The organism is Collinsella sp. TF07-1, from assembly GCF_003437235.1.
GTDB lineage: Bacteria > Actinomycetota > Coriobacteriia > Coriobacteriales > Coriobacteriaceae > Collinsella.
In genome coordinates this window covers 1-45745 of sequence record NZ_QSRV01000019.1, presented here as the reverse complement: position 1 = coordinate 45745, position 45745 = coordinate 1, and the positions used below count along the sequence as shown (strand labels likewise).

37 protein-coding genes are annotated in these 45745 nt (G+C 60.1%); 7 read left to right on the top strand and 30 right to left on the bottom strand.

Going from position 1 to position 45745, the window contains the following annotated elements; all coding sequences use genetic code 11:
* Positions 1 to 11 precede the first annotated feature (11 nt).
* The 12 genes from gatB to DXC67_RS07820 form a co-directional block, all read right to left on the bottom strand.
* The gene (gene gatB, locus DXC67_RS07875) at positions 12 to 1688 is read right to left on the bottom strand and encodes an Asp-tRNA(Asn)/Glu-tRNA(Gln) amidotransferase subunit GatB (protein ID WP_117637992.1); all 1677 of its coding nucleotides are present in this window, start codon (positions 1686 to 1688) and stop codon (positions 12 to 14) included.
* Positions 1688 to 3202 carry an Asp-tRNA(Asn)/Glu-tRNA(Gln) amidotransferase subunit GatA gene (gatA, locus tag DXC67_RS07870; RefSeq protein WP_117637991.1) on the bottom strand — a complete coding sequence of 505 codons (1515 nt, stop codon included), beginning with the start codon at positions 3200 to 3202 and terminating at the stop codon, positions 1688 to 1690. Before gatA ends, gatB begins: the two co-directional genes overlap by 1 nt.
* On the bottom strand, positions 3202 to 3513 hold the full coding sequence (gatC, locus tag DXC67_RS07865; RefSeq protein WP_055287082.1) for an Asp-tRNA(Asn)/Glu-tRNA(Gln) amidotransferase subunit GatC: 312 nt from the start codon (positions 3511 to 3513) through the stop codon (positions 3202 to 3204). Before gatC ends, gatA begins: the two co-directional genes overlap by 1 nt.
* 284 nt (positions 3514 to 3797) lie before the next feature.
* Positions 3798 to 4715, bottom strand: coding sequence for a class C sortase (locus tag DXC67_RS07860; protein WP_158551320.1), 918 nt, complete (start codon positions 4713 to 4715; stop codon positions 3798 to 3800).
* Positions 4716 to 5277: 562 nt separating this feature from the next.
* Positions 5278 to 6978 carry an isopeptide-forming domain-containing fimbrial protein gene (locus tag DXC67_RS07855; RefSeq protein ID WP_117637989.1) on the bottom strand — a complete coding sequence of 567 codons (1701 nt, stop codon included), beginning with the start codon at positions 6976 to 6978 and terminating at the stop codon, positions 5278 to 5280.
* A 120-nt stretch (positions 6979 to 7098) separates the two neighbouring features.
* On the bottom strand, positions 7099 to 8754 hold the full coding sequence (locus DXC67_RS07850; RefSeq protein WP_117637988.1) for a SpaA isopeptide-forming pilin-related protein: 1656 nt from the start codon (positions 8752 to 8754) through the stop codon (positions 7099 to 7101).
* Positions 8747 to 12196: a Spy0128 family protein gene (locus DXC67_RS07845; RefSeq protein WP_117637987.1), complete on the bottom strand. Its 3450-nt coding sequence runs from the start codon at positions 12194 to 12196 to the stop codon at positions 8747 to 8749. The genes DXC67_RS07850 and DXC67_RS07845 overlap by 8 nt, the downstream gene beginning before the upstream one ends.
* Before the next feature lie 502 nt (positions 12197 to 12698).
* Positions 12699 to 13520: an HAD family hydrolase gene (locus DXC67_RS07840; protein ID WP_117637986.1), complete on the bottom strand. Its 822-nt coding sequence runs from the start codon at positions 13518 to 13520 to the stop codon at positions 12699 to 12701.
* Between the two features lie 221 nt (positions 13521 to 13741).
* On the bottom strand, positions 13742 to 15022 hold the full coding sequence (locus DXC67_RS07835) for an MFS transporter (protein WP_158551319.1): 1281 nt from the start codon (positions 15020 to 15022) through the stop codon (positions 13742 to 13744).
* Positions 15023 to 15310: 288 nt separating this feature from the next.
* Positions 15311 to 16612, bottom strand: coding sequence for a molybdopterin-guanine dinucleotide biosynthesis protein B (gene mobB / locus DXC67_RS10755; RefSeq protein WP_117637984.1), 1302 nt, complete (start codon positions 16610 to 16612; stop codon positions 15311 to 15313).
* A 4-nt stretch (positions 16613 to 16616) separates the two neighbouring features.
* Positions 16617 to 17672, bottom strand: a complete 1056-nt coding sequence (gene moaA / locus DXC67_RS07825; RefSeq protein ID WP_233503205.1) for a GTP 3',8-cyclase MoaA — start codon at positions 17670 to 17672, stop codon at positions 16617 to 16619.
* Positions 17673 to 17907: 235 nt separating this feature from the next.
* Entirely contained in the window at positions 17908 to 18945 is a 1038-nt protein-coding gene (locus tag DXC67_RS07820; RefSeq protein WP_117637983.1) for a hypothetical protein, read from the bottom strand.
* Between the two features lie 316 nt (positions 18946 to 19261).
* Here DXC67_RS07820 and DXC67_RS07815 point away from each other — a divergent pair, with 316 nt between their 5' ends.
* On the top strand, positions 19262 to 20608 hold the full coding sequence (locus DXC67_RS07815) for an MATE family efflux transporter (protein ID WP_117583356.1): 1347 nt from the start codon (positions 19262 to 19264) through the stop codon (positions 20606 to 20608).
* 155 nt (positions 20609 to 20763) lie between these two features.
* Here DXC67_RS07815 and ligA read toward each other — a convergent pair whose 3' ends face one another.
* The 11 genes from ligA to DXC67_RS07760 all read right to left on the bottom strand — a co-directional run bounded on the left by ligA (position 20764) and on the right by DXC67_RS07760 (position 32235).
* Positions 20764 to 22992: an NAD-dependent DNA ligase LigA gene (ligA, locus tag DXC67_RS07810; RefSeq protein WP_117637982.1), complete on the bottom strand. Its 2229-nt coding sequence runs from the start codon at positions 22990 to 22992 to the stop codon at positions 20764 to 20766.
* A gap of 246 nt (positions 22993 to 23238) precedes the next feature.
* Positions 23239 to 24705 (bottom strand): S1C family serine protease, encoded by a 1467-nt coding sequence (locus tag DXC67_RS07805; protein ID WP_117637981.1) that lies wholly within the window; start codon positions 24703 to 24705, stop codon positions 23239 to 23241.
* A 172-nt stretch (positions 24706 to 24877) separates the two neighbouring features.
* Positions 24878 to 25111, bottom strand: a complete 234-nt coding sequence (locus tag DXC67_RS07800) for a hypothetical protein (protein WP_117637980.1) — start codon at positions 25109 to 25111, stop codon at positions 24878 to 24880.
* A 3-nt stretch (positions 25112 to 25114) separates the two neighbouring features.
* Positions 25115 to 25471, bottom strand: a complete 357-nt coding sequence (locus DXC67_RS07795; RefSeq protein WP_124785904.1) for a hypothetical protein — start codon at positions 25469 to 25471, stop codon at positions 25115 to 25117.
* Positions 25472 to 25951: 480 nt separating this feature from the next.
* A complete protein-coding gene (locus tag DXC67_RS07790; protein WP_117637978.1) occupies positions 25952 to 26614 on the bottom strand; it encodes a response regulator transcription factor in 663 nt (220 codons plus the stop codon).
* 50 nt (positions 26615 to 26664) lie between these two features.
* Complete coding sequence (locus tag DXC67_RS07785) at positions 26665 to 28002, bottom strand: glutamine synthetase family protein (protein ID WP_117637977.1); 1338 nt, start codon at positions 28000 to 28002, stop codon at positions 26665 to 26667.
* Positions 28003 to 28135: 133 nt separating this feature from the next.
* Positions 28136 to 28507 carry a DUF86 domain-containing protein gene (locus DXC67_RS07780; protein WP_117628961.1) on the bottom strand — a complete coding sequence of 124 codons (372 nt, stop codon included), beginning with the start codon at positions 28505 to 28507 and terminating at the stop codon, positions 28136 to 28138.
* Positions 28494 to 28988 (bottom strand): type II toxin-antitoxin system RelB/DinJ family antitoxin, encoded by a 495-nt coding sequence (locus tag DXC67_RS07775; RefSeq protein ID WP_117583364.1) that lies wholly within the window; start codon positions 28986 to 28988, stop codon positions 28494 to 28496. Before DXC67_RS07775 ends, DXC67_RS07780 begins: the two co-directional genes overlap by 14 nt.
* A 42-nt stretch (positions 28989 to 29030) precedes the next feature.
* Complete coding sequence (locus DXC67_RS07770) at positions 29031 to 30053, bottom strand: LacI family DNA-binding transcriptional regulator (RefSeq protein ID WP_199410690.1); 1023 nt, start codon at positions 30051 to 30053, stop codon at positions 29031 to 29033.
* Between the two features lie 122 nt (positions 30054 to 30175).
* Positions 30176 to 30868, bottom strand: a complete 693-nt coding sequence (locus DXC67_RS07765) for a GntR family transcriptional regulator (RefSeq protein ID WP_117637975.1) — start codon at positions 30866 to 30868, stop codon at positions 30176 to 30178.
* 113 nt (positions 30869 to 30981) lie between these two features.
* A complete protein-coding gene (locus DXC67_RS07760; protein WP_158551317.1) occupies positions 30982 to 32235 on the bottom strand; it encodes an ATP-binding protein in 1254 nt (417 codons plus the stop codon).
* A gap of 261 nt (positions 32236 to 32496) precedes the next feature.
* On the opposite strand from DXC67_RS07760, the gene DXC67_RS07755 reads away from it, so the two are divergent.
* Positions 32497 to 33012, top strand: coding sequence for a helix-turn-helix domain-containing protein (locus DXC67_RS07755; RefSeq protein ID WP_117583281.1), 516 nt, complete (start codon positions 32497 to 32499; stop codon positions 33010 to 33012).
* The gene (locus DXC67_RS07750) at positions 32955 to 33860 is read left to right on the top strand and encodes an IS3 family transposase (RefSeq protein ID WP_233503206.1); all 906 of its coding nucleotides are present in this window, start codon (positions 32955 to 32957) and stop codon (positions 33858 to 33860) included. Before DXC67_RS07755 ends, DXC67_RS07750 begins: the two co-directional genes overlap by 58 nt.
* A gap of 247 nt (positions 33861 to 34107) precedes the next feature.
* On the opposite strand, the gene DXC67_RS07745 is transcribed toward DXC67_RS07750, so the two are convergent.
* The 7 genes from DXC67_RS07745 to aspS form a co-directional block, all read right to left on the bottom strand.
* Complete coding sequence (locus DXC67_RS07745) at positions 34108 to 36057, bottom strand: NAD(P)/FAD-dependent oxidoreductase (protein ID WP_117637972.1); 1950 nt, start codon at positions 36055 to 36057, stop codon at positions 34108 to 34110.
* 521 nt (positions 36058 to 36578) lie between these two features.
* Positions 36579 to 36779, bottom strand: a complete 201-nt coding sequence (locus tag DXC67_RS07740; protein ID WP_117637971.1) for a hypothetical protein — start codon at positions 36777 to 36779, stop codon at positions 36579 to 36581.
* Between the two features lie 175 nt (positions 36780 to 36954).
* Entirely contained in the window at positions 36955 to 39282 is a 2328-nt protein-coding gene (locus tag DXC67_RS07735; protein WP_117637970.1) for a ferrous iron transporter B, read from the bottom strand.
* 123 nt (positions 39283 to 39405) lie between these two features.
* Complete coding sequence (locus tag DXC67_RS07730) at positions 39406 to 39627, bottom strand: FeoA family protein (protein ID WP_006234774.1); 222 nt, start codon at positions 39625 to 39627, stop codon at positions 39406 to 39408.
* Between the two features lie 39 nt (positions 39628 to 39666).
* Positions 39667 to 39909 (bottom strand): FeoA family protein, encoded by a 243-nt coding sequence (locus tag DXC67_RS07725; protein ID WP_231500839.1) that lies wholly within the window; start codon positions 39907 to 39909, stop codon positions 39667 to 39669.
* Positions 39910 to 40097: 188 nt separating this feature from the next.
* Complete coding sequence (locus tag DXC67_RS07720; protein ID WP_035136856.1) at positions 40098 to 40346, bottom strand: HPr family phosphocarrier protein; 249 nt, start codon at positions 40344 to 40346, stop codon at positions 40098 to 40100.
* 145 nt (positions 40347 to 40491) lie between these two features.
* Entirely contained in the window at positions 40492 to 42279 is a 1788-nt protein-coding gene (aspS, locus tag DXC67_RS07715) for an aspartate--tRNA ligase (RefSeq protein ID WP_117637969.1), read from the bottom strand.
* A 256-nt stretch (positions 42280 to 42535) separates the two neighbouring features.
* Here aspS and serB point away from each other — a divergent pair, with 256 nt between their 5' ends.
* The 4 genes from serB (at position 42536) to DXC67_RS07695 (ending at position 45525) form a co-directional block, all read left to right on the top strand.
* On the top strand, positions 42536 to 43171 hold the full coding sequence (gene serB / locus DXC67_RS07710) for a phosphoserine phosphatase SerB (protein ID WP_117637968.1): 636 nt from the start codon (positions 42536 to 42538) through the stop codon (positions 43169 to 43171).
* Positions 43172 to 43287: 116 nt separating this feature from the next.
* Positions 43288 to 44070 carry a nickel pincer cofactor biosynthesis protein LarB gene (gene larB / locus DXC67_RS07705; protein WP_117637967.1) on the top strand — a complete coding sequence of 261 codons (783 nt, stop codon included), beginning with the start codon at positions 43288 to 43290 and terminating at the stop codon, positions 44068 to 44070.
* Positions 44071 to 44080: 10 nt separating this feature from the next.
* Entirely contained in the window at positions 44081 to 44983 is a 903-nt protein-coding gene (locus tag DXC67_RS07700; RefSeq protein ID WP_117637966.1) for a LarC family nickel insertion protein, read from the top strand.
* A 2-nt stretch (positions 44984 to 44985) separates the two neighbouring features.
* Positions 44986 to 45525, top strand: a complete 540-nt coding sequence (locus DXC67_RS07695) for a TetR/AcrR family transcriptional regulator (RefSeq protein WP_117637965.1) — start codon at positions 44986 to 44988, stop codon at positions 45523 to 45525.
* Positions 45526 to 45745 lie beyond the last annotated feature (220 nt).

Sequence of the window (45745 nt, the reverse complement as noted above, 5' to 3'; positions counted from 1 at the left end):
TCGGTTCCCGTTTACGAGAGCGACGTTCTCAGCAACTCGTTGAAGAGCTTCGGGTTGCCCTTGCCGCGGCTCGCCTTCATGCACTGGCCCACCAAAAAGCCGATGACCTTCTGGTTGCCGTCACGATACTGCTGTGCCTGATCGGCACAGTTTGCCAGCACCTCGTCCACGATCGGCTGCAGCGCGCCGGCATCGCTCACCTGACGCATACCGCGCTCGTCGACGATCTTATTGGGGTCGTCGCCGGTCTGGGCCATGGCCTCAAAGACCTCGTGCGCCTGGTTGGAGCTGATGGCGTCGGTCGCCAGCAGCTTAGCCAGCGCTGCCACCTGAGCCGGCGCGATGCCGGACTCGGCGAGCGACACACCCGCTCCCTTAAGGTAGGCGATCATCTCGTTGACCAGCAGGTTTGCGACCGTCTGGGCCTCCTTGCCAGCCATACCGGCAGCGGCGGCCTCAAAGAACTCGGCAAACTCCGGGTCGCCGGCAATCTGCTCGGCGTCGGCCGTCTTAATGCCAAAGTCGGCCTCAAAACGAGCGCGCTTGGCATCGGGCAGCTCGGGGATCTCGCCACGGCAACGATCGATAAACTCGTCGTCCAGGTCGAACGGCGCCAGGTCGGGATCGGGGAACAGGCGATAGTCGTCGGCCGTCTCCTTCACACGCATGACCACGGTGCGCTTGCGGCTGGGCTCCCAGTGGCGGGTCTCCTGGTAGATAATGCCGCCCTCCTCGAGTACCTCTGCCTGGCGGCAGATCTCGTAGGCAAGGCCGTCATGCAGGCTCTTAAACGAGTTGAGGTTCTTGAGCTCGGTCTTGGTGCCCAGCTTGGTCTCGCCGCGGCGGCGCAGCGACACGTTGCCGTCGCAGCGCATGGAACCCTTCTCCATGGAGCAGTCGGAAATGCCAAGCGTCACAAAGATGCGACGGAGCTTCTCCATAAACAGGCGAGCCTCCTCGGGCGTACGCAAGTCGGGCTCAGTTACAAGCTCGATGAGCGGCGTGCCGCAGCGGTTGTAGTCGACGAGCGACTCGGCCGCGGCGGTAATGCGGCCCTCGGCGCCGCCCACGTGCACCATCTTGGCGGCGTCCTCCTCCATGTGGATGCGCAGGATGCGAATGGGCACCGTGTAGGAACCGTCCTCGCGGCGCTCGGGCATCTGCAGGTTGGACGCATCGTAGCTGGCCAGATGGCCGGCACGCTGGTTGCCCTCGCGCATGGTCGACGTCATGGACGTGGACAAGCCCTCGGCGTTGGCCGAAGCGCTCGCCAGACTCTGGGCCTCGGCCTCGCCAAACGCGCAATCGGGGCGCTCGGCGGCACCGCGACCGGTCACATCCAGATCGAGGTGACCGTACATGGCAAAGGCGACCGGACCCTGCGTAGTCTGGAAGTTCTTGGCCATATCGGGATAGAAGTAGTGCTTGCGGTAGAACATCGAGTGGCGCTGGATCTCGCAGTTGGTGGCGAGACCGGCCTTGACGATGCTCTCGATGGCGCGCTTGTTGGGCACCGGCAGCGCACCGGGCAGGCCCAGGCACACCGGGCACACGTTGGCGTTGGGCTCGTCATCGTGGCTAAGCTTGCAGTTGCAGAACATCTTGGTATCGAGTGCGGTGAGCTCGGTATGGATCTCCAGGCCGATCACGGCCTCCCAATCCTGCAGGACCTCGGAAAGCTCCTTCATTACAGCTCGCCTCCCTTCCCGGCAAAATCGGGCGCGACGGAAAGCGCGGGCGCACCCGTGGCGGCATCGGCAAAGCCGCGCTCAAGGGCGCGGGCAAACGTGAGCAGCTGACGGTCCTTAAAGGCCGGGCCAACCAGCTGGGCAGAAACGGGCAGCTTGCTGTCCTCGCCCAGGCCCAGAGGCACCGAGATACCGCCGTTGCCGCAAATGTTGAGCGAGATGGTGTACAGGTCGGAGAGGTACATCTGCGTGGGGTCGCTGATCTCGCCAAACTTAAAGGCCGTGCGCGGCGAGGCGGGCATGAGGATGGTGTCCACCTTGGCATACGCGGCATCGTAGTCCCGCGTGATGAGCGTGCGGGCCTTTTGCGCAGCGTAGTAGTACTTGTCGTACACGCCCGAGCTCAGCAGGTAGGCGCCGAGCATCTGACGGCGCTTGGCCTCGGCGCCAAAACCGTGGGCACGCGAAAGCGAGCTCTGGTCGGACATGTTGGCGCAGCCCTCCTCCTGATAGCCGTAGCGAATGCCGTCGAAACGTGCCAGGTTGGAGAACGCCTCGGCCGGGCCGATGACGTAGTAGGCGGCGATGGCGGCATCCAGGTGCGGCAGGTCGACCTCCACGAGCTCGGCACCCTGGTTCTGCAGCTCCTGGGCGGCGCGCTGAACGGCGGCCTTGACCTCGGGCGTCAGACCCTCGGCCTCCATAAACGCAGGGATAATGCCCACGCGCTTGCCCTCGATGCTGTCGTTGAGATGCTCGGTAAAGTCGACGGCGCAATCCTGGCTGGTGCAGTCGTACGGATCGTGGCCCGCGCCGGTAAGCGCGTTCATGGCCAGCGCGACGTCCTCGACCGTGCGGCCAAAGGGACCCACCTGGTCGAGCGACGAGCCAAAGGCGACCACGCCGTAACGGCTCACGGCGCCATACGTGGGCTTAAAGCCCACCACGCCGCACAGCGACGCCGGCTGGCGAATGGAGCCGCCGGTATCCGAGCCCAGCGAGAGCGCGACCTCGCCCGCGGCGACGGCGGCAGCGGAGCCGCCCGAAGAGCCGCCGGGCACGCGCTCGGTATCCCAAGGGTTGTTGGTGCGGTGGAACGCCGAGCTCTCGGTGGAGCTGCCAAAGGCAAACTCGTCCATGTTGGCCTTGCCCATGGGCAGGCAGCCGGCGTCGAGCATGCGCTGGACGCAGGTAGCGGTGTAGACGCTCTGGTAGTTCTCGAGCATGCGGGAAGCACAGGTGGTGCGCGTGCCCACGAGGTTCATGTTGTCCTTGATGGCCAGCGGCACGCCCGCGAGCGGAGGCAGAGGCTCGCCTGCGGCACGGTCGGCATCCACGCGCGCGGCGGCCTCGAGCGCAAGCTCGGGCGCCACCTGCAGGAATGCCTGGACCCCGCCCTCGCGCGCCTCGATGGCGTCAAGGGAGGCCTGGGCCACCTCGGTAGCGGTAAAGTCGCCGGCGGCAACGCCCGCGGCGATCTGGGCGGCAGTAAGGGAATCGAAGCTCTGCGCCATTACTCGCTCTCCCCCTCTCCCAAAATGGACGGCACGCGGAAGTAGCGGTCGCGCGCGCTGCCGGCGTTTTCCAGCGCGACGTCAAGCGGCAGGTCGCGCTCGGGCTCGCGCAGGTCATCGCCCATCACGTTGGACAGGCTTCCGATGGGATGGAACGTGGGCTCCACGTCGGGCAAGTCATATTGCAAGACGGGCTCGAGCATCTGGACGGCGTCGTTCAGGTAGGACGTCATCTGGGTGAGCTCGTCATCGGTCAGTGCGATCTTTGCGTACTCGGCGATGCCGCGCACATCTTTCTCGCTGAGTGCCATAGGCGCTCCCTTCCGCATAACAGTTAAACCGCTCTAGTATACAAGGCAACGCCGGCTTGGAGCAGGCGCTTTACCCAAATGCAGCGAAAACGTAACGAGGGCGGCGGTTGGCAGGCTGCGGACTGGCGGTTCTGGAGCGAAACCGTCCCGCCCGCAACGAAAAGCATCACAACATTCGACGCTTTTCGCCAAAATCGCGATTTTCATCGAATGTTGTGATGGTTTGGAAATCCCGACCACCACAAATGAACTGCGTCCCCATTGTGGTGGTTCTGAAGAATGTCCTATGCCGAGGCCTTGGCCTTGCGGCGCTTGCGGACCGCGTGGATCACGATGTCCAGCAGCAACAGCACAATGGCCACGACCACGATGAGCACGGCAAACTCGCGCTTGCCCCAGTGACGGCCGGCCAGCGACTTTTGCTTGTCGACGTCCTTCTTGTTGTACTTGGTGCGCACGCAATGCACCAGCAGGCGATGGTCGTTCACGCCGTAGGGCGTGCAGGTGACGAGCGTCACCTTGTCGGCGCCGGGCTCGATGGTCAGCGACTCCATCTCCTCGGGCAGCACCACCTCGGAGTCCACCATCTTGTAGGCGAGCGTCTTGTTCATGGTGTGCAGCAGCACCAGGTCGCCGGGTTCCAGCGAGTGAATGTCGTCGAACATGCTCAGGTTGCGCATGCCCGAGTGCGCGGTGAGCACGCAATGCGTCGAGGTGCCGCCCACCGGCAGGCTCGTGCCCTCCAGGTGGCCGACGCCCGCCATAAGGACTTCTTCGCTCGTGCCGTGGTAGATGGGCATGCTCACGTCGATGGAGGGGATTTCGACCCAGCTCATCATGGGGTCGCGGTCAAAGATGAGCTGCTGAGCGTAGAGCTCGATCTGGTCGGCGGGAAGCTCGGTGGCCTCGCCGGCAAGTTGCTCGTTATAGGAGCGCGCCTGGAGCAGGATGCGCTCGCGCTCCTCGGCAGACAGCGCGTCCACGGTGCTGGACACGGTGCTGATCTGGTTGAACACGCCCGAGGCCTCGAGCCGGTCCAAGATCCACGGCCAGGTCATAAGGCCCACGCCAATAAGAATGATGACGATGGTGATGAGCCGATCGGCCCAGCGCGGCAGCCGCTTGCGACGGCGCTTGGGCTTTGGTTGAGGTTTGGGCTGAGGGCTTGAGCCGCCGTTGTCCGCGGCGTTATTGCCCTTCATATGTTTGGCGCCCTGCACCATCGCCGGTCACTCCTCTACAACTCAAGTTGTCTAAACAAATAATAGCCGATTAGCGAGCTTCCGCGCCGGACAACGCAGCTAGACTGCACCGTCCAGTCGAGGATAAGCCAGCATTTGAGTTTTCAAAATGTCCCGAATCGGCGGGGCGATTCGGGATACAATGTCAATAGAAAACGACGCATCCCGCGTAAATGTTTGGGAGCGCGGGCGGCCTAGTTTTCTGGTTTTGTTAAATGCCCGGGATCCGACCCCCGGGCATTCTTATTTGCGCTTGCGGCGCAAATGCCGTCCACCGTCCGCACCGCGCGTGCGCCTACGGACCTTAATCCGAACCTCATACGAGTCAAGAAACGCGATGACGAACGTGCCCGCATCGGACGATGGAGGCTGCCTGCGTTATCCAAAAAAAACAGGGCAAACTCCAGCGTGGAGTCCGCCCCGAAAAGAGGATGGCAAAGCAAGAACGTGGATGAACGAGAAAAGTGTCCGCAAGTCTCATGGCCATCACATCCCACCTGCCAAAGGGATGGGTGAGCGAGCGTTACTCCTGCTCGGACTCCTCAGCCTGCTTACGGCTGCGGATGAGGTGCGCCACGCCGATGCACAGCACCGCGCCACCAGCGATCCACGTGAAGGTCACGCCATTGAGACCGGTGAGCGGGAGGCCAACCTGCTTGGTATCGCCAACGGTGATGTTGAAGATGCCGTCCGTCTTCTCCGAGCCAGACTTCAACGTCAGCTTGTTATCGCCGGAGTCGCCATCGGTGAGGCCGGCGATAACCTTGTCGTTCTGGCCAGTCGTAAGTACTCCAGTGAGCTCAGTAAGACCAGCACCCGGATCATCGGCATTCATGCTCGGCTTGATCTCGAAGGTGAAGGGGTCGACCTTAGCGTAACCAGAGGGGGCAGAAACCTCCGTGACGGTATAGGTGCCGGCGTCGAGTCCGGTGACCTTGATGACACCGCCGTTGGCAGTCACGAATTTCCAGGGATCAGAACCAAGAGAACCATCCTTCTGGACATACAAACTCTTGGATGCGCCGTCGTCCGCTCCAGTGGCCTGAATGGTGAACTCGGCACCGTCGAGGGCTGCCTCGGTACCCAGGTCGACCTTATTGATCTTGAGGCCGTAGGTGTAATCCTTGACCGTGTCAGGCTTGGTCTCGCCGCGCTCGCTGGTCATGGGGTTATTGGAGTAGTTGAGCGTCACGGCGTTCTCGTTACCCTCGGTGCCCGCGACGACCGCATCCTTGTTGATTTGCGCCTTATAGGAGACGACGATGTAGGAGTCCTTAGTGACGTCACTGACCTTCTTCAGGTTATCGCAGGTCCACGTCGTCGTCTTGCTGCCGTCTTCGGCAGCCTCGGCGGGCGTTTCCTCCTTGAAATACGCAGTGATATCCGTGCCCTTCGCGCGGGTGAGATCACCCTTCGCATCAGACCTGTTCTTATACAGGTAGATCTTAGCGCCCGTCTGCAGCGTCAGACCCTTGGAGATCTGGTCGGAAAACTCGTAGAAATACGTGTCGTACTTGTCGAAGTTCTCGGCGACGGTGCCGTAGAGGTTGTACGTCACGTCCTGGCCGATCTGGGAATCGGCGGCATCGTGCTCTTTGTCATCAGCATCGCTCACGATTTTCTTCTCAACGGTAGGGATGCCCGTTTTCTCGTTGACGTTAACGGGCGTGCTTCCCACGACAGTGAAGATGGGAGACGTGCCCGCCTCGCCGTCTCCGATGGTGCCGGCATCGGTCACAAAGAGCCAGTAACCGTGCTCTAGACCGGAGGCAACACCAGCACTCGTTGTCTTTTTGTCAGTAAGATCGTCCACAGCAGCGGCAATCTTATAAGCAATGTTGTCGGGGCCAACGCAATATGCATCGTTGGTTCCCGTCACCTTACTCGTGATCCAGTCTGCAGCGTCCTGGGCGGTCTTGCCCTTGTAAGTCGGCTCCTCATTCTTAATGACACCCTCGACAGCCGCCTTCACGCTACCGTTTGCCCAGGTGATATTACTCACAACCGTCTTACCTTCGACTGTCGCAACATCAGCCTTAAAAATCTGATAGCCATCGAATTCGGTATGGTTGCCCTCAACGTTCGCAATGGTCACCGAGCCGTTCGCAGTCGTCGTGCCCTCGGCAAACGCCATCGTGACCGGTGCCATCACTCCGCCGAAGCTCAGGGCTGCGGTGAGGCCGGCGGTTACTGCCAGGCGTGCGATGTTCTTGGTTGTTTTCATGTTGGGACCTCTTTCTTGGAGGTTGCTTTAATTCTCGTCATCACCAAAAGTCAGCAGGCTCATTTCCCTGCGCTCTAATCGCTACGGAGGCAGTACGCCATTGAGCAGGGGGGGGGACAATTATTTATCATGGCGACCTCCTCCCCGCTTGATGACGAGCGCGACGACAATAGCCACTACTCCGATGACGGCCAAAGCCGTTACCAACACCAACGTTCTATCTCCCGTCGAGGGCATAAAGCCTCGACTCACTTCGTTACTTGGGGTGTTAAGCACCGACAACTCGACTAAACCCTTCCCGGCATCGGCGGCATCAACTCGCAGAGGGCTTTCGGCCGATACGGTCACCTTAGGCTTGGCGGCCGCCACCTGGTCGACGTCCAGGCCCTCAGCCTTGACCGTCACGGAGCGCGTGCCCTCAAAGGCGGTGTAGCCCTTGGGCGCCTTGAGCTCGCGGACCTCCAGCTTGCCCGAGTCCACGCCCGAGACGGTCACACGGCCGTCCTCGCCCGTGGTGACGGTGGCCTTGCCCTCCGCATCCCACGTGCCGTCGGCCGCCAGCGCGCGACCGCGGTCGTCGGTGATGCTCAGGACCGCCCCGGGCAGCGGCTTGTCGCCGTCGCTGCCGCGCTTGGTGAGCGCGAGATCCCAGGCGTAGGCGCATGCATCGTCGCTCGGCGTGCTGGTGAAGCCGGCGTCGCCGGACTGGTCGGCAAAGGGAGAGCGCGGGTAGCGCAGGTAGGCCTCGTTGGGGTTGCCCTTCGCGATGCCGTGGTTGCATGCGCTGTTGAGCGGCGCGTTGTACACAGCGACCACGCGGGCGCCCGTGGCGAAGGCGTCGGCCCCGCCGAGCGCGGCGACCAGGTCGCCGGTGTGCACGATGAAGGTCCCGTCCGCGGCCACCTTGGTGGCGCACTGGGCCGTGATGTCGGTCCAGCCCTTCGCGGCCTTAGTGCCGGCGCGTCCGTCCTTGCCGGTGGCAACGGCGTCGAAGCCGCCGTCCGCTCCCGCCGCCACGTACACGTGTATGCTCGCGGCGACCTTGGAGAGGTCGAGCCCCGCGCTCATGGTGTCGACGAACTGCACCGTATAGGTGTCGTAGGCGGTGAGCCCGGCCGGGACCGTGGCAGAGAGGCGCCAGTACAGGTCGTCGGCGACCGTGGCGTCGGCGGCCTTCTGCCATGCGGCGGTGTTGTCCTCCAGCACGTGCTTGGCGACCTTGGGCGTCGCGGCCTTGGGCTTGACGGTGACGGCGTTGCCGCCCACCAGCGCCATGATCGGCGCGGTGCCGGCCTCGCCCTGGGCGATGGCGTCGTCTCTGGCGACGATGAGCCAGTAGCCGCAGGGCAGCTCGGCCGCCGTGCCCGCGTTAAGGGCCACGGGCACGGCGCCAGAGCTCTGGAGGGAACGAGCGAGCTGTGCGCTCAGCGCGCTCGTAAGGTGGGAATCGGTGTTGAGCCACTCGGCAGCTTCCTGCGCGGTGGTCTGGGAATCGGGCATGCCGGCGCTGTGCAGCACAGGCAGGACAGCGTCGCGCGCGGCGTCGCTTGCCCAAGCGAGGTCGGTAAAGGTCTTGGCGTCGCCGTCGCCGTCGACGACGTTGGCGCTAAAGATCTGGTAGGCGTCGTAGTTGCTCGCCACGGCGCCGCTCACCGTGATGGAACCGGTCGAGGTCGGCGCGGCCTGCGCGGATGCGGGGAACACAACCGCGCAGATGCCGATCAGGAGGGCAAGCAGCGCAAACAAGATCGGGAAGGAGCAAACTTTCTTATTCACGACGCTCACCTCCCCTCGCGCTCGCCTTGCGACGAACGTGCATCCAGGCCGCAGCGACGCAAAGCATCGCCGCGCCGGCAAGGTACGTCAGAGTGACGCCCGACATACCAGAAAGGGGCAAAGAGGTGGAGTAGGTGTTGGTGAAGGTGGGAGTGGACTTGCCGGTGAGGTCGTGGGGCGTGTCAGTGGTCACTTCATTGCCATCACGATCCTGAATCTGCTTGTAGGTCGCAGTGACGTCGATATGGTGGTTAGAGTCGTCAGTCGCGTTAACCGTAATCTGATAGACCGACTTGTCGTACGTATAGTGCGAGAACAGCGAACCGTCGTCTTTCTCGCGCACGTAGTACGTGAAGGTCTTGGAAGCACCACGGCCAGTGGGGCCAGACGCGAGCTGGTCGAGTTGATCGAGTTTGTAATCAATCTTGTCGAAGCTCAGGGTCTGGGACTTGTCGCCGTCGGCAGTGGTGGACTTGCTGCTAACGATATCCGTAAAATCTGTGTCGGTCGCAAGCTGGAGCGTGAACTCCTTCATCTCGCCACCCTCAACGACCTTAGTCGCCATAGGCATCCAGGAGCCCTTCGAGTCGTACGGAGTGAACTTGTTAGTGAAAGTCGTGGAGTCACCCTCACAGATAATTGGATAATAGTCTCCACTCTTCTGCACCTTGCTCCTCGCTTTTACGTTCTCCCACTTCCCAGACGACTCGCGGAATTCGTACTTGGTTACACCGACGTTTTTAATCGTGTAGTTATGGATGTAAAGATCCTTCAGTTGGCTTGAGTTTTCTTTACTCGGAACAGACATGAGCAAGGTCTTGGTATCTTCGGCCGTCACCACAATCTTATACACGCTGGAGTCGTACGTGATGCCAGAATCACCACCGGGATCTTCGACCAAGTAGTATGTGATTTCGTTACCCGCGCCACTCGATGCGAATTGTTCACCAAGGTCAAACGTAATGCTGCCTTCTGCATCATTTGCTGCTGTTCCAACCTCGGTGCAAACGTCGCGATTGAATGTCGTGCCAGCTGTCGTGCCAGCCAAAGGGTCGTCTGAATCCTTGCGATACACCGTAAAGGAGAACTCCCCATCATTGAGCTTGCGGCCTTCCAGCTTCTTGGTCGCCTTGAGCTTGAGGCTCGGATAGACATACGTGTCCTCAGGCGCGCCCATGTACAGGTCGCCGTTCGACATGATGCCGCCGCCATGGTTCCAGGAATAATTGCCCGTGATAAACGTCGCGCCCGCCTCTAGCGCAGCCTTTCGCGCATTGATCGCCTCGGGGTCTTGAGCCTTAACATCCGAACTCAGGCCGATGCTGTTATATACCTGCACGCCACCGTTAGCGGGGATAGTAATGGCTTTCTGAAGCTCTAAGCTTCCCCGATACTTAGCATCGCCGCCGCCAAGCATTTTGCCAATCACCGCCGCGATCGGAGTCGTATGACCCTCCGCCGCAAGGAAGAAGTCCGCGTGGCCGTTTTTGCGAAACACTTCGGCATTGTAGGCGTCGGAGTCCTGGTCCTTACCGTGACCACCGCCGGAAAGATGGGGGGTGCCGTTATTGCCTGTATTACTCACGGATTCGTAATCGTTCGCGTTTTGCTCATTTCCGGCAGAAGTATTACCGAAAATCGCCGTGCCGTCGGTGCCTGTCACCAAAGTCTTACCCGTCGGGCAAACCGCAACGCCGCCACCGTAGCCACCGGCCTCATTGCTGCTTATATAGGAGTTATAGACAAATAGCCTACCAGCATTAGACGCGACCTTAGAATCGCCCTGGACGAAGATGCCGCCTCCACCCCAGTCAAAGCGAGACATGCAGTGGTTATTAGTGATATAGACTGGATTTGAATTTGACGCTCCTTTTATCATCGCGTCAACCATCTGGCCCACGCGAATGCCGGCACCCTCAGAGCGAAAACTCACGTTAGAGGCAATAGTTCCCCCCGTAATGTTGAGCCATGCCATTGTCTTGCGCGAGCTCGCCCCTTGGTGTTCGATGTCGGTCACATAGACGCCGCCGCCGGCTTCCTCAGAATAGTTGCCCGTGATCTGGCCGCCCGAAATGGTGACATGAGTACCGTTTTTAGCGGCAAGTCCAGCACCGCCATGATCGCCATTACCATCGTTACCACAGTAATTGGCATATTTATTGTTAGTAATGTAGCCACCAGAAACAGTAACGCTGCCGCCTTCGGCCATGATGCCGCCGCCGAAACCAACACCAGTAGCAAGCGTGCTGTTGCCGGAGATTACGCCATTAGTTATGTTGACCGTGGAGTCTTTAGCATACACACCACCGCCACTAGGAGCACTGTTGCCGGCAATTACGCCACCGGAAACCTCGAGGGTCGAATTACCGTGTATTTCAATTCCGCCGCCCGCACCCGAGCCAGAAGCTCCACACACATAGCCGCCGCGCATGTTGACGGTAGAGCCGTTCTCGGCATAGACCAAGCTGCTAACGCTGCTGCCTTGTTTTTGCGTGATCACGCCGCTCACAAGGTTAAACGTGCCACCCTTGCCGTTGTTGTTATACAGATTGATGAGCTTTAGATTTGCGTTGCCGTCGCACGCCACGATGGCGCCCTTAATATCGACGTTATGTCTGACAAGCGTCTCGATTGTCCCTGTACCACTCGGAGTCGATTTGGTCACGTAGTAGGTAAGATTAGACGGAATGCCACCAACGTAATTTAGCTCGACTTTCTTGCCATAATTATTGGGATCCAGCTTCTGCCCCTGATCAGTCAGCTGTTGGACATCGTTGACCGTCTCAGTCACCGGCGCGGAGTCCTTGATTTCGTCCTTAATTGTAAGTGTTGCGCCGTTAGCAACATCAAATAACGGCTTGTCGGTGTTCAAGCACTTGATCTTATGACCGTTTAAGTTCAGCGTTATATTGCTGCCGCTCTTCTCAAGTTTGATTTCACCAGCATAGTCAATATCAGCTGTGAGCTCGAAGCGGGCAGTTTGGTTTTCCCCAACGCCTTGAAGCTTAGCTGACAAATCATCGGCGTTAGTAATGTTAGTAATAGCTGTGGTTGTCTCTTCGCTCTCTGCAGCCTCCTCGGCTGACGCGACAGCGTTAACATCCATCGCATCATTATCTTCCGCCTGCGACTCGTCCTTGGACTGCTCCTCCGGCCGAGCGTCGTCGTCGCTCGCAGCATCGTCGCTGTTCTGGTTTTCGGCGTCTGTGCCGGCATCCCCGTTAGTACTGTTGTCTATACCAGTAGACTCACTTGAGGAACCCCCCCCCATCACAGTTTTCTCGGTAGAAACCGTCTGGGCATCGTTGGCAATGGCCTGCGAGATCGGGGGCATGACGAGCGACAGCACCAGGCTCAACACGGAGGCTCCGCACAAAACGCCTGCCAGTACACGGCGCGTCGCTTTATTACTCTGCTTAGATTTGTCCGAATTCGCTTTCATCGATGTCTCCTCCCCAAGAGACCGCGATCTTGCTCTTTCACCATCAAACGTATCTGCGCAATCTGTAATTGCGCTCGCTAATGATGCAATTATAATGATTGTTTAAACATCTGAGCAGCAAAACCGACATTTTTGTGCAAGTTCTCAATTCTCTTGACAATTGCTCGGATTTGCCTTCGTTTATTCGCTATCTATTTTTTGTTTCTGCTGGTAATTTAGTTGCCTATTATTTTTTAATGGCATTAGATTTATTTGCACAACAATTTGCTCAAGAGCAAACATCCTGTGAACGGTCGAAAATCGACCGTGAGCGGTAGGTCATTAACCGGGATGAATATCCTACCAAACTGATGAGAATATCTTTAACCCATCGGTGGTTAGAAGCATGATGTTAAGACAACAATATTTGAATTATCACACAGACTTTAGGTATCAATTCGCCCAAATCGCCTGAGTCCACCGCAAAAGAGCCTGCCCCTTTTGCGGTGGTTCTCCCCCAGCGCTACAGCAGGTGCTCCTGGATGAAGATCGCGATGCCGTCTTCGTCGTTGCCCGCGGTTACAAAGTCGGCGGCGGCACGGGTGGCGTCGCTGCCGTTTGCCATGGCCACACCCACGCCGGCGTCAGCCACCATGCAGGTGTCGTTATCGGCATCGCCAAACACGCAGATGTTCTGGAGCTCCATGTCGTTGAGCTCCGCCACGCGCACAAGGCCGCGCGTCTTGGACACGCGGGGATCCATGAACTCGTAGAGCCGCTGCGTGGTTTGCAGAGCCGCCGCCTTAACAGTGTTATCGGCAAACGTCGACGCCCGCTCAATCACCCGCGGCATTACCTCGGGCGCCATGGTAAACATCACCTTGGGCTGCGGCTCACGCAAAAACTCGGCAAAATCGACCACCTGGTAGGGCACGCCGTCGACGCGCGACAGGTGCTCGACGCATGCGTTGCTCTCGGGCACGTAGAACACGCCGTCTCGGGGGCAGACGGGCGTTGCCGGAAGGTCCGCCATGTGCTTGCAGATGCGCGCGATGGTCTCGCCCGGCAGCGGATAGCTCAGCTCGTTGATGTCGTGCGCGCGGTCAATGACCTCGGCACCGCCACAGCCCACCAGCACGTCTACCAGGCCTTCGATGCCCCAGAGCTCGTACATGGCCTCGGTCGCGTGGGCGTCACGCCCGGTGCACAGGCCAAAGAGCACGCCACGCTCGCGCAGGGCGCGGATCGCCGCCACGGTGCGCGGGGACACCGTGTGCTGGCTCGTGAGCAGCGTGCCGTCGATATCGCAGAACACGGCTTTGATGTGGCTAAAGGTGGTGTCCATGGGAGCCTTTCTGGGTTGTGCGGCGATGTGGGGTGTATTCGCAAACGGCGTACATGGTATACCAAGGCGCGGATGCTGCCTGTCAAAGCAAAACCACCACAAAGGTGCCTGCCCCCTTTGTGGTGGCAGGATGCAGGATGGCCTAGCCCGGAGCGCAAACCATCACAACATTCGACGTTTTTCGGCAAAATCGCGATTTTCATCGAATGTTGTGATGGTTTTTACTGCTTTGCGGCACGATCCAAGTGATTGCGTCCAAACAGCAGCAGCGCCGCGGGAACCGTCGTCACGACCATGCCCGCACCAACGAGCGTCTGCTGCACGCCAAACGTCGCCGCCAGCCAGGGGGCAATCGCCAGCGGGGCTACGCCGGCAAACATGTTGCCAAAGCCCATGACCGAGTTGACGCGACCGAGCTGCTCGAGCGGGGCCGTCGTTTGCACGATCGTGTTGTGGAGCGGGTTGACGACGCCCCAGGCCACGCCTAGGGCAATCTGGCCGACAAGGGCTACGCCCACGTACGGCGTCCCCACATAGAGCAAACTTCCCAGGCCCACGGACATAAGCGCCGCGAGCAGCGTTTTAAGGTTGACCAGGTGCGGCGGCAAACGGAGCGCGAGGACGGCGCCCAGCACCGCGCCCACACCGCTGGCCGACGAGAGCCAGCCCATCCACTCAACACCGACATGCAGGACATCGCGGTAGAAGAACGACTCCAGCGGATCGAAGGCTCCGTAGCCAAAGTTCGAAAGAAAAATGATGCAGAAAAGTAGCGCGAGGACGCTGTTGGTGAAGACCGTCTTGACGCTGGCTGCGAAGGTGACGCGGGAGGACGTGCTGGGGTTGGAGCTTTGTCCCGCACGCTCCCCTTCCTCTGCCGAATCGGCATCCGCATCCCCGGCGACATGGCTGGTCTGCGGCCTAAAGCCCCAACCGGCGACGAGCGCCAGCACGGTAAAGAGCATCATGAGCACGAACACCGCGCGCGACGACGCAGCCGCCGCGACAAAGCCGCCCAGCGTGGGGCCAACGATGATACTCACGTTTGAAAACATGGCGATGGCGGAGTTGATGTCTTTGAGCTCGACAGGATCGTCGGTGAGGTAGGCCGGATAGGACGTGGCGATGGGCTGGGCGAATCCCATCACAAAGCCCAGAAACACCGCGCCGAGCAGGACGACGCCGGTCGCGCTACCAAAGGCGATGATTGCCGTGCCAGTTGCGAGAGCGCCGATGATGCTCAGCAAGAAATGACGGCGCGGGCCCCAGGCGTCGAGCGCCGCGCCGCCCGCAAAGGATCCCAGGATCACGAAAACGTTCATGAACAGGACGGCCAGCGATGTCGCGACGACCGAAGCGTCATCCGCATAGGTGAGCGTTCCGATGACGCCGATAAAGTAGCTGGTCTGAAAGCCGGTGTAGATGAGAAAGCGCATTGCCACCAGGCGCTTGGCCTGCACGGACAGCGATGATTGAGACTTTGAGAAAAGAGAGGCGAGCATGGAGACTCCTTGTTTCGTACGAATGCGGACGGCGGGCATTCGCCACCGTCTGTCAAATCAATCTATCCACATGAAACATTAAGGACGCATCGAGCCCCTTTTCTCCGTTTTTCGCCCGTCATGAACTACTTGGTAGATTGTAAGGCATGTCCCACACATCTACTAAAGCAAAATCCACCACAAAGGTGCCTGGCCCCTTTGTGGTGGAAATGACGTTTGCCCAGATAAAACCTGCCAAAACAAACCTGTCCCTTTTTGGCAGGTTATGGCAGCGCAGCGAGCCGGCCCTTAAAGGTGATCTTGGATAAGATCGCAGATGGCTCGGGCGTCGTTGATGTTGATGGCTCGGGTCGCGAAGCCGGCGTCGAAGGCCTGACGCGCCAGGGCTTCGTTGCAGGCAAGGGCCAGCGTGTGACCGTCGACCAGGTCGAGCGAGCTCTTGCCACGCAGACGGTCGACACCCGATCGCGCGACCACGATGTTGTCGAAGCCCTCGGTCTTGTAGCCCTCGATGATCACCACGTCGACATCGTTGTAGCGCGACAGCAGCTCGCGCGCGGGCATCTCGTCCTCCTCGCGCGTGTCGGCGTACTCCGCCCAGCGCGTGGCGCAGATGAGGCCCACGTGCTTGGATCCGGCCTGGTGATGGCGCCAGGTGTCCTTAGCGGGCACATCGATATCAAAGCCGTGATGCCCATGATGCTTGAGCGAGCCCACGCGCAGGCCGCGGCGGGTGAGCTCGGCGATAACCTTCTCGACGAGCGTGGTCTTGCCCGAGTTTTGGTAGCCGATAAACGCGATCGCAGGGACGGCTGGAGTGGGAGCTGCGGGTGCGACGGCGACGGGTGCGCTCGCGGGTGCGTCGCCCGCGGCCCCCACAGCCTCAACAGCAGCGGCCTGGCGCTCGGCGCGGTCCCACACACCCGAGCGGCCGCCTTCCTTGTGCAGCAGGCGAACGTCGACGATCTCCATGCCACGATCGACGGCCTTGCACATGTCATAGATCGTTAAGCACGCGGCACTCGCGCCGGTCAGAGCCTCCATCTCGATACCCGTCTTGCCCGTCACGCCAGCCGTAACCAGTACGTGAAAGCCAACTTGCCCGTCTGCGCGCGCCGGCGCCCAGCCCTCGGGCACGTCCTCGGCCGGCGTCCCCGCCGGAGCGATGGGCGCAATGTCGCACTTGCTCTTGGTAATGAGCAACGGATGGCACATGGGGATGATGTCGCTCGTGCGTTTGATGGCCATAATGCCCGCCACACGTGCGCAGGCAAGCACGTCGCCCTTTTTGGCGCGGTCCTGCAGCACCATGGCCTGCGTCTCGGGGTGCATGAGGATGGTGCCCTCGGCGATGGCGATGCGATGGGTCTCGGCCTTGTCGGACACGTCGACCATGCGCACCTCGCCCTTGGCGTCCACGTGCGTCAGCTCGTCGCGACGGGCGTCACGGACGAGCTCGGTGGCAGCACTGGCAGTCGGCTGCACGGACGCGTCGGCGCTGCCAGCATTCGTCGCAGCCGTGACTTTGTGGGCAGACATCGCGGCCCTGCGAGCGGCCTTGGTGGCATCGGCGTACCTGCTCTTGGCCATATGATCATCCTCCGATTTGGGACATAAATCGTTGCGTGCCCTCAATTATCGCGTGTTCCTGCGGTTTGTGGGCCACGGCATCGCGCCAAATCGAAAGTACCTGCATATCATCACCACGGCGAAGCGCCTCACGCACCGAATACTCGGCATCGCTGAACAGGCACGGACGCACGTTGCCATCGGCCGTCAGGCGCAGACGGTTGCAATTCGCGCAAAAATGGTTGGACATGGCGCTGATGAAGCCGACCGTTCCCGCCGCACCCGGAAAGTGCCAGTAGCGCGCAGGGCCCGCGCCGGCAGGAGCGTCGGTGATGTCGAGTGGCTCGAGCTCGCCCAGTCCCGCCGCGGCGGCCCCGGCATTGATGCGCGCCCGCAGCTCGTCACTCGGCACGGTATCGCTCGCGTCCCACAACTCGGGATTGAGCGCGGGCGCATGCGGATCCACGGCACAATGCGAACTCGTGCGCTCGTCGCCGATGGGCATGTATTCGATAAAGCGCAGGTGGATGGGACGGTCGAGCGTGAGCCGCGCGAGGGCCGCCACATCTTGGTTGAGCCGGCGCACCACAACGCAGTTGACCTTAACGGGCTCAAAGCCCCAAGCCAGCGCCGCGTCGATGCCAGCCATGGTCTGCTCGAGCCGACCCAGGCGCGTGATCTTTCCAAACAGCGTAGGGTCGAGTGTGTCGAGCGAGATGTTGACGCGGTTAAGGCCGGCATCTTTGAGCTGCGGTGCCAGCTTGGGCAGCAGGGCGCCATTGGTGGTAAGCGAGATGTCCTCGATCTGCGGAATCGCGCGGATGTCGCGAATGAGCGGAATGATACGGCGGCTGACCAGCGGCTCGCCACCCGTCAGGCGCACGCGGCGAATGCCCTCCCCCGCCACCAGGCGCACAAAGTGGGCGATTTCCTCGGCGCTGAGCAGCTCGTCGTGCGCGCGGGGCGCCACGCCATCGGCCGGCATGCAGTAAATGCAGCGGAAATTGCACTTGTCGGTAACGGCAATACGCAGGTAGTTGATATCGCGGCCAAAACCGTCATGTTGCACGCGCCCGTCCACGCAGCCCTCTCCTCACGCGGCGTTTTATTCTTCGGAAAACATAATACCCCACGGGAGAATCACGCCGACACCCGTACGACAGGACAGGTCGCTTCGAGCAAAACGAACTTCCCAAGCCCATCCTCAACACACAGACCATCACAACATTCGATGCTTTTCCCGTTTTTGGCAAAAAACGTCGAATGTTGTGATGGTTTGCCTGCCCACGGCACCCCGCAGAAGGGCCAAAGCGCCCCTAAAGGCCGCCGTCCCAGTGCCGAATCACGAATTCTCGCAGGTCGTTCTGCCGCTTTTGGAACGCTTCGCTTCGGTCGCACTTAAGGCCTATCGCAAGCGCGATGGCGTTCATCGCCCGGTGCAATTGCAGCTGATGGGCAAACTGAGTCCCGGTGAGGACGATCATCTTAAAGCCCAGCGCGCTCAGCACAGTCATGCGCTCCGCATCCGACGCGCTGCGCTGTTTATCAAGATGGTCCGAGCCGTTGTATTCAATTCCCGTACCGCTCGCAGGCGCATATACGTCAATCTCGAAATACCCGGCCTTAGCGAGATACTTGAACTCGTTGGGAACATCGACCCGATGGTTGAGCTCGATCTTGACGTATCCTAGCCCGCCCTGGGAACGTTTTGCTACGACCATGATTGCGGTGGCCGTCTCCATGGGCGACCGCGCGCCATCGTGCACGCGCTTGAGCACAGCGACCGCGCGTATAGCCCCCTGACGAGATCGGTTCTCATTGCAATAGGCAATCAAATCGGCAACGGCATACCTCTGCCCCATCTCGATATAATCGCCTGTCGACAGATGATTCAAATGGTATCGGGCGCAGATTTCATACCCATATTCCAACTGCTCGGGCTCGCTCATCCACGAACCCGCTTGGACAAAGCACATGGCCTCATCAACCACCAGAAGGCCCTCTGCCACCTCGATAAGATGGCCTGGAGGTACCGGCGCTCCAAACACGTGGCACCTAAATCCAGCCGGCGTCGAGCGCTCAAAATCGAAGTTGACGAGCGTATCGATATGATCGAGCTCTTCTCGTGGAATACCAAGCGAAACCAGATAGTCGGCAACGATCCCAACTGCCGCTGAAGCCCTCAGCCCCTTGGCATCGAGTCCCAATTTGGGCAGGTCCGCAGTCGGCTCCGCCTCGTTAGCAAGCGAGTCCTCATCGTATAGGCTGCTTGCTCGCGAGAGCGGCTCGGACGGGCGCGCCACGTTGTGGTACAGCCAGGCAGTCTTATGGGACAGGACGATCGGCAGGTCCATGAGCCCTCCAATGGAGTCGGATAACCAACCTTATTCCCCCGCTCACGGGTCCGCACACCTTCGTGCACAAGAAAGCGATTCCACCCGGTCGAGTGGTAGAAAAACCATCACAACATTCGATGCTTTTCCCGTTTTTGGCAAAAAACGTCGAATGTTGTGATGGTTTGAGGCGAGGTGAGGGGCACGAAGAGGTCAAAGCATTGTGCTCGGAGCGTGACTTTTTCACCCCGATGCCAGCACAAACCTTGACTCTACAATCGTTGTAGGGTTTTCACTACACTGGTACGTAAACAAACCCAGCCAGAAAGCCCCGCCCATGGAACACGACCTCACACGCGGCAATGTCCTCAAGACCATCGCGGTCTTTGCCCTGCCCTATATGCTCTCGTACTTTTTGCAGATGCTCTACGGCATGGCCGATCTGTACATGATGGGGCAGTTTAGCGGCGCTGCCGGCATCACCGCCGTGGGCAATGGCGCGCAGACGCTCTATATCATTACCGTGGCGCTTGTGGGCCTGGCCATGGGAACGACGGTCATCGTCGGCCACGCCGTGGGTTCGCGCCGCTTTGACCGCGCCGAGGCTGCCATCGGCAACACCATCACGCTCTTTATGGGCGTCTCGGTGGTGCTGGCCGCTGTCCTGCTCGCACTGTGCCCGCAGATCGTGGCACTCATTGGCACGCCAGTCGAAGCGGTCGAAGGCACTGCCGCCTACCTGCGCATCTGCTTTGTCGGCATTCCGTTTATCGCCGCATACAACATCCTCTCGGCCATCTTTCGCGGCCTGGGCGATTCGCGCTCGCCCATGTACGTGATCGGCGTGGCATGCATCATCAACATCGCACTCGATTTTCTGTTTATCGGCCACATGGGACTCGGTCCCGTAGGCGCGGCACTCGGCACGGTAACCGCCCAGACGGCAAGCGTTGCCCTTGCGCTCGTGTGGCTCAAGAGCCGCCGCACGAACATTCACGTTAAGCGCAGCGACCTGCGTCCCCAGCCCGAGGTGCTCGGCAGCATTCTTAAGATCGGCGTGCCCGTGGCCGTACAGGACGGCTGCATCCAGGTGGCGTTTATGTTTATCACCGTCATCGCCAACCACCGAGGGCTCGTCGACGCCGCCGCCGTGGGCCTGGTCGAGAAGATGATCAGCTTTTTATTCATTGTGCCGAGTTCCATGGGCGCCACCGTCAGCGCACTCACGGCGCAAAACGCCGGCGCGGGCAAGGGCGACCGCGCGCGTCAGGTGCTCAAGGACGCCATGACGATCTCGGTAGTGTACGGCTGCCTGATCACGGTGCTGATGTGGCTGGTGGCGCCGGCGTTTATCGGCTTTTTTGCCAAGGACGCTGCAGTAGTCGCCGCCGGCACCGGCTATATGCGCAGCTACATTTTCGACGCGATTTTTGCCGGCATCCACATTTGCTTTAGCGGCTTTTTCGCTGCATACGGCAAGAGCTACATCGGCTTTGCGCACAACGTGCTGGCGGTGGCGCTCATTCGCGTGCCGGGCGCGTGGCTGCTGTCGAACGCCTATTCCGATACGTTGTTTCCCATGGGCATCGCTTCGCCGTGCGGGTCCATTCTGTCGGCGGTCATTTGCGTGATTGCATTTACCGTACTCAACCGCCGCGGGGCTTTTGACAAGTTGGTGGCGTAGCGGGGCAACGCGAGATTGCCCTGATCGATGACATCATCAGCGACGACCCGGCAACCTACGTGACGCAGATCACGGTGCCGGTTGCCCCAGCAAAGTAAGAACCGCCCGGAAGGCATCGTGCTTCCGGGCGGTTCTTCAATTTGGTTATCGACGCCTTAAGCCTCCGGCACCTGACCAGTCGCCAGGATCTGCTCGAGGGCGTCCTCGTCCAGCACGGGCACGCCCAACTGCTCGGCTTTGGCGAGCTTGGAGCCTGCTTTGGGGCCAGCGATCAGATAGCTCGTCTTCTTCGACACACTGCCCGAAACCTTGGCGCCGAGTACCTTGAGCGCCGCACCTGCCTCGTCGCGCGTGCGGTTGACGAGCGTGCCGGTGAGCACGAAGGTCAGACCCGCAAGCGGCTGTGCGTCGGCGAGCTCGCCCGCCACGCCAGCTTCGGCCGCGGCTTGCGCATGAGCGGCGCCCAAGTCGACCTCGAGCGAAAGGCCCGCTTGGCGCAGACGTTCCAGCACGGCAAGGTTCTCGGGCACGGCCAGGAACTGCCTGACGCTCGCCGCAATCTTGGGACCGATGCCCTCGCACTCGGCGATATCCTCTTCGCTCGCCAAGATAAGCTTGTCAATCGACAGGAATCGCTCGGCGATGACCTCGCCCACGCTCTTGCCCACATGGCGGATGCCCAGGGCAAACAGCACACGCCCGAGTGGCTGGCTCTTGGACTTGTTGAGCTCGGCGATGATTTTCTCGGCCGTCTTGAGGCCTACCGGAATAGGATCGCCCTTCTTAACGCCCTTTTTGCTATTGGTGCTCGCGTACACGCGCCCCGTATCCAGGCCTGCGATGTCATCGACCGTGAGCTGGTAGAAGTCTGCGACATCGTTGATCAGGCCGGCAGCGATCATCTTGTCGACGATCTCGTCGCCCAGGCCATCAACGTCCATGCAGCCGCGGCTCACCCAGTGGAGCAAGCGCTCCTTGAGCTGCGCCGGGCAGTCAATGGACACGCAGCGGTAGGCGACCTCGCCATCCTCGTGGACCACGGGGCTGCCGCACACGGGGCAGACCTCGGGCATCTGCCAGTCAACGCTGTCGGCCGGGCGCTTGTCGAGCACCGGGCCCACGACCTCGGGGATTACGTCGCCCGCCTTGTGCACGATGATAGTGTCGCCCTCGCGCACGTTTTTGCGGCGGATCTCGTCGATGTTGTGCAGCGTGGCGCGCGCGATGGTGGAGCCGGCAACCGTCACCGGGTCGAACTCGGCGACCGGCGTGAGCACACCGGTGCGACCCACCTGGATGCGAATCTCGCGCAGGACGGTCTGCTTTTCCTCGGGCGGGAACTTAAAGGCAATGGCCCAGCGCGGTGCGCGGGCGGTAAAGCCCAGGTCGAGCTGCTGCTGAAAGCTGTCCACCTTTACGACCACGCCGTCGATGTCGTAGTCCAAGTCGCCGCGATGCTCGAGCGCCTGGGCGCAGAACTCGTGAACCTCAGCGGGTGTGGCGCAACGGGCAACGTTGGGGTTGACGCTAAAGCCGGCGCTACGCAGCCAGTCCAGGAACTCGCGCTGGCTGTGGACGTGCAGCGGATCGGTATCGGCGATAGCGTAGATAAAGGTAGCCAGGTCGCGGCGCGCCGTGACCTTGGGGTCCTTTTGGCGCAGGCTGCCGGCGGCGGCGTTGCGCGGGTTGGCAAAGGGGTCGCGACCCTCGGCATCGGCCTCTTCATTCAGACGAACAAAGCTGCCCTTGGGCATGTACACCTCGCCGCGTACCTCAATGGTACGCTCGCGGTCGGCGCCCATGTGGGCGAGCGCCGGCTCGGACAGGTGCATGGGCACATCCTTGATGGTACGGACATTGAGCGACACATCCTCGCCCGTGGTACCGTCGCCGCGCGTGGCGGCGCGCATAAAGGTGCCGTTTTGATAGGTAAGCGCCACGCCCAGACCGTCGATCTTAAGCTCGCAGGTATAGGTGACGCTGCCGGCACCGAGCGCATCCTCGGCGCGCTGGAGCCACGCGTCGAGCTCATCCAGGTCCATGGCATCGTCCATGGAATACATGCGTGCCATATGCGTGACCGGCGTAAACTGCTCGCTCACGTAGCCGCCCACGCGCTGGGTATAGCTGTCGGGCGTCACCAGGTCGGGGTAGGTGGCCTCGATTTCCTGCAGCTCAACGAGCATTTTGTCAAAGGCGGCATCCGTGATCTCGGGCGCATCGAGCATGTAGTAGCGATAGGCGTGGTAATCGAGCTCGTGACGTAGCTCGGCCGCACGCGCCGCCGCCTGGGCACAGGCATCGGTCGGTGCGGTGGCATCCGCGCTCGCGGGCGTTTCGGTATCGATGTCCACGCCGTCACCAAACAGGCTCGATTGCTCCATAGCGGCACTCCTTCGCTCGATTTCAAACGGATACAAGAGTACCACCGGTCGCGATGGGGTCGAATAACCCTTTCGAACCGCACCGAATCGGCAGCCGCCAGACTGGGGTGGATCGCGCAATCAACTCATGCCCGTGCCATTTCTAAATGATCCGTTTCCCCGCCCCCAACGGATCAATAAGAAAAGAGGGGCTGTCCCGCGTTGGCGGGACAGCCCCTCTGGCTTCGATATGTGCAATACGGCTCGTTAGAAACCCTGGCCATAGCCTTGGCCTTGACCCTGGCCCTGCTGTCCAAGCAGCTCCTCCAGATACTGGCGCAGCTGCTCGTCAGTAATGCCACCGTTGCCGGTGTCAGTCGCGCTGTCGTCCTGCTGCTGGTTCTGCAGCTTCTCATCGGAGCCCAGCTCGACGGTGACCTTCTTCTCTTCCTTGCCGCGCATGAGCGTGATCTCGACCTTCTCGCCCACCTCGTGGCTGCGCAGCGCGATGATCAGGCCGTCGGCGCTCGAAATCTCATCGTCGCCCAGCTTGGTGATGACGTCGCCCTCCTGAATGCCGGCCTTGGCGGCAGGACCATCCTCAACGACGCTCGCCACATACGCGCCGCTATCGGTGCTCAACTTGTTGGTGCGGGCGTTAAGCGCATTGACGCTCGAAAGCGTAGCGCCCATGTACGGATGCACCGGCGTCTTACCGTCGATGATCTGGTCGGCAATGTTCTTGGCGTAGTTAACCGGAATGGCAAAACCCACGCCCGAGCTGGAGCCCGAGTAGCTCTCGATAAGCGAGTTGATACCCACAAGCTCACCGTTGTCGTTGACGAGCGCACCGCCGGAGTTGCCCGGGTTGATGGCGGCATCGGTCTGGATCATGTTGGCATAGATGGTGTTACCGTTGGTAGAGCTCATGGCCGTTGAGCGATACAGCGCCGACACAATGCCCGTGGAGACAGACTGCTCGTTGCCGAACGGCGAGCCGATCGCCATGACCCACTCGCCCACGTTGAGCTTGGAGGAATCGCCGATCTCGATCGGGGTGAGCTTGGAGGCGTCGGCGTCCTTGAGCTTGATGACGGCCAGGTCGCTCGAGGCATCGTTGCCCACGAACTCGGCCTCGTACGTAGTGCCGTCATCCATGGTCACCACGTACTGATCGTAGCCATCGACCACGTGGTTGTTGGTGAGAATGTGGCCCTCGGTATCGAGCACAACGCCCGAACCGACGCTGCCCGAGCTGTCCGACTCGTCGGCAGACTGCGAAAGCGCGTTGCTCTGGCTGCCACTCGAAGTAGCGGTAATGGAGACCACAGAGGGCAGCGCCTTGGCAGAGACCGCCTCGGCCAGCGTTGTGTCCTCAGAGTCGATGGTAATCTTTTGCGCCGACGAACCCGAAGCACCCGCCGTCACGGCATTCTTGCCACCACCAATATTGAGCGTGCCACTCATAATGAGCGCGATGACCAGCAGGGCGCCGCAGGCGCAGCCGGCAAGCGCTGTAATAAAGATCGGCAGCTTTTTGGTCTTGGTCTTGACCACCGTGTGCTTGTTTACAACCTGCTGACTGCCCAGCGGCTTTCCGGTCTGCGTGTCGTAGGCCTGCACGTAGGGAATGTTGCTGTCGGCAGGCGTCGACTCCACCTGCACGCGCGGCTGCTGCTGGGTCTCGCCGGCGTTGCCCGCATCCTGGGGACGCTGGGAATCGTACTCGCTCATAGCTGCGATCCTTTCGTCAAATAACCAAAGGCCCGCCAAACATGTGGCGGGCCATCATTGTTCACGTTGAGTTGTACCCCAAGCTGGGCAGTCCCGAGCACTAGATGCCAAGATTTCAGCTTTGCTTAAGTAATGACATGCTTATAGGCCAATTCGTTTTATGCCGTCATGTCTATTCGATATAACAGTCGATAGCAAAACCCACGGCTTCGCTCTCTGGCGTGAAAATAGTCTCTCTGCTTCTTGTTCGCGTTTTTTCATTGCCATTTTCATCTCTGACCACCGCGCCAACCACGAGCGCCAATCGCTTCCGAGCGTCCGGCAGCTCCAAGGCTTCCGCCATCCCAGCTCGCATCAAAATGGGAGCTCCTGCCATCAGGCCTAAGAACTGTTTTCCATCAATCATTCTTCATTCCCCTGGTCTGCTTGATTTGGCTTTCTCGGCTGAATGGGGATATAGAACAGTCCCGTCAAGTTCCTTATCTTCCACAAAAACTAGAATCCATTTTTCACCTGCCTTCAACCCTGCAACATATCCGGAACTTGACTTGCGGCGCATATCGATCTTTTTATGGCAACCACTTGGCATCAACGCCTCAAATTGCCCGTTATGAACATCCGATAGAGTGCGAACTTCGATCGCAACAACCGTGTCGTTTTCTCCCCCATTAGTCGCCCCTAGCAGGGACAAACTCACTGCAGCGACCAAGGCAAGGAAAAGAACCAATAGGGGTATTGCCCTTCGAATGAACTTGTCGCCGTTCACGAGCACAATCACCCCTTGCAATATGTTCCGTCGTGAGCCGTGTAAATTGATACGTCATATGGAAGAAACTGCAGCCGGTTTGTCTATCCATTCCAAACCACAAGCAGGTACTTCTTGGCATTTGAGCATGTGTTATACATTGCCACATAGCCCACAACTGCCATTGCGTGCCCGCTGCCATTTGACCGGAGCCCCCCGGAGAAAACATTGCCGAAACGCGCATGCGTAGGTTTTCGCCTCTTTGATAACTTTCGCCTGCGTTGGCGTTATCATTCCCGAAATCGTTTTGCTCGCATCAACAACGTAATCCCATTTATACAAATCCATGGCAAGTAACTAAATGTTATTCGCCAGATAGTGCTATACGCTTGATATTGTTTTTACTGACGCACTTTCAGTCGGTAAAAGGTATGATTCTTGCCACAAGCGAGAAAAGGGTACCGAAAAACTCCGGTGCCCTGTATCGTCTTCTGGTTATCCCTAGTCCTTAAACAGATAGCCCACGCCGCGGACGGTGGTGATGTGCGCCGCGATCTGCGGGCCCACCTTGGAGCGGATGCGTCGGATATGCACGTCGACGGTGCGCGTACCGCCGCAGTACTCAAAGCCCCACACGCGGTGCAGCAGCACCTCGCGGCTGTAGGCGCGGTTGGGATGCGTCGCCAAAAAACTCAGCAGCGAGTACTCCATCAGCGTCAGGTCAATGGGCTCGTCATCGAGTGTCACCTGGTAGGTGGCCAGGTTGATCTCAAGGTTATCGATGTTGAGCACATCATCGGAGGCGACGGGCTCCTCCTCGCCCATCAGACGCTGCGCACGAGCCTTGAGCTCGTTGGGCGTCGCCGTGGGACATACAAAGTCGGCATGCGCATGATTCGGCAGGCGCAGGGTGCCGAGCGCCTCGTCGTCGACGATCACCAGCATGGGAACGCCGCCGCGATCGTCGAGCCACTTGGCAATCTGATCGATGCGGTCGCTGCGGATGCCATCGGAATCGAGGATCAGCAGGTCAAAGTCGTGCGCCGCAGTTGGCGAATCGGGGGTGGCCAGACTCACCTCGACACCCATGGTGGTCGTCAAGCTGCGGGCAAACTCGTGGAAGCGCGTCGTGCGCGCCATGAACAGGGCACTCTTTTCGGACATATCGGCCTCCAAAGAAATGAGCTCAATCGTACTGGGACAAGCCAGCGCGATTAGGAGTTCGCCAGGTAGTGCTTGATCTCCCATTCGGTGATCGTGGACTCAAACTTATGCCACTCGTCGCGCTTCTTTTTGAGGAAGAAGCTATGGATGTGCTCGCCGAGGGCATCCTTCATAAACTGCGAGTCCTCAAAGACGTCGAGTGCCTCTTTAAGCGAGCGCGGCAGCGGCGTATAACCGGCCTCAAGCATCTGGCGGTCGTTGAGCTTGAGCGTCTCGGCCGTGGCCTCGGGCGGGAGCTCCAGCTTGCGCTCGATGCCGTCGAGACCAGCAGCCAGCGTGACGGCGTTGACCAGATACGGGTTGGCCATGGGATCGGGACTACGAAGCTCAATGCGCGTGGACAGCTGCTTGCCGGGCTTGTAGACCGGGATGCGAACCATGCTTGCGCGGTTGCGCAGGCCCCACGTGGCGTACTGCGGCACGGAGTCGCCGCCCGTGGTGATGCGCTTGTACGAGTTGACCGTGGGGTTGGTGATGGCGCTGATCTCGCGCGCGTGCGCCAAGATACCGGCCATGTAGTGCTTGGCGATATCGGAGAGGTGGTACTTCTCGTCATCCTCGCCCCAAAAGACGTTGTTGCCGTCGTGATCGAACAGCGACTGATGCAAAAACATGGCGCTGCCGTCCTCGCCCGCCAGCGGCTTGGGCATAAAGGAGGCGTGACAACCGCTCTCGTAAGCTTGCTGTTTAATGATGAGCTTGGCCGTGGTAATGGCGTCGGACATGCTCAGGGCCTCGGCGTGGCGCAGGCTCATGCCGTGCTGCGAGCGACCGGCGGCGTGGAAGGTGTACTCCACGGGCACGGACATCTTCTCGAGCGTAAGGACCGTGTTGCGGCGCAGGTCGCGCGCGGCGTCGCTCACCGAAAGATCGAAGTAGCCCACGTTGTCGAGCGGCTCGGGCGTGCGCTCGTCGGGGAAATAGTAGTACTCCAGCTCGGCACCAACGTTGAGCAGGTAGCCGGCCTTCTCGGCCTTATGGAACATGCGGCGCAGCGCAGCGCGCGGGTCGCCGGCGAAGGGCTCGCGATCGGGAGTGCACACGTCGCAGAAAACACGGGCGACGCCGTTGTGGCTCGGACGCCACGGCAAAATCTGGAAGGTCGAGGCATCGGGGAACGCCAGCATGTCGGCTTCCTCGGGCGTGGCAAAGCCCTCGATGGCCGAGCCGTCAAAGCCAATGCCCTCCTCAAATGCGACCTCGAGGTCCTCGGGGCTGATGGCAAAGTTCTTGAGGCGGCCGAGAATGTCGACAAACCACAGACGCACAAAGCGGATATCACGCTGCTCTACGGAGCGGAGTACGTAATCGATGTTCTGCTGGTTCATGTCGCTCCCCTTTCTTTCGGGCGGGTTTCGACTGGTCTATATCGCAGATACTATCGCAGAAAAATGTTTCCGCAGGGTTAAAGCGTATCAAGCGCTCAAAAAACGTGTGTGAACAGGCTGGTATGACAAGTGATTATCGCTCGGATTCGGAAACAATTTGCCTACACGCTCGTTCCAGCGCCGGAAACTCCATCGTCACCGCATCCCAAACAACCGATCGGTCGACATTGCCGTAATCATGCGCGAGGTAATTTCTCATGCCGATAATTCCACGCCACTCAATTTCGGGATGAAGCCGCTGCGAGCGTTCCGACAACTTGCCCGCTTCTTCCGTCACCCTAAGCGCGCACATCAAAAGGGAGTCCGCCAACGCCCTCGTCCGCACGTCATTCGCATGCAGAAACTGGTCCTCGGTGATATCAAAAGCCTTGATGCGCTCGTTCGTTTCAGCGATGGCCTCCAAGACCTCTTGGGCGCGGAGGCCGTCTGACTTACGCGCGATCATAAAGGATCACTCCTTCGCGCTCGATTACCGCGGCAAGATCGTCATCAAGATAATCGCTCGAGACAAGGTCCACCTGCCTTCCGGTTTCCTTGCGCACTGCCTCGCCAAACGCCGACAACGCAAAAAGACCAAAGCCCTGCTCGCGATCGACTTCGAGGCGCAAGTCGATATCACTATCTGCACGCGCCTCGCCACGGGCATACGATCCAAATAGGATCACGGTTTTGATGGCGGGAATCGGGCTGGCTGCCTCGCGGACGGCGGACTCAATCTGAGCGGTATCCAAAATGCCCGCTGCGGCGCTTTCGCTCGCAGAGCTTTTACCGAGTGAAGGCACAAACGGCAGCGAGCGCTCGCGCAACATCTGCCTCATGAACATATTGACCGCAACGGACGAAGTCATGCCGAGTTCTTCGCACAGCTCGGCAAATGAATCTTTAATTGACGAGTCCACTCGAACACTCAGCACAGACGCAGCCATGGATACCTCCTGTATGACATTGTCTATATAATATCACACAGACTAGCGCGAGGTCGAAGCGCGGTGTTCGATGTGACCGGGGATCTCGATGCGCTTGGGGGCGAGCTTTGCGGCGTCGCCCACCGTAGTGGTAACGACGTCGATGCGCTCGGACAGACGCTCGATTACGCGCTCGGCGATGGTGTGGGTGTCTTGCGCGGCCGTGGTCACACCGCCAAAGAGCACGTGGTTCCAGGGGTAATCGTCAAACGTTGCGATCTTAAGGCCCGCCGGCAGCGAGGGACCCAGCTGCGCCAGTGCCTCGGTCAGGCGCAGGAAGACCAGGCCGTTGACGGCAATGAGGCCGAGCTTTTTACCCGCATAGCCGCGGATGGTCTCGTCCAGGCGACTGACACCCTCGACACCACCGTCCGCCAAGGTGACGACCTCGCCGGCCAGGCCGCGGCGCGAGAGCTCGTCGGCAAACGCCTCAGCGCGCTCACGACGCACGGGGCTGTCATCGCTTGCCTCGGTAAGCAGGCACAGACGCTCGCTGCCCGCAGCAGCCAAGGCGTCTACCAGGCCGGCGACCAGCTCACGGTTGTTGGAGGTCACCAGATCGATGCCACCGTCGGCAACGTCGCGGTCGAGCAGTACAACGGGCAGGCGCCCCGCGGCCTCGGCAATCGCCTTGTCGTTGCCTCCGCAGGTATTGACGACTAGGCCGTCCACGCCGGCATCGATAAGTCTGGTGAGCGACTCTGCCTCCTTGGCGGGGTCGTTGCCGCTAATGGCCGTCATGAGCGAGCAGCCGCGCGCACCGGCGCTGGCGGAAAGGTCCTCAAGCATGGCGCTGGAGAACGGGTTGCTAATGTCGGCCAGGATCACGCCGATGAGATTGGTGCGCGAGCTGCGCAAATTACGTGCGGCGGCACGCGGGCGATAGCCGGTGCGCTCGATAACCGCCGCGATGCGAGCGCGGGTTTCCTCGGTCATCTGCCCGGGGCGGTTATTGAGATAGCGCGAGACCGTGGCCGGGCTCACGCCCGCCTCGGCGGCAATGTCCTTAATCCTCATCTGCGCCATGGCGCACCCCGTTTCCCAATCGTCAGCAGTCTGAGCCATTTTAGGCATTTTTAATAATTTCGGTTGCAAAACGCTGTAGGTGAGCAGCATCGTTTTGCGTCTCGAGCAGATGCGATGATGGGCTAGATAGACGAGTCTTTGGACAGCTCAAAATAGTCGGGATACAAGGCGATAACCGGGCCCTGCTCCTCGGGCATCAGATGCAAGTGCGTCTCTGCCAAATAGCTCGCCGTATCAGTATCGCCCTTCTTAATGGCCTCAAGAATCCGGCGATGCTGCCGACGAATCGGCTCCCAATCCAAATCCTGCGACATCATACGCAACCAGTTGTATCGCTCAAAATGCGTGTTGACGCTCTTCATCCAATCCCACAACATGTGGCGGCCGGCAATCTCAAAACACGTCTCGTGGAACAGGTTGTCCAGATCGAAAAAGCGACGCGTTTCGCGATGGTCGAGCGACTCGGACTCGGTAAGAATCTGCTCGAGCCGATGCTTTTGCTCGGGCGTGGCAGCCGAACAGCATTTAATGAGCACGCTTCGCTCGAGTTTCTCGCGCAAAAAACAGGCGTTCTCGGCGCGCTCCATGCTGATTTTTGAGACATAGGTGCCGCTTTTGGGACGCGTTTCCACCAGCTCCTGCTCGCGCAGGCGCACAAAGGACTCGCGAATGGGCGTTCGCCCGATTCCCGTCTCCTTTTCCAGACCAATCGCCGAAAGGCGCGTGCCGGGCTTGAGCTCGGCATAGATGATCTTGGAGCGCAATGCGTTGTATGCCTGATCTTGCAGGCTCTGATAATGCTGGTGCTGTTCCATAAAGCTAAAGCCCTCGGATGAAGCTCACGGTTTGTCGAATACCACCATGCAATACTATCGCATCGACACGCCCCAGCTCCCAATCAGTCTTTTTGAGACGGGGCTCTTTTGGACTATGAGCGCTCGTATTTCGTGGCCCGCCCGGTTCCCTGCCTTACGATTGCATTCCGTTCAAGCAGAGATTCGAGTGCCGCCAACGTCCGCATGCGGCTCAGCCCCGTCTGTTTTTCAATCTCGCTTCGCGACATAATTCGCCCGCCCGACAAGGCATTGAGAACCCGGATCTCTTCCTCGGACCCTTCAAAGGCATCGGTAGCGGGCAATGTGACGGCCACCATGCCGCCGCGAACATCAAAAATTGGTTGATTGATCGAATCGCGATAGGCACGTCTAATGCGCGCGATTCCCGTACCAAATTTCTCGATGTAATCCAGCTTTAAAAAGACCTCGGCGACAATTGGGTTTCTGAGCACGGATATCTGCCCATACAGGTATTGTTCCGTCGTCAAACCGGCGGGCAGTGATCCGGGCGAAGTCACAACAACACGATCGTCGTACAAGGCAATTTGAACATTCGCTCGAACGTCCCACGTCCGATGCACCAAAGCGTTTGCAACAGCTTCGCGGAATGCCTCAAGAGGAATTCGATCGGTTTGGACGCGCTCCATCCCTTCGATACGCTCATAACGGTAGTAGCGTGCAAACATAGCCACCGCCCTGTCCACCTGCTCAATTGCGGATACATTTGTCGCCGCCTCGCGATCCAAGATCACATCGTCGGTATCACCAAAACGGACGCAGTCGATGCCCGGAAAATCATTCTTATCCGCCAAAATCGCCGCAGCATTGGTATAGCCGTCCTTGCCGAGCAAGCGAAGCGTGCGCATAATATCCGACGTTAGTTCAGAAATGCCGAGATGTTCAACGCACTTATGCTCGAGCGTATGAAAGCCCAAGTCCTGGCGAGCCGACGTGAGCGCGTCGAACGTTACGTTGCTGCCTTCGAGCGTCAGCCTGCCATACTCAAACCGGTCGACCTCCACCGTTGCCGAATCGTTTCGTCTGTAGGCCTTTCCCTTGCTTCGATAGGGTTTGTCCTGTCCCTCATAAACCGTAAGGATTACGATCCCGTGTTTCTCATCGGGCTCGAGCGTGTAACGGGGAGCGGGATCCAAGCTATCATTAATCATGTTCTCGATGCGGAGACACTCTGCGACCGGATCTGCAAGGCCGACAGCCACGCCCTCGTCATCAACGCCAAACTCAATCTTGCCCGTCCCGTAGTTTGCATAAGCGCTAACCGTTTTAAGAAACGTCGGCGTAACGCTTTCCTTGTATTCGACTGCAGGGCTCTCTCTAACAACCATATGCACAACCCCCTCGTTTCGTACCATTCATAACCGTATTATAAGACGAAAACCGTTTGCGTATTGATTTATAGAAGACGCAAACGGTTTTCGTCTTGATTTACGTACGGAATTAAGACGAATAATTTCGCTTTCGTATGGCTCAATACCGGACGCAGACTGTTTTCGTCTGTCAATACGTCTGCAATCCAAACGAAAAGAGCCCCGAGCTCGTATGAACTGCCTCCCATTTCTTGGACACAAGAAATGGGAGGCTTTTTTATGGCTGGAAACGCTTTGTACGACGTCGGGATGAGACTGCGAGCGGCAGAGCTGCACGACGAGGGGCACGGCCGCGCGGCGATCGCGGCCCTTCTCGGGATGCCGGAGGAAACCGTGAGAGAATGGCTGTGCACCTACAGGTCTGCTGGTATCGAGGTTCTGGCCATGATGGGAAAGAAACACACCGCCTATTCGTTCGAGACGAAGCTGGCCGCCGTCAGGGCGGTCGTCGACGAGGGCATGACGAAGCCCGAGGCCATGGAGAAGTTCGGGATAGCCTCGCCAAGCCCTTTCAAGAAATGGCTGAAGGCCTACAGGGAGGAGGGCCCGGAGGCGCTCAGGCCAAAGCCCAGGGGGAGGCCGAGGGGGTCCGGCTCCCCGTCCGGGGAGACGACGCGCGAGCAAGAGCTCGAGCGCAGGATCAAGAGGCTCGAGGCGGAGAACGCCTACCTAAAAAAATCGATCGCCCTGAAGGCGGAGAAACGCTCTCGAACGGCGAGAAGGCCGCGGTCGTGAGCGGGCTTTCAGGGCAATACCCCCTCGCCGACCTGCTCGAGTGCGCCGGCCTGGCGAGGTCGAGCTACTACTACGCGCTGTCGCACCCGAAGGCTCCCACCAGGCCCGAGCTCTGGGAGGCCGCCGCCGAGATATTCTCGCGCACCGCCAACGGGTGCGGCCACAGGCAGATCGCCATGTGCCTGCGCGCCGAGCAGGGCGTGCGCATAGCCGACAAGACGACGCTGAAGATGATGCGCGAGATGGGCATCAGCTGCGGGATCCGCCGCGAGACCGACTACCACAGGTACAACTCGTACAGGGGCAAGGTCGGAAAGACCTTCGAGAACGTCATCGGCAGGGACTTCGCCGCCGACGGGCCGTGGGAGAAGATGGGCGCCGACGTCACCGAGTTCAAGCAGCCCTGGGGCAAGGCCTACTTCGCGCCGGTCTACGATTTCGGCAGCAAGGAGATCGTCGCCTGGTCCACGTCGCTGCATCCCAACATGGCCCAGCAGCACGAGCTGCTCGACCAGCTCGTGTCCAAGATGCCCGAGGGCTCCAGGCCGGTCCTGCACTCGGACATGGGCTGGCAGTACCAGCAGGCCGGGTGGTGCAAGCGGCTGGAGGAGGCCGGCGTGGTGCAGAGCATGTCCCGGAAGGGCAACTGCATCGACAACGGCGCGACGGAGCAGGTGTTCGGCCATATGAAGGACGAGTTCTTTCGCGGAAGAAAATGGCCTTGCTTCGAAGACTTCAAGAGAGACCTGGACGAATACATCATCCATTGGAACACGAGAAGGAGGCAGGTTAAACTGAAGGGACTGACCCCGGAGGAATTCCGGAATCAGTCCCTATGTGCGGCGTAGGCCGCTTATTAGCCCGTCCAAGAATTGGGGCGCAGTTCAGTATGAACTCGGGGCTCTTTGCGCCGCACATCTATGAGAAGAAAAGTTCGATGCGTACGGGCGCTACTCCATGAAGCCGCCCTGGGATGGCGGCAACCTCGCCGTTACCCGTCTGATGGGTGTGCTCAAGGCATCCGTTCCCCTCTTTATCGACGTAACGGGCAAAAAAGCTCGTCGAGGAGACCATCCGCACGCACCAAGGGGTTAACTAGAGTTCGCAGGCGACCTTGTAGCCATCGCCGATGGCGTCGCGGATGTTGCCGCACTTGTTGGCATCACCCAGCACGTGGATGGCAACGCCGGCAGCGGCAAGGTCGTCGGCCAGCTTGGTGTTGGGACGATAGCCCATGGCAAGCACCAGCGTATCAGCATCGGCGATGGTGCGGATCTCGCCGTCCTTTTCGTAACTGATGGTGTCCTCGGTAATCTCGGTCACCTTGGCCTCGGTCAGCACGTGAACGCCCTTGGAGAGCATGCGCGTGATGAGCACCGCACGACCGGCACCGCCCTCGTTGGCGGCGAGCGTCTTGGTCATCTCGATAACGGTGACATCGCGATTGGCCGGCGAAAGGTCGTTGACCAGCGGGGCCAGGTAATCGGCCGTCTCGCAGCCAACGGTGCCGCCGCCCACGATGACGATCTTCTTGCCCGGGAAAGCCTTGCCGCCCAGCAGGTCGTCAGCCGTCATAACTTGCTTAAAGCCCTGCATAAAGGCCGGAGCGATGGGCTCGGCGCCATAAGCCAGGACAACCTCGTAGCCTGCATAATCGCGCTGAATGTCTTCGGCCGAAAGCTCGGTACCAAAGACGCACGTGACGCCTGCCTCGGCTAGGCGACGGTACTGATACTTGATCACGCGCGTGAGCTCCTGCTTTGCTGGCGGAACGGCTGCGATGCGCATCTCGCCGCCCGGCTCGTCCTGCTTGTCCACGAGCACCACGTTATGGCCGCGCTTGGCGGCAATGTAGGCTGCCTCCATGCCCGCGGGACCGGCACCCACAACGAGCACGTTCTTTGCCTCGGCGGCAGGCTCGTAGCCGGCCTCGTCGCGCTCCACGTCCGGATTGACGGTGCAGGAGATGCGCTTGCCAAACATGATGCCGTTCAGGCAGCGCAGACAACCGATGCAGGGGCGAATATCGTCGGCATTACCAGATGCGGCCTTGTTGCAGAACTCGGCATCGCACAGATTGGCACGGCCCATCATGCAGATGTCGGCAGCGCCGTCCTCGATCAGCTCCTCGGCGATCCAGGCCTCGTTGATGCGACCGACGGTGGCGACGGGAATGTTGACGTGCTTTTTGATCTCGCGCGAGCAGGCGGCATGCGAGGCCTGCTGCGTACCGGCGGCGGGAATGGCAGAGCCGCGCTTGATAGTGGTGCCGCCCGACACGTGGATCATGTCGACACCAGCCTTCTCCAGGCGACGCGAGACGTAGATCATGTCGTTGAGGGTCAGACCGCCATCGGTGTACTCGTCGCCCGAGATACGGACGTCGATGATAAAGTCCTTGCCGCAGCGCTCGCGAATCTCGGCGATGACCTCGAGCAAGAAGCGCATGCGGGCGTCGAGCGAGCCGCCATACTCGTCGGTACGCTTGTTATAGAGCGGGGTCAAAAAGCCGCCGAGCATGCCGTGCGCGTGCGCCGCATGGACCTCGACGCCATCGACGCCGGCCTTCTGCATACGCACGGCGGCGTCGCCGAACTGATGCGTGAGCTCGTGGATCTCGTCAACCGTGATGGGGCGCGGTGCCTCGCGGGCATAGGACGGGCCCACAAAGGACGGGGCGATGAGGCGTGGCGTGCCCGGAATGTTAAAGGCCATGTAGGCGGGGTGGAAGAGCTGCGGCATGATCTTGCAGCCGTACTCGTGGACGGCTGCGGCGAGCTTTTCCCAGCCGGGGATAAACGTGTCATCGTAGCAGCACATGTCACCCGGCAGATAGGTATAGGTGGGCTCGACCGTCACGACCTCGGTGATGATGAGGCCCACGCCGCCCTTGGCGCGGGCACGGTAATGATCGACCAAGTCGTCGGTCACATAGCCGTGATCGGCCAGGTTGGTAGATACCGGCGGCATAAAGACGCGGTTCTTGACCTCGGTCGTACCGACCTTGATCGGGCTAAAGAGCATCGGGTAGGAGGAGGACTCCATGCAGGCTTCCTTTCGTTTGAGCCGCTCGGCGGCAAATTACTGACCTATCTATCGTAGCAGCAACCGAGCGGTGCCCGAGCGCACGTGTTCCCCCGGCTTCTGCTCGGTTCACAAAACTCCAGTATACCGCCGATACTGGCACCCCTGAACACCGAACTTGTGTGCTTTTGCCCAGGTGGGTCATGTCCCGACGTACATTTTTGGGAATATTCAGCATCGGAGTGCGCCGCGCAGCGTCCTCGACGCCCCATTTGGTGCGCATTTTGCGCCCGATCGGCATAAATAAGTGCCTCCGATGGCGAATTACGCCATCGGAGGCACTTAAAACAGCCGTTCTGCCCCTCTATCGGGACATACGTTTGCTGAATATTCCCAAAAATGTACGCCGCAAGAGGGGGCACCCTCCCTAACGACTCAAATGCGGACGGCCGGCGGCATCGAGTCCAATCGCCGCGCTCGCCCCCGAATGCACAAAGCGCCCCCGTGAACGGATGCTCGCGGGGCGCTTTGATGCCTGAGTCCTATTTGATACCGCGGCCCAGGTCTTCGGCAATTTTGTCCACGCCCTTAAGTGCGGCGCAGGTCTTTTTGTTGGAGCAATGTCCTGTGCAAACGCCACCTTGAGCGCAGTCGGCGCAGGTGCCCTTGCGATAAATGCGCACGCACACGGCGACAAACGCAATGGCGATAACGGCCAGCACAACAATATCGATAGGTGCCATAGCAAGCCTCCTCTAGTTAACCACCACTTACTTTACCCCATTCTCCACCTGCCAAAAAGGGACAGGTTTATTTTGGTCGTTTTTATCTGCGGAAACGCCACATCTCCCTCACCAAAAAGCCCGAGTGTCGCTGGGACACCCGGGCTCGTGGAAAGGGGCTAATCCTTATTCGGACTTAAGCGGAAACTGCGGCGGAAGCAGTGTTGGTCTCGTCCTCGTCGGTCCATGCGTGTTTGGGCATGGGACGGAAGATCTGGAAGAGCATCGCAACCAGCAGCGCGATGGCCACAACCGTCCAGATACCAAACTGCCCAAGAACAAGCAGGTTATAGAACTGGTTGATGAACAGGCCGATGACCCAAGCAAAGGCACACTCGTAGCCGATGGCAATCGCGGTCCACTTACCGGAGTTCATCTGGTTACGGATGGTGCCGATAGCGGCAAAGCACGGAGCGCACAGCAGGTTGAAGGCACCAAAGGCGACGCAAGCGCCCATGGTCGGGAACATAGCCGCAAACGCGGTCCACAGGCTCGGGTCGGTCTCGCCGGCGTCGGCGACAGAGAGCAGCGAGCCGGCGGTGGCGACAACGTTCTCCTTGGCGACGAGGCCAGAGACGGTCAGCGCGGTTGCCTGCCAGGTGCTAAAGCCGAGCGGGGCGAAGATCCAAGCGACCAGGTTGCCGAACATGGCAAGCACGGAGTAATCCATGAACTCCTCGGGGATGCCCTCCATGGAAGGCAGGTAGCCAAAGGCGCCGTTGTAGCTACCAAAGTTGGAGAGGAACCAAACGACGACGGTGGACGCAAAGATGACCGTGCCGGCCTTCTTGATAAAGGCGAAGCAGCGCTCCCACACGTGCAGCGCCCAAGAGCGGATCGCCGGGAAGTGGTAGGCAGGAAGCTCCATAACAAACGGCGTCGGGCGGCCGGCGAAGAGCTTGGTCTTCTTGAGCATGAGGCCCGAGGCAATGACGGCAAAGACGCCCAGGAAGTAGAAGAGCGGGCTGATCCACGCAGCGGTGGTAGAAGAGTCGCCAATGATGGAACCCATGAGCAGGGCGATGATCGGCAGCTTGGCGCCGCAGGGGATGAACGTGGTGGTCATGACCGTCATGCGGCGGTCCTTCTCGTTCTCGATGGTCTTGGTGGCCATGACGCCGGGGACGCCGCAGCCCGAGGACACGAGCATGGGGATAAAGGACTTACCGGACAGGCCAAAGCGGCGGAACACGCGGTCCATGATGAAGGCGACGCGGGCCATGTAACCGCAGTCCTCCAAGAAAGACAGCATCACAAAGAGCAGGAACATCTGCGGGACGAAGCCCATGATGGCGCCGATGCCAGCCACGATGCCGTCGCAGACGAGCGAATCGACCAGACCACCGTCCTCGGTACCGCCCGCCACGAGAGCGTCATGCACCGCGGTGGTGATACCCGGGACATAGGGGCCGTACTCCGCCGGGTCAATCGAATCGGCGTCGTCGCCCGCGGCCTCGACAGCCTCATCGTAGGCGTCGCGACCCTGGCCGAGCACATACCAGCCGTCGGTGCCGAAGAGCTGGTCGTTGGTGAAGTCGGTCACCGTGCCGCCCAAGGTAGAGACGGCAATGTAGTACACGCAGAACATGATGACCACAAAGATCGGCAGGCCCAGGATACGGTTGGTAACCACGCGGTCGATCTTCTCGGAGGTGCTCATCTTGGCAGGGGCCTTGGTGAGGCACTCGTCAATGATGTGGGCGATCACGCCGTAGCGCTCGCCGGTGATGATGGACTCGGCATCGTCGTCGCAATCCTGCTCGCACTGGGCGACCAGCTGCTCAACGCGATCGGCCTTCTCCTTGGTGAGGTTGATGAGCTTGCAGGCGTCCGCATCGCGCTCAAACAGCTTGACGGCGTAGTAGCGACGCTTGTTGGCGGGAACGCTCGCCGGCAGGTTGTTCTCGATGTGGGTCAGAACGTCCTCGATAGAAGAATCGAACTTGTGCTCCGGCACCTGGCCCTTGGAAGCAGCGGACTTCTTGACCTGCTCGAACAGCTCATTGATACCCTTGTTCTTAAGGGCCGAGATCATCATGACCGGACAACCGAGCTTCTTGGAGAGCTTGTCCGTGTCGATCTTGTCGCCGTTCTTCTCGACCAAGTCGGCCATGTTGAGGGCGACGACCACGGGCAGGCCGGTCTCGATAACCTGAAGCGCCAGGTACAGGTTGCGCTCGAGGTTGGTGGCATCGACCACCTGGACGACGACATCGGGCTCGCCGCTCATGAGGTAGTCGCGCGAGCACTGCTCCTCGGGGCTGTAGGGGGAAAGCGAGTAGATGCCGGGGAGGTCCGTAATCGTGACGTTCTTGTCACTCAGGAGCTTGGCTTCCTTTTTCTCAACCGTGACGCCGGGCCAGTTGCCAACGTAGCCGTTGGCGCCGGTGATCAGGTTGAAAAGCGTGGTCTTGCCGCAGTTGGGGTTGCCCGCCAGCGCGACATGGATCTGAGAATCCGCCATTCAATCCTTCTTCCTTGTGTGCCCGCGCTGCTTTCTCCGCACGGGCTGGATAATGTGCTTCAACATTGCAAATTTAAGTTAGAAAAACCTAACTTTATCTGCAGAAATATTCGCCGCGGGCCCTTACTGGACCTCGACGACGGCAGCCTCCTCCTTGCGGATGGAAAGCTCGTAGCCGCGCACGTTGATCTCGACCGGATCTCCGAGCGGCGCAACCTTAACGACCTTGAACGAAGTGCCCTTGATGAGGCCCAGGTCCATAAGGTGACGGCGAAGCGCGCCCTCGCCGTGAAGCTTGACGATGGTAGAGCTCTCGCCCACCTTAACGTCACCCAACGTCTTCATATTCTTTTCCCCCTTTCAGCTTTTATGAAATGCTGCGAACTAACCGACGGTCATGATGTGCATGGCGACCTTGGTATCGATACCAAAGCGTGCGCCCAGCACGGTGACGATGATATTGGCGCCACTCGAACTCACCACGTGAACCTCACTGCCCTCGACAAAGCCGAGGTCCTTGAGGTGGTGCTTCATGTCCTCATTGCCCTTTACACGAGACACGTGCACGGTTTCGCCCGCTTTCACCATCGAAAGCGGCATGGCCGGCATCTGCGGTCCGCAAGACATGAGTGTGCTCCTAACGTCAGTTCGTCCTCGACATCGACGCAGCAAAAGTTAACCACGTCTATGTTCGCTACAGTAAACTAGCACGTGGTTAACTTTTTGGAAAGGGTCCCTATTCAGTTTTCGGAAAAGTTTCCTATATGAAACAAAAAGGCGCGGCAAAAGCTGTCTTTTGCCGCGCCCTGTCATGCTTAGAGCGAGAGGTTTCTAATCGATGTGACGCAGGAAGCCTCGTCTACGCCCGAAACGCGGAACACGATGTCCTCGCCGCACTCACCATAGAGGGCCATGAGTCCCATGACATCGCGGCCATCCGTGTGGCGATCGCCGATGCTGACTGACACGTCGCTACGATGCTTGGCAATGATGTCATAGAGCAGCGCAACCGGGCGGGCATGAAGTCCCAACGGATCTTTAATCGTCTTTGTAAACTCGACCATGTCCCCTCCCGCGGCATCGCACATTCGGCCGGCAAAACCCAGCCACGTGGTAGTTATTGTACGTTACCGGCCGCATCCCCGTCCCACAAAAAACGAGGGAAGGCACGTGTCCCTCCCTCGTTACGGGCAATATGTAGCCGCTTGCCTACATCAGGCGCAGGCTGACGTCCTTGAGCTGGGCGCCGCTTACGGCACTCGGGGCGCCCGACATGAGGTCGGAGCCGCTGGCCGTCTTGGGGAACGCCATGACGTCGCGGATGGAGTCGGAACCGGTGAGCAGCATGCACACGCGGTCCAGGCCCAGAGCGAAACCGCCCATCGGGGGCGCACCAAACTTGAGCGCCTCCATGAGGAAGCCAAACTGAGACTCGGCGCGCTCCTCGGTAAAGCCCAGGAGCTTGAGCATGGACATCTGCATCTCGGCGTTGTGGATACGCATACCGCCGCCACCGGCCTCAAAGCCGTCCATGACAAAGTCGTAGGTGCAAGAACCGGCTGCCAACGGATTGGCCTCGATCTTGGCGATGTCGGTCTCGGTCGGCAGGGTGAAGGGCTGGTGCTCGGCAGCGTAAGCCTTGCGGTCCTCGTCCCAGTGGAACAGCGGGAAGTTGACGACCCACAGGAAGTCGTGGCCCTCGCGCTTGATCTCGAGCGCGTTGGCCATGTGGGAACGCATGCCGCCCAGGATCTCGTCGGAGAGCAGGCGCGGGCCGGCGGCGAACATCACAAGGTCGCCGGGCTCGACGTCCATGCGCTCGCGCAGAGCGGTCATCTCCTCGTCCGAGAAGAACTTGACGATGGGGCTGTTGATGGAGCCGTCCTCGCGGAAGGCGATCCAGGCCAAGCCCTTGGCGCCAAACGTGGAGGCCACGCCGGCGAGCTTATCGATCTTGGCACGTGCCCAGGCACCGGCGCCCTTGGCGTTGATAGCCTTGACGACAGAGCCCTCCTCGTTTGCGGCAGTCGCAAAGACCTTGAACTTGGAGTTGGCGAAGATGTCGGTCAGGTCGACCAAGTGCATGCCATAGCGGGTATCGGGCTTGTCGGAGCCATAGGTGTCCATGGCCTCCCAGTAGTTCATGCGACGCAGCGGCGTGGGCATCTCGACACCCATGCGGCCGAAGGCATCGGCCAGGACCTCTTCGAGCGCGCTCATGACGTCATTCTGGTCCACGAAGGACATCTCAATATCGACCTGGGTGAACTCGGGCTGACGGTCGGCACGCAAGTCCTCGTCGCGGAAGCACTTGGCAACCTGGTAGTAGCGCTCGACGCCACCGACCATAAGCAGCTGCTTCAGGAGCTGCGGGGACTGCGGCAGGGCATAGAAGTTGCCCGGCTGGATGCGGCTGGGGACGATGAAGTCGCGGGCGCCCTCGGGCGTAGACTTGAACAGGGAGGGCGTCTCGACCTCCATGAACTCACGGTTGTGCAGCGCCTCGCGAATGGCAAAGGTAAAGTCGGAGCGCAGCTTGAGGTTGGCCATCATCTCGGGACGACGAAGGTCCAGATAGCGATAGCGCAGGCGGGTGTCCTCGCTGGTCTCGATGCCGTCCTCGATTTGGAACGGCGGGGTGACGGACGTGTTGAGCACCTCGGCGTGGTCGGTCAGGACCTCGATCTCGCCGGTCGCGAGCTTGGTGTTGGTGGTCTCCTCGCCACGGGCGCGCACGACGCCGTGAATCTTGATGGGCCACTCGGGACGCATGGTCTCGGCGATCTTAAAGGCATCGCCGTCGGAGTGCTCGGGGTCGAAGGTGAGCTGCGTGATGCCCTCGCGGTCGCGAAGGTCGCAGAAGATAAGGCCGCCGTGGTCGCGGCGACGGCTCACCCAACCGGTGAGGGTGACCTCTTCGCCCACGTTCTCGAAGCGAAGCTCGCCGCAGGTACGGGTGTGCATGGAATGCTCATCGATGGGACGGGTCTGGCTCATACCAGTGATCCTCCTTTATGGATCTGTGCCGCCCCGTGTCGTTCCGGGCGGCGTCGTACAGATTTGCCCAGCCTGCGTAAACCGCGCAGCCAGACATGGCGTTCTATCTTATCGCACTCGCGTCGATGTGCCGCGAAAAAGTGGCTCCTGCCCAAAGACTTGACGGAGACGAAACAATTGACGCGCCGCGGCACCCGCCCGCGCTCGTCACGTGCGACAATATGCCCCAATAAAACAGCACTCGGAAAGGCCCGCCATGACTGCACGCCTCATCGTTATGGATATCGACTCCACACTCATCAACCAGGAGGTTATCGATCTTTTGGGCGAGGAGGCCGGCGTAGGCGAGCAAGTGGCGAAGATCACTGAGCGCGCCATGCGCGGCGAGCTTGACTTTAAGCAGGCGCTCGAGGAGCGCGTGGGGCTGCTTGCCGGCTTGGACGAGAGCGTGTTCGAGCGCACGTTTGAGCGCGTGACGTTTACCCCCGGCGCGCTGGAGCTTGTGCGCTCGGCGCACAGCAAGGGCTGGAAAGTCGGCGTGGTAAGCGGCGGCTTTCACGAGGTCGCCGATAAGATCGTGGCCGCCGCGGGCATCGACTTTTGCCTCGCTAACCGCCTGGAGGTCGTGGACGGCAAGCTCACCGGTAAGTTGGCTGCGGACATTGTGACCAAGGAGTCCAAGCTCATCCAGATGCTGGATTGGGCAGTTGAGTGCGGCGTCGACATGGCCCATACCGCGGCGATCGGCGACGGCGCCAACGACATCCCCATGATTCAAGCCGCGGGCACCGGCATCGCATTTTGCGCCAAGCCCAAGACGCGCGAGGCCGCCCCGTTTGCCATCGACGAGCGCAACCTGATGCTCGCCATGGACATCATCCTGCGTGACTAGCCGATCCATCTAACAATAGAATCAAATCTTCTATGTCTAGTTTCCGAACAGTTTTGTCTTAATGTTCGGAAACAGCCCCTCGAGTGCTAGACTTTGCGCCGTCGAAGGGAACATATATGGATAAGCGAGATCTTGAGCATTTGCTGAGCGATGTTGCCGGCGGGGCAGTCACCCCTGCCGACGCCCTCACACGCATCCAGACGGCTCCGACCGCCGATTTGGGCTTTGCGCAGCTCGATCTTTCGCGCGGGGTGCGCCAGGGAGCCGGCGAGGTTGTCTACGGTGCCGGTAAAACCGCCGATCAGATTGCCGCCATTATCAAAGCGCTGCGCGATGCCGGCCAGGAGCGCATCCTGGTCACGCGCCTGGATGCCGAGAAGGCAATCCGCACCTCGGAGCTCCTCGACAACGGCATCGACCTGGGATATGTCCCGGACGCACAGCTCGCCCTCGTGGGCGGCAAGCCCTCCCCTACCGGCAACGGACGCATCGTTGTCGCCTGCGCCGGCACGAGCGACCTGCCCGTCGCCGAGGAAGCCGCGTTGACGGCTGAGTTCTATGGCAACGAGGTCGACCGCCTCTACGACGTGGGTGTCGCCGGTCTGCACCGTCTGCTCGCGCATGCCGAGGAACTTGCCCAGGCACAGGTGGTCATCGCCATCGCCGGCATGGAAGGCGCCCTGGCGAGCGTCATCGGCGGCCTGGTGAGTTGCCCGGTCATCGCCGTTCCCACCAGCGTGGGCTACGGCGCGAACTTTGGTGGCGTGGCCGCGCTGCTCGCCATGCTCAACTCCTGCGCCAGCGGCGTCTCGGTCGTCAATATCGACAACGGCTTTGGTGCCGCCTACCAGGCAAGTCTTATCAATCATCTGAGCGCCGGCACGCCCCGCGCCCGCTAAGGAGCATCCCATGTCCAACCATCAGCACACGCTTATCATCGACGGCACCTCGGGCATCAGCGGCGATATGACCGTCGCGGCCCTGCTCGACCTGGGCGCCAACGAGGAACACCTGCGCGAACAGCTCGCCACGCTGCCGGTCGACGGCTTTTCGATCGCTGTGACGCGCGTAAACAAGCACGGCATCGACGCCTGCGATTTCGACGTCCAGCTTGCAGAGGAGCTCGAGAACCACGATCACGATATGGCCTGGCTCTACGGCAACGAAGCAGCTGCCGAGCACACGCACGAGCATGAGCACCACCATCATGATCATGGCGAGCACGAACACGAGCACTGCCACGAGCATGACCACAACCACGAGGGCCACCATCACGCCCACCACCATCACCACCGTTCTTTGGCTGACGTCACCGCCATCATCGATGGCTCGCAGTTAAGCGATGGCGCCAAGCGTCGCGCCCTCGCCATCTTTACCGCGCTCGCCGCTGCCGAGGCCAAGGCTCACGGCAAAACGCCCGAGACCGTCATGTTCCACGAGGTGGGCGCCGTCGATTCCATCGTCGACGTCTGCTCTGTCGCCATCTGCCTCGATGACCTGGGTATTGAGGACATCGTGGTCGAGTCGCTCTCCGAGGGTCACGGTACCATCCGTTGTGCCCACGGTCTCATGCCCATTCCCGTCCCCGCTGTCGTCAACCTGTGCCAGGCGGGCAATATCGTCCTCACGCCCGCACCAGTCGCCGGCGAGCTTGTGACGCCCACGGGCGCCGCCATCGTCGCCGCACTGCGCACGTCCGAGCACCTGCCGGCCCGCTACCGCATCGAGGCCGTCGGCTACGGCGCCGGTAAGCGCCCCTACGAGGGCTGCTCCGGTACGCTCCGCTGCCTGCTCGTTCACGCGGACGCATAGCCATGGATGCCCGCAAGGCAAAAAGCCGCGCTGCCATCGTTGCGGCGTTCTCCGAGCTGCTGCGTGAAGAGGACTACGGCAAGATCACCGTCGGCGACATTATCGCTCGCGCCCATGTGGGTCGGGCCACGTTCTACGGCCTCTTCAAAAGCAAAGATGACCTACTGTCCGAACTCGTGAGCGACATCTGCACCCACGCCCTCGACGACGATGGCGCACCGCTCGACGACCCACTCGTGCAGGTCGAGCATATTCTCAACAATCTATGGGAACGTCGCCAGGGCGTCCGAGCGCTGGTAGCCGGCGCCGGCTCACGCGTCTTCGCCGACTGCTTACGCAAGACCATCATGTCACGAGCAGCCGAAACCGTCCCTACCGACCCAAACGGCCCCGCCGCCACCATGGACCGAAGCTTCCTACTACACCACATAGCCTCAAGCTTCGTAGGAATGGTCCAATGGTGGGCCTGGCACAACTTCCAAGCAAACAAAGCCGACGTAGCCAAAGACTACCTCTCAGCCATAAAGCCCCTCTTCACCTAAGTAAGAAGCCCATCCCAAAGCATCGCCCCAACCCAAGCCGCCACGCATCCCAAAGTGTCACTCGCGCTTCAACGCCCCTACCAGCAACAAGCCCCTCCCATCCAAATTCAGATATATGTTGGGTTGCTTGTTCCAATCCAACTGGATTCCCGCAGGGTCCGGCATAGGTTAACTTTCCGCCGCATTCCGCAGGACGCAAGAAGCTCCCGCCGCACGAAGT

Bases quoted from the DNA above. Each gene is read 5' to 3' on its own strand.
- gatB (WP_117637992.1), bottom strand. From the start codon at position 1,688: ATGAAGGAGCTTTCCGAGGTCCTGCAGGATTGGGAGGCCGTGATCGGC.
- gatA (WP_117637991.1), bottom strand. From the start codon at position 3,202: ATGGCGCAGAGCTTCGATTCCCTTACTGCCGCCCAGATCGCCGCGGGC.
- gatC (WP_055287082.1), bottom strand. From the start codon at position 3,513: ATGGCACTCAGCGAGAAAGATGTGCGCGGCATCGCCGAGTACGCAAAG.
- DXC67_RS07860 (WP_158551320.1), bottom strand. From the start codon at position 4,715: ATGAAGGGCAATAACGCCGCGGACAACGGCGGCTCAAGCCCTCAGCCC.
- DXC67_RS07855 (WP_117637989.1), bottom strand. From the start codon at position 6,978: ATGAAAACAACCAAGAACATCGCACGCCTGGCAGTAACCGCCGGCCTC.
- DXC67_RS07845 (WP_117637987.1), bottom strand. From the start codon at position 12,196: ATGAAAGCGAATTCGGACAAATCTAAGCAGAGTAATAAAGCGACGCGC.
- DXC67_RS07840 (WP_117637986.1), bottom strand. From the start codon at position 13,520: ATGGACACCACCTTTAGCCACATCAAAGCCGTGTTCTGCGATATCGAC.
- DXC67_RS07835 (WP_158551319.1), bottom strand. From the start codon at position 15,022: ATGCTCGCCTCTCTTTTCTCAAAGTCTCAATCATCGCTGTCCGTGCAG.
- mobB (WP_117637984.1), bottom strand. From the start codon at position 16,612: ATGGCCAAGAGCAGGTACGCCGATGCCACCAAGGCCGCTCGCAGGGCC.
- DXC67_RS07820 (WP_117637983.1), bottom strand. From the start codon at position 18,945: ATGGACCTGCCGATCGTCCTGTCCCATAAGACTGCCTGGCTGTACCAC.
- DXC67_RS07815 (WP_117583356.1), top strand. From the start codon at position 19,262: ATGGAACACGACCTCACACGCGGCAATGTCCTCAAGACCATCGCGGTC.
- ligA (WP_117637982.1), bottom strand. From the start codon at position 22,992: ATGGAGCAATCGAGCCTGTTTGGTGACGGCGTGGACATCGATACCGAA.
- DXC67_RS07805 (WP_117637981.1), bottom strand. From the start codon at position 24,705: ATGAGCGAGTACGATTCCCAGCGTCCCCAGGATGCGGGCAACGCCGGC.
- DXC67_RS07800 (WP_117637980.1), bottom strand. From the start codon at position 25,111: ATGATTGATGGAAAACAGTTCTTAGGCCTGATGGCAGGAGCTCCCATT.
- DXC67_RS07790 (WP_117637978.1), bottom strand. From the start codon at position 26,614: ATGTCCGAAAAGAGTGCCCTGTTCATGGCGCGCACGACGCGCTTCCAC.
- DXC67_RS07785 (WP_117637977.1), bottom strand. From the start codon at position 28,002: ATGAACCAGCAGAACATCGATTACGTACTCCGCTCCGTAGAGCAGCGT.
- DXC67_RS07780 (WP_117628961.1), bottom strand. From the start codon at position 28,507: ATGATCGCGCGTAAGTCAGACGGCCTCCGCGCCCAAGAGGTCTTGGAG.
- DXC67_RS07775 (WP_117583364.1), bottom strand. From the start codon at position 28,988: ATGGCTGCGTCTGTGCTGAGTGTTCGAGTGGACTCGTCAATTAAAGAT.
- DXC67_RS07770 (WP_199410690.1), bottom strand. From the start codon at position 30,053: ATGGCGCAGATGAGGATTAAGGACATTGCCGCCGAGGCGGGCGTGAGC.
- DXC67_RS07765 (WP_117637975.1), bottom strand. From the start codon at position 30,868: ATGGAACAGCACCAGCATTATCAGAGCCTGCAAGATCAGGCATACAAC.
- DXC67_RS07760 (WP_158551317.1), bottom strand. From the start codon at position 32,235: ATGGTTGTTAGAGAGAGCCCTGCAGTCGAATACAAGGAAAGCGTTACG.
- DXC67_RS07755 (WP_117583281.1), top strand. From the start codon at position 32,497: ATGGCTGGAAACGCTTTGTACGACGTCGGGATGAGACTGCGAGCGGCA.
- DXC67_RS07745 (WP_117637972.1), bottom strand. From the start codon at position 36,057: ATGGAGTCCTCCTCCTACCCGATGCTCTTTAGCCCGATCAAGGTCGGT.
- DXC67_RS07740 (WP_117637971.1), bottom strand. From the start codon at position 36,779: ATGGCACCTATCGATATTGTTGTGCTGGCCGTTATCGCCATTGCGTTT.
- DXC67_RS07735 (WP_117637970.1), bottom strand. From the start codon at position 39,282: ATGGCGGATTCTCAGATCCATGTCGCGCTGGCGGGCAACCCCAACTGC.
- DXC67_RS07730 (WP_006234774.1), bottom strand. From the start codon at position 39,627: ATGAAGACGTTGGGTGACGTTAAGGTGGGCGAGAGCTCTACCATCGTC.
- DXC67_RS07725 (WP_231500839.1), bottom strand. From the start codon at position 39,909: ATGTCTTGCGGACCGCAGATGCCGGCCATGCCGCTTTCGATGGTGAAA.
- DXC67_RS07720 (WP_035136856.1), bottom strand. From the start codon at position 40,346: ATGGTCGAGTTTACAAAGACGATTAAAGATCCGTTGGGACTTCATGCC.
- aspS (WP_117637969.1), bottom strand. From the start codon at position 42,279: ATGAGCCAGACCCGTCCCATCGATGAGCATTCCATGCACACCCGTACC.
- serB (WP_117637968.1), top strand. From the start codon at position 42,536: ATGACTGCACGCCTCATCGTTATGGATATCGACTCCACACTCATCAAC.
- larB (WP_117637967.1), top strand. From the start codon at position 43,288: ATGGATAAGCGAGATCTTGAGCATTTGCTGAGCGATGTTGCCGGCGGG.
- DXC67_RS07700 (WP_117637966.1), top strand. From the start codon at position 44,081: ATGTCCAACCATCAGCACACGCTTATCATCGACGGCACCTCGGGCATC.
- DXC67_RS07695 (WP_117637965.1), top strand. From the start codon at position 44,986: ATGGATGCCCGCAAGGCAAAAAGCCGCGCTGCCATCGTTGCGGCGTTC.